Consider the following 57,671-nt stretch of genomic DNA (forward strand, 5'->3'; position numbering starts at 1 on the left):
AGCGAATGGCACTACTGTTGTTGAAAACTTACTTGATAGCGACGATATACGCCATATGTTAGGCGCATTACAATTATTAGGTGTTAACGTTAGTTTAAACCCAGAGCGAACAGTTGCTACTGTACAAGGTGTTGGTGGGGTATTTAAAACCCCAAGAGAGCCTTTGTTTTTAGGTAATGCAGGTACGGCTTACCGCCCTTTAACGGCTGTACTTGCCGCAGTTGCTGGTGAATATGAACTGATTGGTGAGCCACGCATGGAAGAGCGCCCAATAGGGCATTTGGTCGATGCGCTGCAAGCACTTGGCGGTGATATTACTTACTGCAAAAATAAAGATTACCCACCGCTTAAAATTATAGGTGGGCAAATTAACGGTGGTGAAGTTGCCATTGACGGCAGTATATCAAGCCAGTTTTTAACAGCATTACTAATGGCTGCACCACTGTTTAACGGCGATACCAAAATAACGATTAAAGGCACTTTAGTATCTAAACCCTACATTGATATAACCCTTGATGTAATGGCACGCTTTGGAGTAGAAGTTGAACATAGTAATTATGCAACTTTTACCGTTAAAGGTGGTCAACAGTACCAGTCACTTGATCGCATTATGGTTGAAGGCGATGCGTCTTCTGCATCTTACTTTGTAGCCGCAGCTGCAATTGCCGGTGGCGAAATTGAAATTAAAGGTGTTGGTGCTAAATCGGTGCAAGGCGATATTGGCTTTGCTAAAGTAATGGAACAAGTGGGTGCTAAAATAGATTGGTATGATGAGCGTTTAGTTGTTCGTAAAGGCGAGCTTAATGGCGTAGATATTGACGCCAATGCCATACCGGATGCAGCAATGACATTAGCCACTGTGGCACTTTTCGCTAAAGGCCCAACGGCTATTCGTAATATTTATAATTGGCGCGTAAAAGAAACCGATAGACTACACGCTATGGCAACTGAGCTCAGAAAAGTGGGCGCAGAGGTTGTAGAAGGGCACGATTTTATAGAAATCACCCCGCCTAAACACTTTAACGATGTGGCAATTGATACTTACGATGACCATCGCATTGCCATGTGTTTTGCTATGGTTGCCGTTGGTGGAAAGCCAATCACGATTAATGATCCTAAGTGTACTTATAAAACATTTCCGACATTTTTCAATGTATTAGCATCAGTTAGTGAGTAGGCTTTTGATGTTAATTGATAAAAAGTTACACACTAATAGCGATCTATTTAAATAACTGACGTATAATATTGCGGTTTACTTAGGTGTGCATTGTAGGAGGTTTAAATGCAGGCGTTATTAATGCCCGTGATCACCGTAGATGGCCCAAGTGGTTCAGGTAAAGGAACTGTTTGTCGCTTGTTAGCCGAAAAGTTGGGATGGGATGTACTTGATAGTGGCGCAATTTACCGCGTTTTATCACTAGCAGCACTTCACCATCAAATCGCATTAGATAACGAAGATGCATTAGTTCCCTTAGCTGCTAACTTAGATGTGCAGTTTTTGGTAGATAGTCAAACTAGTGCAGGAAAGATTGTTTTAGAAGGTGAGGATGTAAGCACCACAATCCGTAACGAAGAAGTAGGCGCTGCAGCATCAAAAGTAGCAGCACTACCTCGCGTACGTGAAGCGTTATTACGTCGCCAACGCGCATTTAGAACTGAACGAGGTCTAATTGCTGATGGTCGCGATATGGGCACTGTGGTTTTTAAAGATGCACCGCTAAAAATATTTTTAACCGCCAGTGCACAAGAACGCGCCAAACGACGTTTTGTTGAGTTGAATGCTCGCGGTCTTAATGTTACACTGAGTGGTCTATTAAAAGACATTCAAGAGCGTGATGATCGCGATATGAATCGTGCCGTTGCGCCACTTGTGCCTGCAGAGGATGCTATTGAGCTTGATACTAGCGAGCTTAATGCACAGCAAGTATATGATAAGGTATTAACTTTATTGGATGCGGCTATCTCTGAAGGTCGGCTTCCTAAACGAAGCTAAACACATTTTATGCACCAGCAGGATGCCAGTGCTATTTTAACAACCCCATGCAGCATGGTTGCTTATTGGTATAATATATAGAGACGTATATTCGTATGTCAGAAAATTTTGCGCAGTTATTTGAAGAAAGCTTAAAGGGTTTTGAAGCAGAGCAAGGCTCTATCGTTAAAGGTACAGTAATCTCAATCGAGAACAACATTGTACTTGTAGATGCTGGTCTTAAATCAGAAAGTGCTATCCCTGCTGAGCAGTTCAAAAATGCTGCTGGTGAACTTGAAGTTGCTGTTGGCGACGAAGTAGATGTTGCACTAGATGCAATTGAAGACGGTTTCGGTGAAACTATCCTTTCTCGTGAGAAAGCGAAGCGTCACGAAGCGTGGATCCGTCTTGAGAAAGCATGTGAAGAGCAAGAAACTGTTACTGGTGTTATCAACGGTAAAGTTAAAGGCGGTTTCACAGTTGAAGTTGATTCAATCCGTGCTTTCCTACCTGGTTCACTTGTTGATGTTCGTCCAGTACGTGACACAACTCACCTTGAAGGCAAAGAGCTTGAATTTAAAGTAATCAAGCTTGATCAAAAACGTAACAACGTTGTTGTTTCACGTCGTGCAGTTATCGAATCTGAAAACTCACAAGAACGTGAAGAGCTTCTTGCTAACCTTGTTGAAGGCCAAGAAGTTAAAGGTATCGTTAAGAACCTTACTGACTACGGTGCATTCGTTGACCTTGGTGGTGTTGATGGTCTACTACACATTACTGATATGGCGTGGAAGCGTGTTAAGCACCCTTCAGAAATCGTTAATGTTGGCGACGAAATCGCAGTTAAAGTTCTTAAATTCGACAAAGATAAAACTCGTGTATCTCTAGGCCTTAAACAGCTTGGCGAAGATCCATGGGCAGCTATCGCTGGTCGTTACCCAGAAGGTTCTAAACTTTCTGGTCGTGTTACTAACCTTACAGATTACGGCTGTTTCGTGGAAATCGAAGAAGGCGTTGAAGGTTTAGTTCACGTTTCTGAAATGGATTGGACTAACAAGAACATCCATCCTTCAAAAGTTGTTAGCCTTGGCGACAGCGTTGAAGTTATGGTTCTTGAAATCGACGAAGAACGTCGTCGTATTTCTCTTGGTCTTAAGCAATGTATTGCTAATCCTTGGCAGGAATTTGCTCGTCTACAAAACAAAGGCGATCAAGTTACTGGTAAGATCAAATCAATCACTGACTTCGGTATCTTTATCGGTCTTGACGGTGGTATTGATGGTCTTGTACACCTTTCAGACATTTCTTGGAATACACCTGGCGAAGACGCTGTACGTGAATTCAAGAAAGGCGACGAAATCACTGCTATCGTATTGCAAGTTGACCCAGAGCGCGAACGTATCTCTCTAGGTGTTAAGCAAATCGAAGCTGACCCATTCAATAACTACCTTGATGCAAACAAAAAAGGTGCTATTGTTAAAGGTAAAGTGACTGAAGTTGATGCTAAAGGCGCAACTATTGAACTTATCGAAGGCGTTGAAGGTTACATCCGTGTAGCTGATATCGCTCAAGAGCGCGTTGAAGATGCAACTACTGTTGTTTCTGTAGGCGACGAAATTGAAGTTAAATATGTTGGTGTTGATCGCAAGAACCGCACTTTAAGCTTATCTGTTAAAGCTCTTTTCGAAGCTGAAGAGAAAGAAGTAATAGAAAAGCTTAAGAAAGACGAGCCAGTGTTTGAAAACGCAATGGCTGCTGCTTTCGCAAATGCACAAAAAGACTAATTAATCAGTCTTCAATTGGAAGGGCAGTTTATGCCCTTCCATTATTTCTTTTAAGGAAATGCTATGACTAAGTCAGAACTGATAGAAACACTTGCACAGCAACACGCACACGTTCCAGTGAAAGATGTTGAGAATGCAGTAAAAGAAATTCTTGAACAAATGGCCGGCTCATTATCTTCTTCAGATCGTATTGAGATCAGAGGTTTTGGTAGTTTTTCTTTGCATTACCGTGCTCCACGTACTGGTCGTAACCCTAAGACTGGTGAAACAGTAGAGCTAGATGGTAAACATGTACCACATTTTAAACCAGGTAAAGAATTACGTGATCGTGTAAACGAGAGCATTGCCTAGTTAACTTATTGGAGTAGGGTACTTGTTTAAGGTATTAAAAATTATTCTGGTTGCACTTTGCTTGATCAGTGCATTTGTATTGGGTTCTCAAAATCCACAATTAGTACAAATAAACTATATTATAGCCAGCAATACATTGCCTTTAGCCGTTATAATAAGTATTTGCTTTTTATTAGGTGTTGTAATTGGTTGTTTTGTAAGCTTTAAATTGTTTTCACAACTTAAGTGGCAAAATTATCGTTTAAAAAAACAGTTAGCACCTGAACAAAATAAAAAAAAGCCTGCTGCTGATAAAGACTCATAATTATGATTGAGCTGTTATTTTTACTACTTCCTGTGGCTGCCGGTTACGGCTGGATAATGGGAAAAAACAGTGCTAAAAATCAAGCTCATCAATTTAATCGGCAGATCACCTCTGAATATAGTAAAGGCTTAAAGTTTTTACTCGACAGGGAAGAAGATCAAGGCCTTGAACATTTAATTAATTTACTAGAAGTTGCAGCTGACTCGGTTGAACATTATTCAACGCTTGCAACTATGTTTCGCCGCAGAGGTGAGCTAGACCGCGCGATAAAAATTCACGAACTCCTTTTAAAACACCCAAGCTTAAATGAGCAACAAGCTGCTGCCAGTCGTTTAGAATTAGCAGAAGATTATGTTATGGCTGGGCTATTAGATAGTGCCGAAGAGCATTTAGTTTGGCTTGTTAAAATGGACCACAGTGAAGCATTAGATCCTATTATCACTCTATATTCGCAAACCCGAGAGTGGCAAAAAGGGATTAATATGTTTGAAGCGCATAGTGAATTATTTTCAAAAGAACAACACTTTAAAGCCATAGCTAACTTTTACTGTGAGCTGGCGTTAAGTGATAATAACCCCTCATTAATGCGCAAAGCCATTAGTTTGAATCATAAAGCGATACGTCCTTTATATGAACTTGGTTTGTCTGCATATACTAAAGAAGACTACGTAAAAGCAATTTACTATTGGCGCGAATTAATTTGCCAATTTACATTTTTTGCTCCCTTATTTGTCGACAAATTAGCACATTGCTATAAGCATCTAAATTTAACTCATCAATTTCATCAGCTGATCAGTGAGTTACTCGACAAAGGTGGCGTGCTAATAAAAATACAACATTGCCAAGCTTTATTAGAGCAAGGTAATACAGAGCAAGCTTTTGAATTTTTAACTGATAGCTTAAAGCGCCAACCAACCATACGCGGGTTTAGTTTTTTATTACAACTAATGGGCGCTCAAGATAAAAACACTAAAGATGTGCTCGACCAAATAGATAAACTGGTCACCTCTTATATTGCCACCAAACCAGACTTTCAATGTCAGCATTGTGGCTTTACTAGTTATACAATTTATTGGAATTGTCCTTCTTGCAAGCATTGGGAAACTACTGTACCAAGCAAGGGCCTAGACGGATTTTAATCTTTTAGTTTTCAAATAACACTTTCGCTATAAAGTAGGATAGTTATGCCTTTCGAAAAATCAAAAAAAATTCTTATTGCACTCGATTACGATGATCAGCAAGCCGCTTTAGACTTTGTAAAACAGCTATCACCCGATTCATGTCGCCTTAAAGTAGGTAAAGAAATGTTTACTTACTTTGGCCCTGCATTTGTAAAAGAGTTAATTGATTTAGGTTTTGATGTGTTTTTAGATTTAAAATTTCATGATATTCCTAATACAGTGGCAAAAGCAGTGACTGCGGCGGCAAAAATGGGTGTATGGATGGTTAATGTACATGCAAGTGGTGGCTTTGAGATGATGAGCAAAGCTAAACAAGCACTAGCTCCATTTGGCGATAAAGCCCCATTATTAATTGCTGTTACCGTGCTAACGAGTATGGATGAGACAGAGTTAAAGCGTTTAGGCGTAGAAAAAACACCACAAGAGCAAGTTATTTATTTAGCGAAGCTGGCAAAAGAAGCGGGGCTTGATGGTGTTGTTTGCTCTGCTCAAGAAGCACAACAATTAAAAGCAGAGTTAGGCGCAGGCTTTAAGCTAGTAACGCCTGGTATTCGCCCAGTAGGAAGTGATGCCGGCGATCAAAAACGCATTATGACTCCTAAACAAGCTATAGATGCAGGTAGCGATTACTTGGTGATCGGACGTCCAATTACTCAAGCAGACAATCCTGTTGCTGTTTTAGAAGATGTTAATAAATCCATAGAATGATTTAACAAAAATTCAGACTTTATTGCCAGAACCCTTGCGAGATGTTTGTTTTATGTTACATTAATAAAATCAAAATGCAGTAAGGGTTTTATTTTGAGACTAATGTTAGGTTCTATAGTGATTATTGTTGCTGGATTTTCAGTAAACAAATATGTTTTTTCTAGTAAAGTGTATGATGGAGTAACCACAGTTACGGATATTGTTGCTGTATATCCCGTAAATATATTCGATTTTAAACAAACAATGCAAAATTACGCATATCACCTTTGTTATAAAAATGAGGATAGATTAAGTCAGCAGCATGTATCTACAAATGAATGTGTAGATAGCCATGATAGCCTTAAACGAGAGTGTGAAGATAAAGTGTTTCGTTTAGCGCCATTAAATTTACAAAATAAAGAAGACGTACTCAATTACTCTAAGCAATATACACAATGTACTTTGCCGTATAAATATATTATTGGGTAGTGAAAGGTTAGTTATAAGCGCAAAGTGCAGCACTTAGGCTACACTCAACGCATAATAATAAATATTATTTTAAGCGAATGGATTTCGCTTCAATTTCTATCAATCCTAGTTTAAATAATCCACCAATTGCCTTTTTATAATTAGCTTTACTGGTCGAAAATATTTTCTTAATTGTTTCAGGATCTGACTTATCGCCTAAAGCAATAACGCCACCTTCCTCTTTTAGCTTCTCCATTATAACATCGCCAAGGTTACTAACTTTAGCCATACCTGGTTTCTCTAAAACAACGTCAATTTTGCCATCTTCACGTACTTTTTGAATAAAGCCTTTTAATTTTTGCCCTACAAATAAGCTTTTAAATACCATATTGTAAAAAATAACACCAAAGTGAGATTCTTCAATAAGGACTTTGTAACCAATGTCTGTTTTGCCGGCTATGATCAAATCGACTTCTTGTAAATGAGTATATTGCGGCTCATCTTTAGATAAAAAACGATTAAAGTTGTTTGATGCACAAATACGCTTACTGGCATTATCTAGGTACAAACGCACTAAATACGAATGGCCTTCTTGCATACGCGGTTTTTGCTCATTAAACGGCGCTAGTACATCTTTTTCTAAGCCCCAATCTAAAAAGGCACCAATACTATTAATTTCTTTAACACGCAGTAGGGCATATTCACCTACTTGTGCATGAGGCTTTTTAATTGTTGCTGTAGGTAAATTAGCATTATCTAAAAATATAAATACGCTAATGCTATCACCAGCTTCAAGCTCATGTTTTATTTCTTGTTTTGGTAAAAATACTTCGCCTAAATCGTGGCCGTCTAGGTAAGCACCTTCGTTACTAACTTCTTTTACAAATAAGGTTTGTGTGGTTCCAAGGTAACTCATAATTATTCCTGTTCAGGCTTTTTTCTGCGGCGCATAGGAGTATCGCCATCAATATTAATAGGGGCTTTAATGGGAGCTGATGGTTTTTTAGGCTTAGCTTTGCGTTTAAACACTGGCTTTTTAGCTGCTACTGTTTTTTCTGTGGCTAAAACTGTAACTGGTTTCTTTTCTTTAATCCCTTTAAATTTAGCTTTTAAGCCATCAACGCTATCAAACTTTAATTCATCATTTAAGAATGCTTTAATTGCTAAATAACTTGGCCAATCTTTAGGGCCTACTAACGACAGTGCGCTGCCTTTAAAACCAGCACGACCTGTTCGCCCAATACGGTGAACATATTCTTCAGCGTGTTTAGGTAAATCAAAATTTATAACATGGGTAACACTGAGTAAATCTAAGCCACGTGACGCAACATCTGTGGTTATTAATATTTTGAAGTTTTCACGGCTAAACGCATCCATAATATCGAGGCGCTTATTTTGTGCTAAATCACCCGCTAACGGCTGTGCTTTAAAACCTTTAGCGCAAAGCGCTTCGCTCAAACGGCTGGTATCTGCACGGGTAGCTGTAAATATAATACATTGGCCAACATCGTCTTGATTCAAAAAGTGCTCAAGCAAGGCTTCTTTATGATCAAGATGATCAGCAAGGTACAAGCTTTGTTTAATATCTGAATGTTGCTCGTTTGCAGCGCTGAGCATTATTTGCTTAGGCTTTTTTAATAAGTTGCGCGACAGTGCATCTACTTGTGCATGATCCAGCGTAGCCGAAAACAATAATGTTTGGCGCAGGCGATGGTCGGCCAAGTCATTTATCATTTTAAGCTGTTCGGTAAAGCCTAAATCTAGGATGCGGTCTGCTTCATCAAAAATAAGCAGCTCAAGGCCGCTCAATTGTAACGTACGCTTTGTAAGGTGATCGGCTAGACGACCTGGTGTTGCAACTACAAACTGCGGATCGTTTCTCAGCGCTTTAATTTGGTCATTAAAATTTTCGCCGCCGAGTATTTTTACGGCTTTAATGTTTGTACCTGCGATTAATAAACGCAATTGTGTAAATACTTGCGTAGCAAGCTCACGTGTTGGAGCAACAATAAGTACCCGAGGATCGCGTTTACTGAGTGCTTTTTGTTTCATTACTCGTTGAACAGCGGGTAATAAAAACGCCAAGGTTTTGCCTGACCCTGTTTTAGACTGGGCGAAAATGTCATGCCCTGCAAGTGCTGTAGGCACTGCATGTGCTTGAATGTCGGTAGGCTGGGTGATCCCTTGATGTGCTAGTTGTGTTTCAAGGCGATTATCAATCCCAAGATCAGTAAAGTGCAAGGTGTGTTTCTCCAAAATGAGCAAGTTATATCTTTAATTCTATCGGCGCATTATAGCCCACAGAGGCGTATGGCTAACAGTAAAATGCAAATTATAAGGCTAATTTTTGCATTTAATCACAAAATGCGTAAAATACGCGCCCAAGATGCGCCGGATTTACGATTCGGTATATATTAAAAAGCAAAATAGGAATAAATATGACGGCTGTTCATAAAGATAATTTAACCAGCGAGCACTTTATAGTGTGTGCACTGTATAAATTTGTAGCATTACCTGAGTTTGAAGCGCTTAGAAAACCATTACTAGATGTAATGGAGGCAAATGAAGTTCGCGGTACTTTACTAATCGCCTCTGAGGGTATTAATGGTACGGTTTCAGCTAAACGTGCTGGCATAGATAATCTTCTCAAATGGCTTGAACAACAGCCAAGCCTTGATAACATTGTTACTAAAGAATCTTACGATGACGAATGCCCATTTTACCGTACTAAAGTAAAACTAAAAAAAGAAATTGTGACTATGGGGGTTGAGGGCATCGATCCGCTAAAAGTAGTGGGTAGTTATGTTAAGCCAAATGAATGGAATGCATTAATTTCAGACCCAGATGTGATACTTATAGATACCCGCAACGATTACGAAATTGAAATAGGTACTTTTCAAAACGCGGTTGATCCTAACACCAAAACATTCCGTGAATTTCCGCAGTGGGCTAAAGAAAACCTTGATCCAAGCAAGCATAAAAAAGTAGCTATGTTTTGTACTGGCGGTATCCGCTGTGAAAAATCAACAGCGTATATGAAAGAGCAGGGCTTTGATGAAGTGTATCACCTTGAAGGCGGCATTTTAAAATACCTTGAAGAAGTACCAAAAGATGAAACCATGTGGGAAGGCGAATGTTTTGTATTTGATAATCGCGTAGCGGTTAATCATGACTTGCAAAAAGGCTCGTATGACCAATGTCATGCGTGTCGTATGCCGATCACCGAAGACGAAAAGTTAAAAGCTGAATATATGGAAGGCGTGTCGTGTCATCATTGTATTGATAATGTAAGTGATGAGCAGAGAGAACGTTTTGCTGAGCGTCAAAAGCAAATAGAGCTTGCACAAGCGCGTGGCGAAGGCCATATTGGTAATGAGGCTCAGGCTATTTTACAGCAACGTAAAGAGGCTAAAAACGCTAAAAAACAAGCCCAGCGTAGTAAATAATATTTTATTAAATTAATTTAAAAAGAGTCTTTATTGACTCTTTTTTTGTATCCACTGTATGTTTTAACCTAAGATTGATAATGTTAGCCTTTAGGTAATACCAATTACACTAACTTAGTATAAAACACATCATAATATCGCTATGTAGGAAGCAACTATGCAAGCCGAACAAATAGAAATAGCGCAGTTTTTAGCACAACATCCTCCTTTTAACGATTTACCCACTAAAGCACTGAATGAGCTGGCGCAACAAGTTGAAGTTGCATACTTTAGAGCGCAAACAGAAATTTTACAGTTAGGCCAAGATATTGCCGACTTGTACGTTATAAGAAGCGGCTCGGTAGAAATGTATCGTCGTAATGGCGAGCTTTATAATCGTTTAGCTGTGGGTGGAATATTTGGCCAAATGGGCCTATTGATGAACCGCAAAGTGCGCTTTCCGGCCACTGCACTTGAAGACACGTTGGTTTATTGTATTAATGTTGAATTGTTTAATCGTTATTGCGATGAGTTTGATGCATTTGCTGATTACTTTGAAACCGACGGCAATGTACGTTTGCACCAAGCTATTGTTGAGCAAGCCGATAGTAACGATTTAACGACAGCAAAAGTAAAGTCGCTTATTCATCGCGATGTAGTGACAGTATTAACCACTTCTACGGTGCAAGATGTTGCCAAATTAATGAGTGAAGAAGCGGTTTCATCAGTACTGGTTACAGATATAAATAAGCCCGTTAACGACGATCCGGAAGAAGATGATGGCCAAGTAGTTGGCATAATTACCGACCGAGATTTACGTAATAAAGTGGTTGCCCCAGGGCTGTCGTTTGACACTCAAGCACAGCATATTATGTCTACTAACTTAGTGATTTTAGATGCTAATGCCTACGTTTTCGAAGCTGTATTAGCTATGTTAAGAGACAGCCTACATCATTTGCCGGTAGTGCAAAAACGCAGGCCGATTGGGGTAATATCACTGTCTGATATTTTACGTTACGAGTCGCAAAGTAGCTTGTTATTAGTGCGTGGTATTTTGGCCCAGCAATCAGTGGAAGACTTAACCCATTATGCCCGCCAGTTACCTAATGTATTTGTGCGTATGGTTAACGAAGATGCAAACTCTCACATGGTTGGTACAGCCATGGCAGTGATTGGCCGTACTTTTAAGCAAAGGCTATTAATATTAGCTGAAGAAAAGTATGGACCAGCTCCCGTGCCTTATTGTTTTATTGCTTTAGGCTCCATGGCACGCGATGAGCAACTTATAGTAACGGATCAAGATAATGCGCTTATTTTAGATGACAGTTACAACGATGAGTTGCATAACGAATACTTTCAAAATATTGCAGACTTTGTTTGCGATGGTTTAGCACAATGCGGCTACACCTATTGTGATGGCGAAATTATGGCGTCATTCAAAAAGTGGCGTAAAACTCGCTCTCAGTGGTTTGAGCAATTTGCAGATTGGATAGCGAAACCAAAGCCACAAACGTTATTACACAGCTCTATATTTTTTGATTTGGACGGCGTTTGGGGTAAAACAAAATGGGCCGATGAGCTCAAAGTCTTTGTTGCTAAACAAAGCAAAGCAAATAGGGTGTTTTTGGCAAATATGGCTGCTAATGCGCGTAATCGAACGCCGCCTCTAGGGTTCTTTAAGGGATTTGTTTTAGAGCATAACGGCCAGCATAAGCACTCAATGAACTTAAAACGCCGTGGTACCGCACCACTTTCTGATGTAATACGGGTGCATGCATTAGCGATTGGTTCACGAAAACAAAACTCGTTTGACCGCCTTGAGGATATAATTGCTGCAAAAAGCTTACCCGAGGGTAAAGCACAAGATTTACGTGATGCACTGGAATATATAGCTATGATGCGAATTCGTCATCAAGCATTACAAATAGAACAAGGTGAAGAACCCGACAATAATTTAGATCCGCATCAACTTTCACCGTTTGAGCAGCGTAATTTAAAAGAGGCTTTTGCGATTCTTGAAAAAGCGCAAAATTATCTAAAATTTAGCTTTATTTCTAATACGAGTGTGAAGTGATTTTTCTATGAGCAAGCAAAAGCAAGCAATAGTTGACTGGCCGCTTAGGTATCAGCAATTAGCAAATGGCAGTGAAAATGCATTGTTACAGCAGTTTTATGCATCGGCTTTTAATCAGCCAGGTGCCGCAATAGCTGATGTGCCATTTGTAGCGATGGACTTTGAAACCACCGGCTTAGATAGCGAAGCAGATGACATAGTGAGTGTGGGTTTAGTGCCTTTTAACTTACAGCGAATATACTGCAAGCACAGCCGCCATTGGGTAGTACAACCGCGCAGAAACTTACATGAAGAATCTATAATCATTCATGGTATTACGCACTCAGAGGTTGATGATGCACCAGACTTTAATCGTATTATTGAGCCATTGCTTGCCGCGCTAAGCGGTAAAGTAGTGGTGGTACATTATGCAGCAATAGAGCGGCCATTTTTAAATAATGCGTTGTTACTTAGGCTGCACGAAGGCATAGAGTTTGCGTTAGTTGATACTATGGATATTGAAAAAAGAGCATTAACAGCACGCCAGGGCTTAATAGGGCGGCTATTTAACTCTAAAATAGGCTCGTTACGATTAAACGATTGTCGTAAGCGCTACTCACTCCCTGCGTATAATAATCATAATGCCTTAACAGATGCATTGGCCACAGCTGAGTTGTTACAAGCGCAGCTGAGTCATCATTATCGCTTAGATACGCCGATAGATGATTTGTGGATATAAACTTTATTTTATAGCTATAAAAAACGCCGCATAATTTGCGGCGTTTTTATTAGTACTTTTTATAGTTACCAGTAAGGGTAAAAAGTACGGTTACTTTTTAGTACGAGGTTCAGTACGTAAGCCCAACACTAAGCTTAAACACATAAACAACAATACAATAGTAAAAGGTAATCCGGCAGATATAGCGCCAGCTTGCAGCGCTTGTATAGCTTCAGTACCACCTATCCAAAGTAGTGCGGCAGCTACCGCACCTTGGGTCACAGCCCAAAAGATACGTTGTGGTACAGGTGCATCAATTTTGCCACCAGCGGTGATCGAATCAATTACCAATGAACCAGAATCCGATGACGTAATAAAAAACACCAATACTAAAATAATCGCTACAAACGATAAAATGTTAGACAAAGGTAATGCATCAAACATTTGGAACATAGCAAGTGGTACTTCAGTAAGGCCGTTAGTACCTAGCTCACCTACATTATTAACCACCTGATCAATAGCAATACCGCCGTATATAGACATCCACAAAATAGTAACAGCAGTAGGCACTAGTAATACCGCAATTAAAAATTCACGTATAGTACGACCACGAGAAACACGCGCAATAAACATACCTACAAACGGTGACCAGGAAATCCACCACGCCCAGTACGATACAGTCCAGCCGTGCATCCAGGTTTCATCTTCACGACCATGAGGATTACTTAAAGGAATAATATTTTCTACATAGCCCATTATGGTAGTAGGAACATTACCTATAGCAACAGCAAAGCCAACTAAAAATACAAACACAAGTAAAACCAAGGCAATTAACATATTGGCATTACTAAGTACTTTTACTCCGCCATCAATCCCTCTAACTACCGAAATAATAGCTAAAAGTGAAACCCCAATAATAACTAAAATTTGTGAACCAACACCGCCAGAGGTACCAAATACATGATCTATACCTGCAGAGGCTTGTTGTGCTCCTAACCCTAGTGAAGTTGCAAGACCAAAGAGTGTTGCAAGCACAGCTAAAATGTCGATAAGGTGGCCAGGCCATCCCCACGCTCTATCACCTAAAATAGGATAAAAAATAGAACGAATAGATAGTGGTAAGCCTTTGTTATAAGTAAAGAATGCAAGTGAAAGTGCGACAACTGCATAAATAGCCCACGGATGCAGACCCCAATGGAACATAGTTGCGCCCATTGCTAGTTTTGCAGCCTCTGGTGTATTAGGAGCTACATTTAAAGGTGTTTCAAACCAGCCAGTATAATAAGCAAGCGGTTCTGCTACACCCCAAAACATTAGGCCAATACCCATACCTGCAGCAAATAACATAGCTAACCATGATAGGCGAGAGTGAGTAGGTACTGCATCATCTCCCCCTAAACGTATTTTACCGTAAGGCGATACAATTAGTGCTAAACAAAAAATAACGAAAAAGTTAGCAGCCCACATAAATAAGGCGTCAAAGTTATTAATAATATCTGTTTTTATACTATCAAGTGCAGACTTAGCTGTTTGTGGATCGGTAACTAAAATAGCGATCAAAAAGATGACAATCAGACCAGCACTTATGCCGAAAACAGAGTTATGTATATCTAACCCCCATTTTTGTACGTTGTCTTGACCTACGGTATAGTCCGTACTATCAATACTATATTTGTCATGCTCTTCGCTCATGCAATACCTCATTTGTTGTTCTAACCCTGGATGTTACCCAGTGTCGTAATTAATTATATTAGTCTTGTAATTATATTAGTTTAAACACAAATAATTAGAAGACTAACTAATCTGATTTTTGATCATTAACTTTACTAGTGTATGAGTTAAATACTAAATGTAAATGATTTTGTATTTAGACTGCTGATATTATAGTCAAAATGGTGATATTTGTTGCTTTTAAGTATAAAAAACAAACACTCTCTAACTTGTTAAATTAGTTTACTATTTACTAGGGCCTGTTGATCTTTCAAGGTTAAATTTGCAGCAGTGTGTTTGGTATTAAGGCAAGGCAGAGCCTATGTGGTGTGGTTATTCCCCATAAATAGGCGATAACGCAGCATCAATGCCAAACATACGCTGCCCGAAGGGTTCTGCCTAGGAGCGATTGACTCTTTGTTGCCTACATGGATGTAGGTAAGGGGCGTGAGCAGGACGCGGAAGCTTTGCTCGGTTTTTACTTAGCCCACTAGGTTACAAATCTCGCGCCGCGATTAAATCGCCCCTAGTTTGAACAAATTTTAATCCGCAAAGGCCAACAGGCCCTAATACATATACGAGAACACTTATAAATCAGCGCATATTATCCGAGAATAGAATTATAAAAACACATAGGTAAATAATTACTGTCACGAAGTATGTAAATACTAATAAGCTGCTAATTAAAGGTGCCTAATATAACCGCACCTTTAATCTAGGAATACTTAGTATATGATTTAACATTAGGTTATATTTTAACAGTAAAGTAGTTAAAGGAGTAAATTGCGACTATGACTAATGATATTAAACATTTAGTTGGAAAAAATGAGCTTAGTGATCATTTTAAATCGGTACGTAAATATAGCCTATCACTCATTAGTGCGTTAAGTGCAGAAGACTGTCAATTACAAGTAATGGCCGATGTAAGCCCAAGTAAATGGCATCTTGGGCATACCAGTTGGTTTTTTGAAACATTTTTACTTGGCATTCATAGCCGTAATTACAAAGTATTTAACCCTGAGTTTAAAATATTATTTAATTCTTACTACAACGGAATTGGTGAGCAATTTAAGCGGGGTAACAGAGGAAGCCTATCGAGGCCGAGTCTTGATGACGTAATAGCATACAGACGATATGTTGATGAGGCCGTTATTAGCGTGTTAAATACTGCAATAACCCCAGAAATAGAGCAAATAATTACTCTTGGCCTAAATCATGAGCAACAACACCAAGAGCTAATGTTGATGGATATTAAGTATAACTTTTCTATTAACCCAATATTTCCTGCGTACCAATCACTAAAGCCAACTCAAATACCAAACCAGCAATCCAGTGCCGCTATAAAATTTATAAACTTTGACCAAGCAATTATAAATATAGGGAGCAATGCTGAAAACCAATTTGCCTACGATAACGAACAACCGAAACACCCGGTGCTGGTTCATCCATTTAGCTTTGCTAATAGATTAGTGACTAATGCAGAGTATTTAGCCTTTATTAATAGCTCTGGCTATAGCAACCCGCAACATTGGCTAAGTGATGGCTGGGCACATATACAGGCTAATAATTTAACACAGCCATTGTATTGGTATTATATAAACGGGGAGTGGTTTGAGTTTACCCATTACGGACTATTACCCCTTAACTTAGCCGCGCCGGTTTGTCATGTTAGTTACTATGAGGCCAGCGCTTATGCAAGTTTTGTTAATGCACGCCTGCCTACAGAGTTTGAATGGGAATATGCAGCCCAACAACACGCACCAAGCAATACAACACATTCGTCACTTTTATTGCCAAATATGGCCGATAGTAGCGCTGCTATTGGGCAGCTTACAGATAGCTGCTGGCAATGGACAAACAGTGCTTATTTACCTTACCCTGGTTTTAAGCCAATTGCAGGCGTGGCAGGAGAGTACAATGGTAAGTTTATGAGCAATCAAACGGTATTACGTGGCGGTTGTGTGCTTACTCCTGCAAATCATTTACGTACAACCTACAGAAACTTTTATTATCCCCATCAAGCCTGGATGTGTAGTGGTATAAGACTCGCTAAGGATAAAATATGAGCCAAATGACAACAGTAAAGCAGTGCAATATAAATACCACTATAAGCAACTGTGAATTTTTAACGGATGTAATAAGTGGCTTAACTCAGCAACAAAAATCACTCCCCTGTAAATATTTTTATGACGACAAAGGGGCAGCACTATTTGAGCAAATAACAAGGCTGCAAGAGTATTACGTAACCCGTACCGAGCTGGCTATTTTAGAAAGGCACTCAAAAGAGATTGCACAAATCCTACCTGAAAATCTATCAATAATAGAGCCCGGTTGTGGTTCAGGAAAAAAAATAGCCCACTTATTAGCTCATATGAGCAAAGTGAAAACGTTTGTGCCGTTCGAAATATCTACAGAAATGCTTAACTATTCATTAGCGCATTTATCGCCGTTATTGGGCGACTTTACCGATAGCGCAATAGTTAAGCAGCTTATTAAAGAAACCGCCCTCGATAGCCAAACTAATTTAGTGTACTTCCCAGGCTCCACCATAGGTAATTTTAACACGCTTAAAGCCATTGAAATAATGAGAAACTTTCAGCATTTATGTGGTGTAAATGGCTATGTTTTAATTGGGATTGACTTGGTAAAGCAGCGGCAAGTGCTGTTAGATGCATACGACGATAAACTCGGTGTAACCGCTGCATTTAATAAAAACTTATTACAAAGAATCAATAACGAACTAAATGGGTCATTTAATTTAGCTAATTTTAAGCATGAATCACGTTATAACGAGCAGCATAACCGTATAGAAATGCACTTAGTGAGCCTTTGCGATCAAGCAGTAATAATTAATAACCAACAAATTAATTTTAAACAAGGTGAGAGTATTCATACCGAAAACTCTCATAAGTACACGCTAGAATCGTTTAAACAGCTTGCTGCACAAGCAAACTTAAGTTTAGAGCAAACATGGCAAGACGATAATAACTACTTTGCATTATGCCTGTTAAGGCCGCTATAATTTATTAGTAAATAACAACTTGGTTGTTGTTAAATTTATAGTTTAACAACGCGCCATTAGGTGATTGCTGTATAAGCGTAACTTTATTTAAACCGTATAGTCTAAATAATAATGGCGCAATAACCGATACTGCTGAACCCGTTGCAGTATCTTCGTTTACACCAAACTGCGGGGCAAAGTATCTAAAATGTGCAGTGGCATTTTGTGCTTGGGTATTTTGTACTGTTAGCGCAATAACCGCATTTTTATGCAGCTGGCTTAGGGCTTTAAAATCAACATGTAAGCGTGTTAAATCGTCTTGTGCATTGAACAATAACAAGGTGTAACCGTTTTTATTGGCACTGCTGTACGCGGCTTTTATTGATAATGAAAACACTCGCTGTAATTTACGGTAGCAGGGGGATTCTATCGACTCAATACTTGCTAATACTAGCTGAGCTTGTTGCCTTTTAATTTTTATTTTAAAACGCTCATTACATCCTGTAATAAATACCTGTGGGCAATAAAAAAAATAATTAAGTAAAAAGTTAGCTGCGGCTAAAGTGCCATGCCCACAGCGTTTAATTTCGCTTGTTTGGTTAAACCAGCGAATTTTACAATAAGGTTTAGTTATCTCATTTTTATTTAAAAATACAGTCGCAGGGTGATTCGATTTTGACGCAATATATTGCATTAATTTAGAGGTTAAGCCCTTTTTATAAATAACAATTAAAGCACTTGAACCGGCTAAGTTAGCTGTGTGGTTATAAAAAACAGCTTGGGACGATGTGAGTGTTATAAAGCGCCACTTAAGCCATGCTGGCTTGTGTGGCGCTAAACAAATTCGCTTAGCTTTTGCTAGCATACGCATCGTTATGAATGAGCGCAGCACGCCCAGAAGGGTCAGCATTGTTTTGAAACGACGCATCCCATGCCAGCGCTTCAGGTGTTGAACACGCTACCGATTTGCCATAAGGTACACATTTAGCGGCGGCATCACCAGGAAAGTGAGACTCAAAAATAGCGCGGTAAAAATATGCTTCTTTAGAGTCGGGGGTATTTATAGGGTATTTAAACTTTGCATTGGCAAGCTCTTGATCGCTTACTTGCTCGTTTACAAACTCTTTTAAGGTATCAATCCAGTTATAACCTACACCGTCTGAAAACTGCTCTTTTTGACGCCACAACACTTCCTCTGGTAAATAACCTGCAAAGCCTTCACGTAAAATATGCTTTTCTATTTTGCCCTCTGTACACATTTTAGCTTGTGGGTTAATACGCATTGCCACATCCACAAACTCTTTATCTAAAAATGGTACGCGTGCTTCAACTCCCCATGCTGCCATCGACTTATTGGCACGTAGGCAATCAAACATATGCAGTTTAGATACTTTACGGTTAAGCTCTTCATGAAACTCTTGTGCATTCGGCGCTTTATGAAAATACAAATAGCCACCAAACAGTTCATCTGCTCCTTCGCCAGATAGCACCATTTTAATACCCATGGCTTTAATTTGTCGGGCCATTAAATACATAGGCGTAGAGGCGCGAATAGTGGTTACATCGTAGGTCTCTATGTGATAAATCACTTCGCGCAGAGCATCAATACCTTGCTCAATAGTAAATATAATAGGGTGATGAATAGTGCCTATCATATCGGCTACTTTTTTAGCCGCCGCTAAATCGGGTGAGCCTTCAAGACCAACTGAAAAAGAATGCAACTTAGGCCACCATGCATCGCTTTCGTCGTTATCTTCAATTCGTTTTGCCGCAAAACGCTGGGTTATAGCCGATATAAGCGACGAGTCTAAGCCACCAGAGAGCAATACGCCGTAAGGCACGTCGCACATAAGCTGGCGTTTAACGGCAGCCTCTAGTGCGCTTTTAACATCTTCGGCCTTTGCGCTGTTATTTTTAACGGCATCAAAGCTTTGCCAATCGCGTTTGTAATAAGCTTTAAGCTCGCCATCTTTACTGCTTAGGTAATGCCCAGGCGGAAATTCTTCAATGTGCTTACAAATTGGTGAAAGGGCTTTTAGCTCTGAGGCCACGTAAAAGTTACCGTGTTCATCGTGTCCGGTGTAAAGCGGAATAATACCAATATGATCGCGGCCAATAAGGTAACTGTCATTTTCTTCATCGTATAAACAAAAGGCAAAAATGCCATTTAAGTCATCTAAAAAGTCGGCACCTTTTTGTTTGTAAAGCGCTAAAATAACTTCGCAGTCAGATTCTGTTTGAAAGATAAAATCGGTGGTTAAATTAGCCGCTAATTCTTTATGATTATAAATTTCACCGTTTACCGCTAAAATATGTGTTTTTTCTGGATTATATAAAGGCTGTGCACCGCTAGAAACCCCTACAATAGCTAAGCGTTCATGTACTAAAACTGCTTTCTTCGATGCATAAACACCTGACCAATCAGGGCCACGGTGCCTTAATAACTTCGACATTTCGATGGCTTGCGTACGTAACTGCGCGGGATCAGATTTAATATCTAACACCCCAAAAATTGAACACATAGACTACCCCTCATTCTTGTTTTTATGTGTATTGCAAAGCAAAATAGCCCTGCGACTCACCTTTGTTTTAGCAGAATTAATAACGTAAGTCACACCGCATTTACAAAATAATAAGAATAATTTATGCACCAATATAGCCCGTATTGCACCAAAATGATTAATGTGTGGTGCCGGTTGCTATTTTTACATCGCGCTCATTACTCAAAGCTTCGGCTATCATTACTTTTAGCGCATTTATTACCACTTCTTCACTCATGCTTGGTGCGCCATTGTGGTGCACAGCTTGGCTTGGCAAATAAGGAATATGAATAAAGCCGCCTTTCATTTTTGTATAGTTTTCGTTTATATAATGCAGCAAACCATACATCACATGGTTACACACATAAGTACCGGCAGTATTAGAAATGGCCGCCGGAATATCGCTTTCATGTAAGGTGCTTAACATGCGTTTTATTGGTAAATTGCTAAAATAAGCATCGGGGCCATTTTTTGCAATTGGGGTATCAATAGGTTGCTTACCGGCATTATCTCTAATGCGCGCGTCGTCTATATTAATCGCAATGCGCTCTATAGATATTTCGCTGCGTCCACCGCCTTGGCCAACACATAAAACTATCGCCGGATTATGCGCTTCTATCGCGTGGTGTAGTTGTGCAATAGAGGTATTAAACTCACACGATAATTCAATAGCGCATACTCTATGCTTCATTATTATATGGTCGTCGAGTTTTTGCACTGCTTGCCAAGAGGGGTTTATGGTTTCGCCATCAAAAGGAGCAAAACCGGTAATTAACACGCACGCCATAGGGTAAGTTGATTTAGTCATTGAACACCACGCTATACATTAAATAATATTAACGGCGAGTAAGGTTACTGCCGTAGGAATTTGTACTTTTATTACACGGTATCTACCTTTAAATCGAGCATAACCTCTTTATTTTTTATTATTGCTATTATTTAGTGCCAAACTGAGCTGATATAAATGAGCATTTTGTTTATGTTGGGCTGTGCGTGCTTGCTCTAAGGTTACATACTCAAATTCTATATTATCGGCTGCTCTAAACTGTGCAAATTGATGTAAGTCAGCACTGATCACTGTACCTAGTAGCGGATAGCCACCGGTAGTTTGGGCATCATTAAGTAATACTATGGGCTCTCCGTTGGGGGGCAATTGTATGCTCCCTGGGTTTACAGCCACAGAAGGTAATGAATGTGTGTGCATCAGATTATCTGTATTATTTACTAACCTTACGCCCATTCTATTACTGTTAGGGCTGGCTTTAAATTTACCCGAAGTAAAGCTATGCAAAAGTGTTTTACCTAATAACTTTGCGTACGGGCTAGGGTGCAAGCGGATAATTTTACGTTGCGGTGGAGCAATAGCCCCCATTTTTATAAAAGGGCCATTAAAAGGCTTAATTGGAATGCAGTCACCACTGCTGAGTGCTTTGCCATCGAGCCCACCAAAGCATGCATTTAAATCAGTTGCTCGAGAGCCCATTATTAGTGGGCACTGCACGCCGTCTTTTACTGCAATATATGCTCTTAACCCCGCTCGTCCTGTGGCAAAGCTTAATACTTGTTTATTTTTAATAGCGTATGTCCAACCTGGGTAAATCGGCTGTTCATCAAGCTTTGCCTGTAAATCAGCGCCTTGGATGGCAATGACAGTATCGCAGTTAAATTCAAGCTCACATAAGCCCACAGTTACTTCAAGCACCGCATCGTTGTCGTTATTACCAAGGAGTCGATTAGCTATTAATTGTGCACAGGGGTCTAAGCTGCCAGCTTTACTTACTCCTAAATGACGATAGCCAATTCGGCCAAAATCTTGAATAGTGAGTTGTACGCCTGGTTTTAGTACTTTTATCATGCGCCTGCTCCTTGGTTTTTTAGCGCTACAAACTCAAGGGTATCGCCTGGTTGCATTAAGCAAGGTTGCGAATGAGAGCTATTAAATAATGTGGTATTGGTATGGCCAATAATATGCCAGCCACCGGGAGTGTCGCTAGGGTAAATACCGGTTTGGGCAGCGCCAATAGCCACCGCACCTTTAGGTACTTTAATGCGAGGCTCAGCGCGCCTTGGGGTATGTAGGCGTGTATCTAAACCATGTAAATAGGCAAATCCGGGCTGAAAGCCTAAAAACAAAACGTGATACTGAGCTTTGCTATGTATACTAATTACCTCATCAATACTTAAATTATGAAAGCTGGCTACATAAGCAAGATCTTCACCCTCGTATAGGGTCTCTATTAAATGGTGTTTACCAGTAAAAGTACTGCTTTTAAGCTCATCCCATAACAATGGTAATGCCTCTAGCCATTTAGTTAAGCCCGCCGATGACTTTAAATACAAGGTGAGGGAATTCATTCCTGCAACTAAGTCGGTAAACTCTGCGGTGTTTTTACAGTGCGCAGCTAAAGCCCAAATTTTTTTTTGTATAGTTAATACATTGTTTGCGTCTAAATGTGCTGCATCTATCAATAAGCTATTGTTACTAAGTGCATAAATTATAGGAGCCGAACTCATAAAACAAACCTGTTAATACAACATGTTTCAAAGCTAACATAGTTCTATTGATTTATTTACATCATTGCGACCAGCAAAATGGATTAAGAGATAAAATATAAACCTTATAAGCCGCTCACTCGTATTTAATTACTTACCAAGTTGAAATAATAATTCAACAGGTAAGGTCTTTATTAAAGCCTGTTACTATTTTTTGTTAAAAATACATTCGCAACAGTAACCGGCCTTAGCATTTATTTAAGAGGTAGTTTATGTCGTATCAGGGTTTAATTTATTTATCTAGCGTTGCTATTTTATTTAGTGCAAGCAGTGTTGCTTTATCAATGGAAAAAGTAGTGCAAAGTAATGTTCAAGCGACTATGCACGTAGAAACACTAGTACTTGGCTCAGGTTGCTTTTGGGGCGCTGAAAAACGCTACGAAGCACTTAATGGTGTTATTGATGCTGAGTCAGGTTATGCCGATGGAAACGGCTTTAAAGCCACTTACAGCAATATAACCAGTCAATCACGTCGCTTTGACGAGGACAATTACGCCGAAGTTGTGCAAGTTACCTATAACAGCAATATTATTAGCGCAAAGGAGCTACTCGAAAACTACTTTGAAAGCCACGACCCAACACAAAAAAATCGCCAAGGTAACGATGTAGGCACTCAGTATCGCTCAATTATTTTAACTACCACCACTGAACAAGCGCAAGTAGCAAAGCAAGTTAAATCGCAATATCAACAACTGCTTACGCAAGCAGAGTACGGCACTATAGCCACTATTATTAAGCCACTTGACACTTTTTATGCAGCTGAAGAATATCATCAAAATTATTTAGAAAAAAATCAAAATGGCTATTGTCCCGATCACTCAACTGGCGTGGTGTTTAACAAAAAACCGCCCGAACAAGTAGATAACTCCGCTTTACTAATGGGTAAACAAATAGTGGTATTAGACTCACGCGAATACTGTCCATACTGTGAAAAATTTAAAAGCGCTGTAGCGAACGACTACAAAGGCAGTATTGCTATGAGCTTTCGCCACGCCGATCAACTCCAAGGTTTAACCATTAAGTCGGCAACCTGGGCAACCCCCACTATTTTATTTTTAGAAAATGGCACTGAAGTATACGGACGTCAAGGCTATGCAAGCCCAGAGGCGTTTTACAAAGCCCTTGGCGCATTTAAACTAGGCGATAGTGAAGCCTATAAAGTTGCATTTAATTCAAAAACCGATCGCGCTTATTGCAAAGAATACAAAATTTTTAAAAATACACCCGATGGCACCTTTGTCGATAAGCTCAGTGGCGAGCCGCTATTTGATACCCGCGATAGGTTTAACTCTGGAACTGGGTGGTTATCGTTTACGCATCCAATAAAAAGTAGCGTTACTGAGCATGACGACAGTAGCTGGGGAATGACTCGCATTGAGCTGCGCTCTAAAAGTACTGGCATACACTTAGGGCATTTATTCCCCGGGGAAGGCCCACGCGGTACAGACCGTTATTGTATAAATGCTACGGTTCTTGAATTTATACCAAGGGATTAAAAATACGTGAGATATACAAAAGCCCAGTAAACTTAACTTTTACTGGGCTTTTTAATTAAGGCTTTAGCTAAAAAGCAGTATTAAAGCCTAATTTATTTTTAGTAAATATTATGTGGATTGCCTAAAAATAAAAACAGTTCAAGCCAAGTCACCACCTAACTTGAACCGTTTTTTACACTGACAACATCTTACACACACAATATAAGATTCTTTTACCAGCTTAATTATCAAACCTTAAATTAAGCTGAAATACTTTCGATAGGTGAACTTTAGATTTATTGAGCATTAATCACAAACGATAAAAATACACCCAATGAGTGAAATAAATTAATCTATAGGTTTGGTTTGTGTATTTTTAAAAGTAGCTATAACCCACTTAGCAAATAAATCAAGCGGATGATTTACATTACTTGGCTCGTGTTGCACTAAATAGTACTTGTCTTTAGTGGTTAGCGGGCGCTCGAATAGCTTATATAACCAGAGTTCGTCTAGCCAGCTTTGGCTTATAGGCAGAGGAATAAGCGCAATACCCATACCTTGCTGCGCTGCTCGTGCTACACCAAACATGCTGTCAATTTGTATAATTTGGGTTGGTGAAAAGTCAACTATTCCAGCTTTCTCGGCCCACTGATGCCATGCCCAAGGGCGTGCTTTGTGTAATATAAGCGGCACTTGATTAAGGGCTTTACAATGATCATCCTTCCATTGTGCTAACAAATTTTTATTGCAAGCAGGTATATACTCTAAGTTAAACAGCTCTGTTACAACACCTTCGGTTGGCTTATTCGAGGACAGCACTATTGATAAGTCACTATGTCGGGTTAGCTCTTTACGGGTTTTAAGCGTATCCATTTGTAAATTAATATTAGGGTGCGCCGACGTCCATTCGCGCAATCTAGGCATTAGCAACTCGCTTGCAAAAAACTCAGGCAAGGTAATCGTTAAATTTGTATTTTGCTGCATTTGGCTAAATTCATTAATTGTGCTCTCAAGCGTACTAACTATTGGCGATATAGCTTCAAAAAAGTCCTTTCCAGCTGTAGTTAAACTAATCGAGCGGGTTTTACGCACAAAAAGCTCAATGCCAAGTTGTTCTTCTAGTTGTTTAATTTGATGGCTTACAGCCGAAGGCGTTAAATACAGCTCATTTGCTGCATGCTTAAAGCTTAAACTTCGTGCCGCGAAGCAAAATGAGCGAAGACCACGTATAGGAGTTTGCATGTTTTCCAATATAAAGTTGTTTGAGTCGCCTACATAAGGCAATAACTGAACCAATTATTAAAATCAATAATATCAGAAGGTTGAAACTTTTACTGCATTAAGTTCACAATAATGGTGCAACAAGGTAACAAGGTGGTGCAGGGCAGTTACAAGTTAGCGTAAAATTTCAGCTTCTTAAAATAATAATAAAACTTAGAAAAATAGGCAAAAAAAATCCCTCGTTAGAGGGATTTTGGGTAACTCAGCGCCATTGGCACTGGGAATGAGGTCGGTACAAGGTAAAGTTTAAACCTAGGGCTTAAAACACCATTTCTGGTACTTCACCGTCAACAAGTAATTTACCTGCTGTTTTACTAATAATTTCATCTACAGATACGCCCGGAGCGCGCTCTAACAGATGAAATGCGCCGTCTTTAACTTCTAGTACGGCTAAATCTGTAACTATTTTTTTAACGCAATTAACGCCGGTAAGCGGTAATGTGCAGGCCTCTAATAGCTTTGAGTCGCCATGCTTACTGGCGTGGGTCATGGTAACAATAATATTTTGCGCGCCTGCAACCAAGTCCATTGCGCCGCCCATGCCTTTAATTAACTTTTTAGGGATCATCCACGACGCTATGCTACCGTTTTGATCTACCTCAAAAGCGCCCAGAACTGTTAAGTCTACATGACCACCGCGTATCATGGCAAAACTATCTGCACTATTAAATATGGCTGCACCTTTCGCAGCTGTCACGGTTTCTTTACCCGCGTTAATCATATCGGCGTCTAGCTCTGCTTTAGTTGGGTATGGTCCCATGCCTAACAAGCCATTTTCGGACTGTAACATAACTTCAATATCGTCTGGAACATAGTTTGCGACGAGTGTCGGAATTCCTATGCCTAAATTAACGTAATAGCCATCTTTTAGCTCTTGTGCAACGCGCATTGCAACTTGTTCACGTGATAATGCCATAATATTAATGCTCCTGCTTAATCTCGTGTAGTAACACGCTCAATGCGTTTTTCAAAGTTGCCTTTAATAACGCGGTTTACATAAATGCCAGGGGTATGAATTTGGCTTGGCTCAAGTTCACCCGGCTCTACAATTTCTTCTACTTCGGCTACCGTAATTTTACCAGCAGTTGCGGCAAGTGGGTTAAAGTTCATTGCAGTGTGGCGAAACACTAAATTTCCGTAACGGTCGGCTTTCCATGCTTTAACAATAGCAAATTCACCGGTTATCGACTCTTCTAAAATATAAGGGCGACCATTAAATTCTTTTACATCTTTACCTTCGGCAACGGGCGTACCGTAACCTGTTGCGGTGTAAAACGCCGGAATACCTGCACCACCAGCACGCATTTTTTCTGCCAAAGTGCCTTGTGGTGTAAGCTCTACGTCAATTTCGCCACTGAGTAACTGTTGCTCAAATAGGGCATTTTCGCCAACGTATGAGGCAATTACTTTTTTAATTTGTTTGTCTTGTAATAAAATGCCCAAACCAAAGTCATCAACACCGCAGTTATTAGACACCACAGTTAGCTCTTTGGTTTTCATTTGCTTAATTTGTTTAATTAAGCCCTCAGGAATACCACATAAACCAAAACCACCGGCAATTACGGTATCGCCGTCTTTTAATCCTGCCATTGCAGCTTCGTAACTAGAAACTACCTTATCAAATCCGGCCATGAGTCACTCCTCATTGTGTGCTTAAATTGTTTAACTAACTATATGATAGTTAGTTAGTTTATAAATACTTTGTATAAAAATTATTGGGGATGTTATTTAGCATGCAATGCAATCGACACTTTACTTACGGGTTGTTTGCCAAGCGCTTTTGTTATTTGCCATCCTGCATCACTAAGCCTTTGTAAATCAATTGCGTGCTCAATGCCAAGCCCTTGCAGTAAGTAAACTACATCTTCGGTGGCAACATTTCCTGACGCCCCTTTAGCGTAAGGGCAACCACCAAGGCCTGCTACTGCCGCGTCAACCGTTGCTATACCTAAGTTTAGTGCCGCGTAAATATTTGTGAGCGCTTGGCCGTAAGTGTCGTGAAAATGCACTGCAAGCTGCGACTTATCAATGTGCTGTAATAGCAAAGTAAGTAACTCAGTTACCTTTTTAGCCGTGCCTACACCTATGGTATCGCCAAGGCTTATTTCATAACAGCCCAGTGCGAGTAGCTTTTGGCTAACATAAAGTACAGCTTGAGGGTCTATTTCGCCTTCATACGGGCAACCTAAAACACAACTTACATAGCCGCGTACTTTAATGTTATGCGCTTTGGCAAACTCCATAACGTCGCTAAAACGCTCAATACTTTGCTCAATACTGCAGTTAATGTTTTTTTGACAAAACGATTCGCTAGCCGCTGTAAATATGGCAAATTCTTTAATTCCAGCGGCATGCGCAGCTTGTGCGCCTTTTAAGTTAGGGGTTAACGCACTTAAGTTTACATCGGGCAAATTAAGAGCCGATATCACATCAGCTGAGTCTGCCATTTGCGGCACCCATTTAGGGGATACAAACGCACCGGCTTCAATGTCTTTTAAACCCGCAGCAGCAAGCGCGTTAATAAGCGCTACTTTGTCGGCAGTGGTTACTGCTTTTTCGTTTTGTAGGCCATCGCGCGCGCCTACTTCAACAATACGCACTTTTTGCGGAAAAACGCTCATTATGCGCCTCCCTCAGCAGGGTCACTTGCAACTGTCGTATCTTCAACTATAGCCAGTAACGCGCCATGGCTTACCAGTTCACCTTCGGCAAAACAATAGCTTTGTAAAATACCATCGTGCGGGGCGTTGAGCGTATATTCCATTTTCATCGCTTCAATAATAACCACAGGGTCACCTTTGGTAATACTACTGCCCAGCTCAACTAAGTGTTTTACTACCGTACCATTAAGTGGCGCAGCTAAAGGCAGGGCATCACTTTGGTGATCGCTAATATAGTGCTTATTTACTAGCTCTAGGCGAGTTTGTAGTGCTTTGTGCATTACGGTGATCACGCTATTAACGCGACTTACGTGGGCTGTGTGTTTTTCGCCGTTTATAAATACACTACAAAGGCCATTATTTAAACTGCCTTGAACATTAAATACGTGCTCATTATGGGTAATACTGTAGCCATTATTCGTTTTAACCGCATTAAGGGTTAAATCAACAAACGCAATTTTAACGCTTTGCGGTGCATTTAGAGCAAAGCCACTGAGTTGTTGCCAAGGGCTTGTATTTGGCGCTTTTTGAGTGCTAACTAGCTGCTCTAAATAAGTAAAGGCTGCAATAAGCTGGCTTGCTTGGCGCAGAGATTGATCAACCGCCACTAACGAATCGCCTTGCTCGGCAATAAAGTGAGTGCTAGGCGCGCCTTGTTTAAAGCTAGGGTGCACAGCTAAGTTATGTAAAAAGCCAATGTTAGTACTAAAGCCCGCTAAGTGAAATTGCTCAAGCGCGTGTTGTAAACGGCTCAGCGCTTGTTCGCGATTATCATCATGCACAATTAACTTGGCTATCATGGGGTCGTAATATGGGCTAATTTCGTCGCCGGCTGCAATGCCAGTATCAATACGCACAAACTCACTGTTTAGCGGAGTATAAAGTGCTTCAATTGTGCCTGAGCACGGAATAAACTCATTAGCAGGGTCTTCAGCGTAAATACGCGCTTCAAAGCTGTGGCCTTGCAATTTAATATCAGCTTGTTTGAATGGCAGTGTTTGCCCGCCGGCAATATTAATTTGCCACGTAACTAAGTCAACACCAGTAACCATTTCGGTAACCGGGTGCTCTACTTGCAGACGCGTGTTCATTTCCATAAAGAAGAACTCATCGCCACACAGTAAAAACTCAACTGTACCTGCACCGCGATAGTTTATTGCAAGAGCGCAACGCACCGCGGCTTCACCCATTTCTTTGCGCAACTCGTCTGATAAACCCGGGGCAGGGGCTTCTTCAATTACTTTTTGATGACGACGTTGCAACGAGCAGTCACGATCGCCTAAATAAACACAGTTACCGTGGTTATCGGCAAACACTTGTACTTCTACGTGGCGTGGTTGGTTAACGTAACGCTCTAGCAATACAAGGTCATTACCAAAACCAGCAACGGCTTCACGCTGTGCGCCTTCAAGTGCGCTAATAAATTCATTAGCATTATTTACCACGCGCATGCCTTTACCACCGCCACCAAATGCTGCTTTGATCAGTACCGGGTAGCCAATTTTTTCGGCCTCTGCTTGTAAAAAAGCAGGATCTTGCTTGTCGCCATAATAACCAGGTACTAATGGCACATTAGCCGCGGCCATAATTTCTTTAGCGCGCGTTTTAGAGCCCATAGCTTCAATGCTGCTTGCTGGTGGTCCAACAAATACAATATTATTTGCTTCACATGCGTTGGCAAACGTGCTGTTTTCAGACAAAAACCCATAACCAGGGTGAATACAATCTGCGCCGCTGTCTTTTGCTACTTGCAGTATTTTATCGGCAACTAAATACGAGTCTTTACTTGGCGCAGGGCCAATATGGTAGGCTTCGTCAGCCATTTTTACGTGCTGGGCGTGTTTATCAGCGTCTGAATACACAGCAACTGTGGTTAAGCCCATTAATTTAGCACTGCGCATTATTCTGCACGCTATTTCACCACGGTTAGCAATGAGTATTTTTTGTAATTTATTTACGTTCATAATTGATCCTACAGTTGCCATTGTGGTGGACGTTTGTCAAAAAAAGCGCTTAAGCCTTCTTGGCCTTCATCCGATACACGAATTTTGGCAATACGATGAGCGGTAAGCTCAATTAGCTCATCGGTTATTTCTTTATTTGCTACATCGTTAATAAGTGCTTTTGCCGCTTTTACTGCAACCGGGCCATTATCAATCAATGTTTGCAGCATAGCGTCGAGCGCACATTCTAAATTACCGGTTACTTGATGAATTAACCCAAGTTGCTTAGCGGTATGCGCATCAAACACCTCAGCAGTTAAAAAGTATCTACGCGCTGCACGCTCACCAATGGCTTTAATAACATAAGGGCTAATAACCGCAGGAATAAGCCCCAGCTTTACTTCGCTTAGGCAAAATTGCGCATTGTCTTGGCATATTGCAATGTCGCAACAGGCAATTAAACCCAAAGCGCCGCCAAACGCAGCGCCTTGCACGGCACAAATAGTAGGGTGCGGGCTTGTTGCTAACACTTGCATTAATTTAGCTAACTGCATTGAATCGGCTAAATTATCGTTAACATTGTTATCTGCCATCGATTTCATCCAGGCTAAATCGGCACCCGCTGAAAAATGTTTGCCCTCAGTTTTTAACACCAAGGCGCGAATATCGAGCGTATTAGCATGTTCAATACATTTTATAAGCTCTTGAATGACTTCGCTGTTAAATGCATTGCGTTTTTCTGGGCGGCTTAAAACGAGTACCGCCACATTTGATTTTGTTATTTGTAGAGTAACTGACATTTTACGCTCCGATTACATTCTAAATACGCCAAATTTTGACTCTTGCACTGGTGCATTACTAGCGGCACTTAAGGCAAGTCCTAAAACGCTACGTGTGTCGGCAGGATCAATAATGCCGTCATCCCATAAGCGGGCGCTGGCATAATACGGATGTCCTTGCTCTTCGTACTGATCAATAATTGGCTGTTTAAAGTCACTTACTTCTTGCTCGTTCATGCTTTGGCCTTTACGGGCTAAACCGTCTTGCTTAACTTGCGTCATTACACCGGCTGCTTGCTCGCCGCCCATTACAGAAATACGCGCATTGGGCCACATCCACATCATGGTAGGTTCAAATGCACGGCCACACATGCCGTAATTACCTGCGCCATATGAGCCACCAATCAGTACGGTAAATTTAGGCACATCGGCGCACGATACCGCCATAACCATTTTAGCGCCGTGTTTAGCTATACCTTCGGCTTCGTATTTTTTACCTACCATAAAGCCGGTTACGTTTTGTAAAAACACTAAAGGAATGTTGCGCTGCGTACATAGCTGAATAAAGTGCGCGCCTTTTTGCGCCGACTCACTAAACAAAATACCGTTGTTAGCGACTATGCCCACTGGGTGGCCATAAATACTCGCAAACCCCGTTACTAGGGTTTCGCCAAAGTAGCGTTTAAATTCGTCAAACGATGAGTCATCAACTGTGCGCGCTATTACTTCGCGTACATCAAATGGCTTTTTAAGATCGGTGCCAACAATGCCGTAAAGCTCGTTAATATCATAACGAGGTGCTTTAACTTCCTCTAGCAACGGCGCAGTAGGGCGGGTGTAATTAATACGCGCTATACATTGGCGCGCAATCGACAACGCATGTTCGTCATTTTGCGCGTAATGATCGGCAACCCCCGATGTTTTACAGTGCACGTCGGCACCACCAAGCTCTTCGGCGGTTACTACTTCACCGGTTGCAGCTTTAACAAGAGGCGGACCCGCTAAAAATATAGTGCCTTGATCTTTTACAATTATGCTTTCATCGGCCATGGCCGGTACATAGGCACCGCCTGCGGTACATAAACCCATAACCACAGCAATTTGTGGAATACCTTTACCCGACATACGGGCTTGGTTGTAAAATATACGGCCAAAATGCAGCTTATCTGGAAATACATCATCTTGCTCTGGCAAGTTTGCACCGCCCGAATCAACTAAATAAATGCAAGGTAAATGGCAACGTTCAGCAATATCTTGCGCGCGTAAATGCTTTTTAACCGTTAGCGGAAAGTAAGTACCGCCTTTAACCGTGGCATCGTTTGCAATAATCATGCATTCAACACCTTTAACACGGCCAATACCTGCTACTACACCGGCACACGCAATTTCTTGCTCGTAAACACCAAAGGCGGCAAATTGCGAAATTTCTAAAAATGGCGAACCTTCGTCAATTAAAGTGCTAATACGGTCGCGTACAAATAATTTACCGCGGCCTTCGTGGCGCTCTTTTAATGCAGCGCCGCCACCTTGGCTAATGGTTGCCACTTTATTACGTAAATCATCTACCAACGCCGACATATTTTTATGGTTTTGTACAAACGTTGGATCGTGAGGATTAACGCTCGATGTTAAAATCGTCATTATTTAATCCTTAACGGCTTTCAGTGAAAAGTTCGCGGCCAATTAGCATACGGCGTATTTCTGAGGTACCTGCACCAATTTCATATAATTTGGCGTCACGTAGTAGGCGGCCCGTTGCGTATTCATTTATATAACCATTGCCACCTAAAATTTGAATGGCATCTAGCGCCATTTTAGTTGCCAGCTCTGCTGCATATAAAATAGCACCGGCAGCATCTTTACGGGTGGTTTCACCGCGATCACACGAGCGAGCCACTGTATATACATACGAGCGTGCGGCGTTCATTTGCGTATACATGTCGGCTACTTTACCTTGAATTAACTGAAACTGACCAATAGGCGTATCAAACTGTTTGCGCTCATGAATATAAGGTACAACAATATCCATACACGCTTGCATAATACCCAGTGGGCCTGCTGCAAGTACTACGCGCTCGTAGTCTAGGCCGCTCATTAATACCTTAACGCCTTCGTTTAAGTTACCTAAAATGTTTTCTTCGGGTACTTCGCAGTTTTCAAATACCAGTTCACAGGTATTTGAGCCACGCATACCAAGTTTGTCGAGCTTTTGCGCGGTTGAAAAACCAGGAAAGTCGCTCTCTACAATAAATGCAGTAATACCTTTTGCGCCGGCAGTTAAATCGGTTTTAGCGTAAATAACTAAAGTATGCGCATCTGGACCATTGGTGATCCACATTTTATTACCGTTTAAAATGTACTTATCACCTTTTTTCTCGGCTTTAAGTTTCATTGAAACTACGTCTGAACCCGCATTTGGCTCGCTCATAGCAAGGGCACCAATGTGCTCACCGCTAATAAGCTTAGGCAAGTATTTTTCTTTTTGGGCTTGCGTGCCGTTACGATTAATTTGGTTTACACACAGGTTTGAATGCGCACCATAGCTTAGGCCAATAGAAGCACTTGCACGGCTAATTTCTTCCATGGCAATAACATGCTCTAAATAACCTAAACCAGCACCGCCAAATTCTTCAGCTACTGTCATTCCCAATAAACCCATTTCGCCCATTTGTGGCCAAAGTTGATTTGGGAAAGCGTTATCAAGGTCAGTTTTTTCGGCTAGTGGGGCAATTTCTTGGCTGGCAAAGCTGTTTACATGTCCGCGGATCATATCGGCGGTTTCGCCAAGGCCAAAGTTCATTTCTTTATATAGTGAAATAGTGCTCATGATTCATTCCTGTGTGATTGATTAAGTTAATACCGCGTATTACTCATCTATTTTATTAAGTGTGTCGCGGCAACGGCGCTCGGCTGTTACCAATTCCATAAGAACAACTTTAATGTCGTCCATTTGTTGTGATAGGTCGGCTTTTTTCTCGCTAATAAGGTCCAGCATAGTTACCAGCTGCTTAGCACTTGATTTGTCGGCGTCGTAAAGTTCAAACAAACGTCCTGTTTCTGCCAGCGTAAAACCTAAGCGTTTACCACGTAAAATTAATTTTAAGCGTACTTTATCGCGTTTAGAGTAAATACGGGTTTGGCCATTTCTACTTGGCGTAACAAGCCCTTGGTCTTCATAAAAGCGGATAGAGCGGGTGGTAATGTCAAACTCCTTTGCGAGTTCGCTAATACTAAAAGTTTGTTCGTTATTGGCAGGCACAGTGGCCGACGTTGCAAAGCTTGATTGATTATCTGGTTTCATAATAGTGTTTTACCTCATTCGAATAACCCCAATATAAGTGAAGTTTACGTAAAGGTAAAGCAAGATGTTTGTGTAATACTTTAGACTAATGAAAATGGCGAGTAAACTTTCATTAAAGTTAGGCTTTAAAGCCTGCGTAGGCGTTTTTACTGAAGTGTAATGAAACATAATACAAATAAGTTTACAGTTTTTACAGTCAACTAAAAGTTGATTTTAGATTTACGTTGGCGTAAACGTAAATATTATGTATGCTCGTAAACAGATTATAAATAAATTGTTTGGTTCAGCGCATTAAATTGCACGGGGCCAATTACTAAATGGAGCCTTTTTATGACTACTGAAGCCGTTGTTATTGTAGCAGCAAAACGCACCCCTATGGGTGGATTTATGGGCGCACTTAATGATGCGCAATCAACTGAGCTGGGGGCAACCGCTATTGCTAGTGCATTGGCAGAAACAGGCCTAAGCACAGATGCTATTGATGAAGTAATTATGGGCTGTGTATTACCTGCTGGTGTAGGCCAAGCGCCTGCTCGTCAAGCAATGTTAAAAGCAGGCCTAGCACTTAGCACGGGCGCTACCACTATAAATAAAGTGTGTGGCTCTGGCTTAAAAGCGGCAATGTTGGCACATGATCTAATTAAAGCGTGCTCTATAAACTCAGCAGTGGCTGGTGGCATGGAAAGTATGAGTAATGCACCGTACTTTATTCCCAAAGCTCGCGGCGGCATGCGCATGGGGCATGGCGAAATTAAAGATCACATGATGAGCGATGGCCTTGAAGATGCTTACGACAACAAAGCTATGGGTTGTTTTGCACAAGACACCGCCGATGAATACGGTATAAGCCGTGAACAAATGGATAACTTTGCACTAAGCTCGCTTACCAAAGCAAAAGCCGCAATTGAAAACGGCAGCTTTAATAACGAAGTTGCACCGCACACTATGCAAACACGCAAAGGTGACGTTACCGTTGCGATTGACGAGCAGCCAGGTAATGCCCGCCCAGAAAAAATTCCGAGCCTGCGTGCTGCATTTAAAAAAGACGGCACTATTACAGCCGCTAACTCATCGTCAATTTCAGACGGTGGCGCAGCACTTATTTTAATGAGCGAGTCAAAAGCCAAAGAGCAGGGCTTAACCCCGCTTTGTAAAATTGTAGCGCACAGCACGCATTCTCAAAAACCAAGCGAATTTACAGTAGCGCCAGTGGGCGCAATGAACAAGGTACTAGAAAAAGCCGGTTGGACTACAGCCGATGTTGACCTGTGGGAAATTAACGAAGCGTTTGCCATGGTTACTATGCTTGCTATTAACGAGCTTAAACTAGATGAAAACAAAGTAAACGTAAACGGCGGTGCATGTGCATTGGGCCATCCAATTGGTGCAAGCGGCGCACGTATTTTAGTAACGCTTATTCATGCACTTAAAAATCGTGGCCTTAAAAAAGGCGTAGCGTCTTTATGTATTGGTGGCGGTGAAGCCGTGGCCATGGCAGTAGAAACACTTTAATTTTTCATCACAAAATAATAATCAATGCAGCGCTAATTATAATAATAAAGCTGCACTAACACTCTTATAAAACAGGATTTAATTATGCACCAAGTACCACTACTGATTAATGGCGAATTTATTCAATCAAGCTCAAAAGAACTTATTGACGTAATAAACCCAGCCAACCAAGAAGTGCTAGCCCAAGTACCTTGCACCACAGACGCAGAAATGGATGCAGCTATTGCCTCGGCTTCAGAAACGTTTAAAACGTGGAAAGATGTGCCAATTACTGAGCGCGCGCGCATTATGATGAAATACGCTGCGCTATTAAAAGAGCACCACGACGAGCTTGCCACTATTATTTGTCATGAGCTGGGTAAAACATTTGAAGACGCTAAAGGCGATGTATGGCGTGGTATTGAAGTAGTTGAGCAAGCGGCTAACGCACCGTCATTAATGATGGGCGAAACCATGGAAAACGTAGCGCGTAAAATCGATACTTATTCTTACATGCAACCCTTAGGTGTGTGTGCGGGTATTACGCCGTTTAACTTTCCGGCAATGATCCCATTATGGATGTTTCCGCTGGCAATTGTGTGTGGTAACACCTTTATTTTAAAACCGTCTGAGCAAGATCCACTTACGCCAATGCGCTTAGCTGAGTTATTTATGGAAGCTGGCGCGCCAAAAGGCGTGTTACAAGTAGTACATGGTACAAAACCACAAGTAGATCGCATACTAGAGGACAAAGCAGTACGCGCTATTTCGTTTGTTGGCTCGTGTGGCGTTGGCGCTTATATTTATTCAAAAGGCACAGCAAATCTTAAACGCGTACAAGCGTGTGTGGGTGCTAAAAACCACATGGTTATTATGCCTGATGCCAGCAAATCGCATGTGGTAAATAACTTAGTTGGCGCGTCGGTTGGTGCCGCTGGTCAGCGTTGTATGGGTATTTCGGTTGCGGTATTTGTTGGCCAAGCAAAAGACTGGGTTGATGAAATTAAAGCGGGTTTTGAAGGTGTACGCCCAGGCGTATGGGATGATGCAGGCGCAGCGTATGGTCCGCAAACATCACCGGCTGCAAAAGCACGTATTTTATCGCTTATTGCCGGTGGTAAAGAGCAAGGCGCTAAGTGTTTAATTGACGGCTCAAACTTTACGGTTGAAGGCTACGAGCAAGGTAACTGGGTAGGCCCAACGTTGTTTACCGATGTAACTAAAGACATGGACTTATATAAAGAAGAAATTTTTGGTCCCGTACTGGCGTGTATGTTTGTAGATACATTAGATGAAGCCATTGCCCTAATAAACGACAGCCCATACGGTAACGGCACATCGCTGTTTACCTCAAGCGGCGCAGTTGCACGTAAGTTCCAACACGAAATTGAAGTAGGCCAAGTAGGTATTAACGTGCCAATTCCGGTGCCACTGCCGTTCTTTTCGTTTACTGGTTGGAAAGGCTCGTTTTATGGCGACACTCACACTTACGGTAAGCAAGGTATTCGTTTTTATACCGAAACTAAAACCATTACTTCACGTTGGTTTGAAGACGACATAGCGTCGGGTCCAAATATGAGCATTAACTTAAAGTAATTACTCATAATAAATAGTTTATAAAAAGCATAATTAATAATAAAGAAGGGCACGAAGGTAACTCCTATTACCTTCGTTGCTCTTCACTAATCACCTAGACAGCACATAACTAATTGAAGAGGTCTATATGGACTTTAATTTATCAGATGATCAGCAAGCATTTGCTCAAACAGCACGTCAGTTTGCTGACTCAGAACTCGCACCGTACGCCGCTAAGTGGGATCGCGAACATATTTTCCCTAAAGACACGATTAAAGCGGCAGGCGAACTAGGTTTTTGTGGCCTTTACACGCCAGAAGAAGCCGGTGGCCTTGGCTTATCGCGCTTAGATTCAAGCATTATTTTTGAGCAACTTGCTATGGGCTGTACAGCAACTACCGCCATGTTAACCATACATAATATGGCCACTTGGATGGTAGCAAGCTTTGGTTCTGACGCCGCTAAAGACAAATACTGCGAACAACTGGTTACTGGCGATTTACTGGCATCGTATTGTTTAACCGAGCCAGGCTCAGGTTCAGACGCCGCATCGCTAAAAACTAAAGCAGTACGCGATGGCGACGAATACGTAATTAACGGCTCAAAAATGTTTATTTCGGGCGCGGGCGAAACCGAAGTATTAGTCGTTATGGCGCGCACCGGATGCGATGGCCCTAAAGGTATTTCGGCCTTTATAGTACCTGCCGACGCTAAAGGTGTTGAATACGGTAAAGCCGAAGAAAAAATGGGCTGGAACGCACAACCTACACGCTTAATTAGTTTTGAAGATGTGCGTATTCCGGCGCATAACTTATTAGGTGCAGAAGGCGAAGGTTTTAAATTTGCTATGCAAGGCCTTGATGGCGGGCGCATTAATATTGCAACCTGTTCAATTGGCACAGCGCAAGCGGCGCTTAATACGGCCCGCGAATATTTAAAAGAACGCACTCAGTTTGGTAAACCACTGGCCGCGTTTCAAGCGCTGCAGTTTAAAATTGCCGATATGAACACCGAGCTTGTAGCCGCGCGCCAAATGGTAAGGCTGGCTGCGTTTAAGCTTGATAATAACGACAGCGAAAAAACCACGTATTGTGCTATGGCAAAACGTTTTGCAACCGATGTGGGCTTTACCGTATGTAACGACGCCCTGCAAATTCATGGTGGCTATGGTTATATTAAAGAATACCCATTAGAGCGCCATGTACGTGATGTACGTGTACACCAAATTTTAGAAGGCACTAACGAAATTATGCGCGTTATTATAGCGCGTCGTATTTTAGCAGAGTCAGCTAGCGAAGTTTTATAAGGAGTTATTTATGTCAGAGTCAAATACTAAGTCTAATCCTAGCATTGAATTAACGACCGAAGGTCATGTAGCCATATTAACTATGTCAAACCCGCCAGCAAATACCTGGACCAAAGACACATTAATTGCCTTAAAAAACACCGTTAATAAGCTAAACAAAAATAAAAATATTTATGCACTAGTGCTTACCGGCGAAGGCGAAAAGTTTTTTAGTGCCGGTGCCGACTTAAACTTGTTTGCCGGTGGCGATAAAGGCGTAGCCGCCGAAATGTCGCGCGTATTTGGCGAAGCATTTGAAGCACTTAGTAACTTTAGGGGCGTGTCGGTTGCGGCTATTAATGGCTATGCTATGGGCGGTGGTTTAGAAGTAGCACTCGCGTGTGATATTCGTATTGCTGAAGAGCAAGCACAAATGGCGCTTCCTGAAGCTAAAGTAGGTTTACTACCGTGCGCTGGTGGTACACAAAACCTAGCATGGTTAGTAGGCGAAGGCTGGGCAAAACGCATGATTTTATGTGGCGAGCGCTTAAAAGCCGACAAAGCACTGCAAATTGGCTTAATTGAAGAAGTTGTTCCACAAGGCGAAAGCTTTGCTGCAGCACTTAAACTAGCTAACCAAGTGGCCGATCAAAGTCCGTCTTCGGTTGCAGCATGTAAAACATTGATTCAAAAAGGGCGTCATCAGCCTATGGCGAGCATTTTACCGCTAGAACGTGAGTTATTTGTGGCCTTATTTGACACCGAAGATCAGCAAGAAGGTGTAAGTGCCTTTTTAGAAAAGCGTCGTGCAAATTGGGTGAACGGCTAATGAGCGGCTTAACATTATTAAATCATGCAGATGACGCAGTCGTATTCGAAACGGCAACCGCGTCAAACGGTACTTTAATAGCGTTTGCTACGCTAAATGCACCAAAGTCGTTAAACGCCCTTAATTTTGAAATGATCAAACTATTAGAGCCGCAACTAAAAGCTTGGGCGCAAGACAGCAGTATTGCCATGGTGGTATTAAAAGGCGCAGGCGACAAAGCTTTTTGTGCTGGCGGCGATGTTGTAAGTTTGCACCACGCAATGGCTCAAGGCAGCGCAAGCGACTTAGTAGAGGATTTTTTTACGCAAGAGTATCGCCTTGACTATTTAATTCACTGTTACGAAAAGCCATTATTAGTGTGGGGTAACGGTATTGTAATGGGCGGCGGTTTAGGCTTAATGGCCGGTGCAAGCCACCGCGTAGTAACCGAAACATCGCGTATAGCAATGCCTGAGCAAACTATTGGCTTATACCCAGATGTTGGCGGCAGTTATTTTTTACATAAAATGCCTCACAGTGTTGGATTATTTTTAGGGCTTACGTCAGCGTCTATAAATTGCGACGATGCCCGTTTTGTTGCCCTTGCCGATCACTATGTAAAAGCAGACAAATACGATGCACTTTTAGCGGGTTTACTCAGCATTAAGTGGGGTAAAACGGCCAGCTTAAATCACGAAAAACTTACTACGCTGTTAACTGATTTAGATCAGCAATCAGGGCGTTTACCTAAAGGTAATATCAAAGCAAATTTGGCAACCATTCAAGAACTCGCTGAGTTTACTACGCTACAACAACAGGTTGACTATATTTTAAACTTAAACACAGACGACAAATGGCTACTAAAGGCGCAAAAATCGCTTAAGCATGGTTGTCCGCTAAGTTGTGCGTTAGTAAGCCGCCAATTAAAAACCAGTAAAGGCAAAAGCCTTGCTGAGTGTTTTAGAATGGAGCTAGGTATGTCGGTACGTGCCGGCGAAGTGGGTGAGTTTCAAGAAGGTGTACGTGCATTGTTAATCGACAAAGACGGTGCGCCAAACTGGCAATACAAAACACTCAGCGACGTGCCAAGCTCAGTGGTAGATAGCTTTTTTGAAGATCGCTATGGCAATAACCACCCACTTAAACAATTACAACAAGGCTAAAGCTATGAGCAAACTCAATATAGGATTTATTGGTTTAGGCAACATGGGTGGGCCCATGGCGGCAAACCTTATTAAAGCAGGGCACACAGTAAGTGTGTTCGACTTAAACCAAAATACAGTTAACGAGCTAAAAAGCAAAGGTGCAAACGCAGCCGCAGATGCAACGCAATGTGCCAACAACGTAGACATACTTATTAGCATGTTGCCTGCTGGCAAGCATGTTAAAGCGCTTTATTTGGGTGAAAACGGGCTAATTAACAGCTTAAGCAAAACCACCTTAGTTATTGATTGCTCAACCATAGATGCCGAATCGGCGCGCGTGGTTGGTAAAGAGTTAGCACAGCAAGGTATTAGCTTTGTAGATGCACCGGTATCGGGTGGCGTTGCAGGCGCAACCGCCGGCACACTTACCTTTATTGTAGGCGGCGATAAAGCCGCGTTCGACAAAGCCAATGCTGTGCTGGTTGATATGGGCAAAAATATTTTTCATGCAGGCGACATTGGCGCAGGGCAAGTTGCAAAAATATGTAATAACATGCTGTTGAGCATTTTAATGGCAGGCACCAGCGAAGCACTACAAATGGGTATAAATAATGGCCTAGATCCTAAAGTGCTTAGCGACATAATGACCGCAAGCTCAGGGCGTAACTGGACGTTAGAATTATATAACCCGTGTCCGGGTGTAATGGAGTCGGCTCCTGCAAGTAACGAATACAAACCAGGCTTTATGGTCGATCTAATGGCGAAAGACCTAGGCTTGGCAATGGAAGCAGCAAAGCAAAGTAAATCAGCCACGCCAATGGGTTCAATGGCCAACGACTTATACGCTACATTGCAGCACCAAGGTGCGGGTACTGAAGATTTTAGTGCCATATTTAAATTATTTTCGAAGTAGGGGTAACGCGTGGAAATTAAAAATAACACGGTAGTAATAACCGGTGGCGCACAAGGCTTGGGTTTTGCTATGGCGCAAAAGTTTGCAAAAATGGGCGCAAACATTGCCCTAATCGATATGGCGCAAGATGCACTTAACACAGCAACCGAGCAATTAAGTCAACTTGACGGCGTAACTACGCGTATACAAGGCTACGCTGCCAACGTTACCAACGAGAGCGAAATGGAAGCGGTATTTAACACCATTAATAGCGACTTTGGCCATATTGGTGTATTGATCAACAACGCCGGTATTTTACGCGATGGCATGTTTATTAAAGCAAAAGACGGCAAAGTAGTTAAAAAAATGTCGCTTGAGCAATTTCAATCAGTAATAGACGTAAACCTTACTGGCGTGTTTTTGGCAGGCCGCGAAGCCGCCAGCCATATGATTGAGTCGGGCAAAGGTGGCGTTATTGTTAATATGTCGAGCGTAGCGCGCGCCGGAAACATAGGGCAAACAAACTACGCAGCCTCTAAAGCAGGCGTTGTAGCGCTTACTACTACATGGGCTAAAGAGCTTGGCCGTTTTGGTATTCGCGTAGGCGCAATTGCACCAGGTGTTATAAGCACCGCAATGACCGACGTAATGAAACCAGAAGCTAAAGAGCGCATGCTTAGCGTAACTCCAGTAGGGCGTTTAGGTGAAACTGCAGAAATAGCCCATACCGCACAATATATTATCGAAAACGACTTTTTTACCGGTCGCGTAGTAGAAATAGACGGCGGCATTCGTTTGTAAAATGAGTTGGTTTAAGATTAATTAAAAAAGCATAACTCGTGTGGGTTGTGCTTTTTTGTTTTAAATAGAGACGTTTATAATCTTGAAAAAGGGCTAATAACACCATTAGCGCCTTGCTGTAAAACATGGGTATATATTTGTGTAGTACGAACGTCACTGTGCCCGAGTTGTGTTTGTACTGTGCGTATATCAGCGCCGCTTTGCAGTAAGTGCGTAGCGAATGAGTGGCGCAAAGTATGTGGCGTAACGTGTTTATTAATGTGTGCATTAAAAGCCGCTTTTTTTACAGCGCGCTGTAATTGCTTTTCATCAATATGATGGCGCCTTAGCTGTTTACTCTCAGGATCAATACTGAGTTTATAAGATGGAAATAAATATTGCCAACCCAGCTGTTTGTTATGATTTGGATATTTTTTACGTAATAAATGCGGCATATACACGCCACAAAACAGCGGGTTATTTAGGTCTAATTGTAAATAATTATCGACTAATTGAATTTGTGTTCGTATTTGTGGTATCAGTTCTCCTGCAAGCGTTACAACACGATTTTTGCCCCCTTTACCATCCCAAATTCGAACACAGTTATAATCAAAGTCAATATCTTGTATCCGCAAACGTAGTACCTCCATTAACCGCATACCGCTACCATAAAGTAGTGCACACGCTAAATAATGCTTTGTAATACAGTGTTTAAATAACGCTGAAACTTCTGTTTGTGTAAGCACAACGGGTAATTTCCTAGGGCGTTCACTTTTTACAAAATCTAATGATAATGAGAGAGGACTTTTAATTATTTCTTTATATAGAAAACTTAGCGCATTCAATGCCTGGGCTTGTGTGCCTTGCGCTACATTTTGCGAGTTTACTAAATGATTTAAATATAATTCCACTTGAGTATCCCCCATAGAGCTTGGGTGTTGCATATTATTAAAGCGGATATAGGCAGCTATCCAAAACAAATAAGCTTCAATAGTGCTCTTTGCATAACGCTTGCTATACATATGATCTTTAATCATGGTTAGAAAGAGAGATTTCATAAATGATATTCAATTATTTAAGTCTGATACTGTATATATAGACAGTTGATTGTATTTTGTCCAATAACATTATTAAAAGTCGTTTTGGGGTATTTTAACAACGGTGATTTTATAACATACGTAATTACTTGTTTACATTGTAGTTATTTAGTGGAACTATTGAGCCATGTAATATACGCCGTTTTGGGGTGTTATAAACCCCCAAAGTGGTGTTCAATAAGCTGTTAGGCGTACAAAGGAGTATTATGCCAGATTCAGGTGTTAGTTATATAGCTTGGTGGGGAGCGATTTTATCAACTATATTAGCTTGTCTAAAAATATGGGAAATTTGGACTAATCGATTTCGTGTGGATATTGGTTATGGCTTTGCATCTCAGCCTAGCCAAGGGCATGTTATATTTATTAGAAATCTATCTTCCAAACCGATAATTTTACAATATTGGGAATTACATCTGTGTTCCAATTGGTGGCCATTTAGAAAATTTGAGTATTTTGAGTCTCCAACCCTTGATATAGGTGATGATAAGATTGAACCATACTCCAGCAAAAAAATGTCTTTTAAAGATCAAAATTACTTCAGTGTGGGCGATGATGCTATAAAAGGTAGAAAAATATATATCAAGATATATATTGTAGGGCGTAAACCTTTTTATAAAAAAGTATATGGTTAAGTACGCCTAACAACACGCCCTGAGGTGGACGACTAGTAAAATTTAGCTATTAATTGCAAATTTTAAAAGTGGTGAGCCTCTGCGTTTTAATGCTGCTAAATACGTCGATTCATCGTAGGGTGTATTTGTTTTCCAACACCTAAATACAATCCTTATCCATTTAAATGCCAGTGATCTAATAATGCTGTTGTGCGGCTTACCCTTGGCTTTTTGTTGCTCATAATACGCTTTAGCCCAAAATGAATAACGAATAGAAAAGCCTGCCCATTCTACAAATGTTTGCCTTAAAAAAGTGGGGCAACTATAACGCCAATGCGTCCACATCTTTTGACCACTGCGCTCAATAACAGGCGCTATACCAGCGTATTTTTGAAGCTCTGCAGCATCATTATAACGCGCACGATTACTCCCAAAAGCAACAAGTAAACGTGGCGCGAGTTGTGGACCTGCGCCGGGTAAGCTATCAAATATCTTTTTATCCTGCTGGGCTTTATAGGCCGATTTTATTGCTTTATCGAGCTTTTCAATACCTTTTAATAACACTTTAAATTGGGTGATAAGCACTTCAACGAGCATTTGATTGGGCACAATGACTCCTTCGTCTAGAGTTAATGGCATCGCATTTTTAATACTGTCTAGCCGTGCATTATTGACCGTGCAATAGTGTGAGTTATGACTCTCAAAAAAGTCGAGTAAAGTCTGTTTTCTTGCTTTTTTAACCGCAGTGAGCGACGGCCATTTCTGAATGAAGTCGCAGAATATATACGTGTCCTTTTCTTTAAACCATTCAAGTGCCTGCGGGTAATAATTCTTTAATGTCGCCGTTATCTTATTGGATAAATCGACACTGTCTTGCACTAAACTTCGGCGATATTCAACAAGCTGAGACAGCGTTCGCATAGCTGCAGGCTCAGGCTCAATGACAGACAGCTTATTCATGTGTAACGTGAGAATTTCAACTTGTACAAAGGCATCTGATGGGTCATCTTTTGCGCCACTGGGCGTAAAAGCCTGGCGGTATTTAGCAACGGCACAAGGATTAACGGTAAATAAAGTAAGGTGGTCGTATTTAGCTAACGCATAAATAAGCGGGCCTTTTTTAAGCTCACAAACAATCGCTATTTTCTGCTCTGGATAACGCTGTTTAATATCCATAGCCCATTCATGCAACGCTTCAGGTGTGTGTTTAATAACGGTGTAATGGTATTTATTAGTGCCTGTTGGGTGTTCACAAATATCATGTTTTTTATCGGCCCAATCTATGCCAATGAGTACAGCAAAATTATCAACGTTATATGCTTTCATTTTATAGCGCCTACGGTTAAAGTTAAGGACGGAATGTGCTTAAATCTCGTTTCTCGCAGGTCTTATAGATAGTCTTGGTCGGCAATCCCTGAGTATGCGTTTTGAAATCGAGGTGCTCTGTTGGCTCGAACGTCTTGTTAAAAACATTGGATGTTTGTCATTCAATATTCGTAACCAACAGAAGCATATTCCACTTAATATAATAGTCAGTTACTTTTAAATTAAGTGGCTTGGTCGAACTATAAGCCAATCAAGCGGGACTAAAAACAGTTTGCTCGGTTTCGCTTCGCTACACATTTTAGCAAACAATTTTTAGCCCCTTATTGGGGCGTTGAGGCTGTAGAATTACTCTTTTTAGGAACGTATCTTACTATTTTGAATTGATTGCTTTTTAACCTTGAACCCATCCGTTCGCTGTGATCTAATAGATATTATTCACCCACGGTAAATCGTTATGGCCAACTACAAGCCTGACTTATCCTGTCAAAATAAATTCATTTCTATCAATTTTGCTGAGCAAATTTTGCCAGGCACATTTGAATATGCTCTTTGTTATATTGTCGAAAATAAGCTCGATTTATCGGGATTTGACGCGTGGTATAACAACGACAAAACGGGTGCTGCGGCGTATCCACCATCGGTGATGCTAAAAATTATTTTACTGGGTTATGCACATGGATTAATTAGTAGCCGTCGGATTGCAAAGGCTTGCGAGCATAATATTTTATTTATGAGTGTGTCGGGTGATATCCAGCCGCATTACACATCTATAGCGGGTTTTGTGGCTAAAATGCATGAACAGATTGAGCCACTTTTTACGCAAGTGCTGATGATATGTGATGAAGAAGGCTTGATAGGCCGCAACATGTTTGCCATTGATGGGTGTAAATTAAAGTCCAATGCGAGTAAAGAGTGGAGCGGCACATTCGATGAGTTAGGCCGTAAAAAAGCAAAACTAGAACGCGCAAGCAAACGTATAATTGAACGCCACCAATCGCAAGATGGACTAGGCGAAGAGTTGATAACTCAGGATTTAAAACAAAAAGAAAAGCTGGATAAAAGTGCAGATAAAATCACTGAGTTTTTAGCCACTCACAAAGAAAAAACAGGCAGTAAAGGCAAGCCTGTTAAAAGTAATATCACCGACCCCGATAGTGCAAAAATGACGACCTCAAAAGGGACAATTCAAGGCTACAACGGTATCGCGATAAATGATGATAAACACCAAATTATCCTGCAAGCTCAAGCGTGGGGATCAGTGGGGGAACAACAAACTTTACAGCCAGCCATTGCACAATTAAAACAGCAGCTTGTTAAACTCAATACAGAAAAACGAGCAGGTGAACACACCATTAAATTCACTGCAGACAGTGGGTTTAACAGCGAAGTGAATCTTGAATTTATGGCGCAAAGCGGGTTCGATACCTATATTGCGGATAACCAATTTAGAAAAAGAAACCCGCTGTTTAAAGCCAGCGAAACATACGAAACGGAGCAAGAAAAGCGCAGACTAAAACGCAGTAAAGGCAAACCACGACTATTTACCTCAGATGATTTTCATTATGATGAAACAACCCAAATATGCCGCTGCCCTGCAGGCAATGCCATGTGGCGAAGCGGTATAAATGTAAACAGCCATAACCAAAAATACACCCGGTTCTGCGGTTACTTAAAAGACTGTAAAACGTGTCCGCTACAGCAACAATGCATGCGAAAGCCGCCCATTAAAACAGGGCGACAAGTGCAGTTTATCAATAATGAATCACGCAAAAAACTGAGCTATGTAGACAAAATGAAAGTAAAAATAGATAGCCCAATCGGTCGACGACAATACAGTAAGCGACTTGGTTGTATTGAGCCGGTGTTCGGCAACATTACAGTAAATAAAGGCATGAATAAGTTGACCTTACGGGGTCAAGCGAAAGTGAATGCGCAATGGCAACTGTATTGCCTTGTTCATAATATAGAAAAGCTGCAAAACACGATGCATTAAGAGGGGTAAGCCCTTTTAACCTCAATAAAGCCACTTAAACACCAGTAATACCTTCTAAAATGCCAATTAAAACAACATCAAACTCCCACTTTATATTCTGCATAAAATACAGTAATCGATTGAACCAAAATAGGAACTCAGCTATGGTTTATTAATCAATAAAAACAAATAAAAAACGAGTTAATCTACAGGCTCGTTATAACCCTTTCGGATTTGGGCAATTAAATAATATGGAGATTCAATTAAGCATGAATGAGTTAACAACATTCTTATCAAACCCAGTTGTTGGTTTTATTGGTTATATCTTGTCGTTAATCGCTGCAATTATTGCGATTTATCAAGCATTAGCTAAAGGAAAAGCCTTGAAAGCTATAAAACAACTTAACTTACAGATTACAACTATAAGACAAGAGAACAATGATTTAAGGTTATCTATAAATAAAACAGAGAATAATAATGAAATTATTCAGGGTGAAAAATCACAATATTTTCAAGATAATTCTGGCTCTGTAAATATAGATAATCGAGGCTGATATGACTAAAGGTGTCACCTTTAAGGATAACTTAGGCCCTGTAAATATTAGTAATGAAAATAGAGTTGCTCGTTCTAGTATATTAGGTAAGTTGGTTGAAATAATTGCTACTTCAAATACAGAATCATGTAATTTAAATCGAGATCCTGCAGAAATTGAAATAAAAATAAATTTTAATGATTTAGTAACGCATCGCTGGTTAGTCGATGAGTACGTTGATAACTCTGTTTTAATTGATAGTTCTATAACCCAACTAAACCAACTCATTAACAACGGAAGCACAAAATTAAAAAGACAAATGAAACTGTTTTATAGAAATGCTCTTTCGGATTTTGGGATAAGTTCTAAGCCGTTTGATTTAAACAAGCTAAAAGCACAATCTGACAATATTGTGGAAAAGGTTATGTCTTTGTCTAGTGAATTTGTAAAAGCCTCTTCTGATTTACAGGTAGGCTACTATGATGAAGATATAAGCTTTGGAATAGCCCTGATTACGAGCTACTCAATAATAGAATGTATTGTTTTGGAAAACCCTAATGATCACAATTGATTCTGACCCTATGTTAAATCCAATTTATATTGGAGCCTCTATTTTAAATGAATTGTCTTCAACAGATTTTACTGAAATAGGAATTGAAGAACTGTACGCTGCAATAAAAGATAAGCTCGATATGTCTTATGAGGTATTCACTTTTTCTTTAGATTGGCTTTACATTATCGGTGCCTTAGACCTTAACGAAAATGGATTTTTAATATATGCAACTTCATAAATTAAATGTATTTAAGAACAAAGAATTACTTAGAACTATTCAATTCAAAGAAGGCCTGAATTTAATACTTAATTCAGACTCAAAGAGTGCAAAAAGTGGTAATAGTGTAGGTAAATCAACACCATCAAGATTAATCGATTATTTGTTTCTTTCTTCCGGTGAAGATATTTATACAGAGCCTGAGTTTAAAAAGACTATTCCTGAAGTAACTAATTACTTAGATAATAATGACATTTTAGTAGAACTAGAGTTTTTCGGTTTTGATAATAAACCTTATGTTATTTCTAGGGATTTAAAAACGAATACAAAAGATGCTTTTTATTATATAAACCGTGAAAGTACAGATAGTAAAAAATATAAAGAACTAGTATCAACACAAATATTTGGCCAACAAAGCGATAAACCTTCGGTGCGGAATTTAAGCCATAAATTCATACGTAATACCAACGATAAAATGCAAAACACAACAAGGTTTTTACATGTAAATTCTAAGCCTGATTTATACGATCAAGTTTATCTTTTTCTTTTCGGGTTTACAGGGTTAGATTTATTAAAAGAAAAAGCATCAATTAACAATCAAGTATCAACTAAAAAAAAGCATTTAGCCGCATATAGAAAACCTCATAAAGAAACTTCTCTAGTCAAAATGATTAAACCTCTTGAAGCAGAGGCTGAACTGTTAAAGCAAAGAATATCAGAGTTTGATTTTAAAGATAATCAGGAGACTAATGTTAAAGAACTTGTCAGAGTGCAAAGTGAAATATCTGATCTGACATTATCTTATTCAAAATTAGAGAATAAAGTAAATTATCTCACTAAATCAATTGAAAACCTTAAAAGTAGTGCAACGAATGTTAATGGTAGAGAGCTATCTGATATCTATGCAGAAGCTGGGATTTCTATAAGTGGTGAGTTAAAAAGAACGTATGGGGAATTGGTTGTTTTTCATAATAAAGTTTTATCAAATAAAGTTAAGTTGATAGAAACTGAGTTGCATAGTGTTGAATCTACGTCAGCTAGTGTTCGACTTGATATAAATCATATGCAGGAAACAGAAGCAAGTGTGTTTAAAAATATAAATGAACCAGACACTCTAAAGTCAATCGGACGAATGTATAACGACCTATCATCGATCAGAGAGAATATTGCTAGTACAAGCGCTCTATTAAAGAAAATAGAGGATACTAAAGAAGCAATCGAGCTTCTAGAAGATACTAAATCTAAAGTAGTTGATAAAATCAATAGTAATACTGTTGAACTTGATAATAACACTGAGCTATTTAATCAATATTTCGGTGATTTAAGTAAGTCTTTTTATAATGAAAGATATATTTTCGATTTAAACTTCAATCTTGAAAAGGAAAAATGTGAGTTTGACATAGCTTGTATATCACCAAACTCTACAGGAGGAAAAAAGAAAGGCGAACTGAGTGCATTTGATTTGGCATATATCAATTTCGTAAATGAGAAAAAGTTAAAACGGCCAACATTTGTAATTCATGACAGCATTGAAGATGTTGATGTGAACCAAGTTTTTGATATTTTCCAAAATGCAAACCGAAGTACAGGACAGTATATTGTCGCAGTTTTAAGTGATAAGTTAACAGGTAATGAATTTGATGTTTTCAAGAAAGATTCCATCGTATTAGAGTTATCGGAAACAAATAAATTTTTCAAAATTTAGCCTATACATCAGCGGGTTATAACAACACGCCCTGAGGTGGACGACTAGTAAAATTTAGCTATTAATTGCAAATTTTAAAAGTGGTGAACCTCTGCGTTTTAAGGCCGCTAAATACGTCGATTCATCGTAGGGTGTATTCGTTTTCCAACATCTAAATACAATCCTTATCCATTTAAATGCCAGTGATCTAATAATGCTGTTATGCGGCTTACCCTTGGCTTTTTGTTGCTCATAATACGCTTTAGCCCAAAACGAATAACGAATAGAAAAGCCTGCCCATTCCACAAATGTTTGCCTTAAAAAAGTAGGGCAACTATAACGCCAATGAGTCCACATTTTTTGACCACTGCGCTCAATAACAGGCGCTATACCAGCGTACTTTTGAAGCTCTGCAGCATCATTATAACGCGCACGATTACTCCCAAAAGCAACAAGTAAACGTGGGGCGAGTTGTGGGCCTGCACCGGGTAAGCTATCAAATATCTTTTTATCCTGGTGGGTTTTATAAGCCGATTTTATTGCTTTATCGAGCTTTTCAATGCCCTTTAATAACACTTTAAATTGCGTGATAAGCACTCCAACGAGCATTTGATTAGGCACAATTACTCCTTCGTCCAGAGTTAATGGCATCGCATTTTTAATACTGTCTAGTCGTGCATTATTGACCGCGCAATAGTGTGAGTTATGACTCTCAAAAAAGTCGAGTAAAGTCTGTTTTCTTGCTTTTTTAACCGCAGTGAGTGACGGCCATTTCTGAATGAAGTCGCAGAATATATACGTGTCCTTTTCTTTAAACCATTCAAGTGCCTGCGGGTAATAATTTTTTAATGTCGCTGTTATTTTATTGGATAAATCGACACTGTCTTGCACTAAACTTCGGCGATATTCAACAAGCTGAGACAGCGAACGCATAGCAGCTGACTCGGGCTCAATGACAGACAGCTTGTCCATATGTAACGTGAGAATTTCAACTTGTAGAAAGGCATCTGATGGGTCATCTTTTGCGCCACTGGGCTTAAAAGCCTGGCGGTATTTAGCAACAGCACAAGGATTAACGGTGAATAAAGTAAGGTGGTCGTATTTAGCTAATGCATAAATAAGCGGCCCTTTTTTAAGCTCGCAAACAATCGCTATTTTCTGCTTTGGATAACGTTGTTTAAAGAAATAAAGGGACAGGCATAAAATTAACAGTGCCGTAAAATAAATCCTGGTATTTTATAAACTATTTTCCGAGGTGGAATGAGTGTAATTGAAACAAACACAAAGAATAAAATTATAATGACACCCACGCTAATCACTTTGAAAAACTAGGGTGGGTGTCAATGTTATTCAGTTGATTTTATTATACGTATCATTATGTGTATAGAGGGCTTAAAATCTAATTTTTAAAGATTGAAATCTAAAGTGAGACCAATCACTTAACGCTGTGATAGTTTGTTTTGTAGGGGGAGCGACATATATTAAACCTGCAATGGCAATAATTGACGACAATGTAATTAATTTATTATCGAAGTCAGCTATTTTTAGAGCGGTCCCGAAAGAGCGTTTAATTGTGACATTACTTAAATCTACACTGTAAATTTCATCCAGCAATAAATGAATTAATCCTCCGAGTAAAATAAACCCACCCGTTAACCAGGCAAAGGTGGCTGCTTGTGGGGTTGATTGATCATTCAGTTCCCATGTTACTTGTGTTGTTAATAGCGCGCATAGCAGTATAAATAGTAAAGAGTGGCAACTGCCTCTATGTACTGTGATCCATTCAAAAAGTGGTCTAATAATATATTTCATAAATCCGTAAACCAATAACGGCACTACAATTAACTCGATAAAACTAATTTTAATAATTAGCTCAGTGGTTATGTAATGCAGTACCAGTAATACAGCGCTCAGTGCAAATAAGTTAAAAACAGTGTCGAGTGATGTGGAGTTATCTGAATCTATATCTGGTAATAAACCGCCGATTGAGCCTAAAAACCATAACCAGAGCGCGCCCTTTAAATCAATATGTTCTGCAGATAATAAGGTGGCTGAGGCTAAGCCTGTGATGATTAGCGCAGTATTAAGATGAGTATTGAAATTTGCCATTGTGTCTCTTGATGGGGAAATAGGAGGGCATTCTAACAATTATGTTCTTTAAGACAAATAAAGGGACAGGCATAAAATAATTTACAGTGCCTAAAATTTTTGAATACTTCACGATCTTACTAAAAATAAGCTGTGGAATTTAAAACAAATAAAGGGACAGGCATAAAATAATTTACAGTGCCTAAATTTTTGAATACTTCACGATCTTACTAAAAATAAGCTGTGGAATTTAATGTCAGCTAGCTTAATCTCTAGAAGATTTATAGTTTGGGCTGGTGGTTATTTGAAAGTCTATGTTTGCTCTTAGATGGATAAGTCTATTTATAAGCTCCTTGTTCGTAAAGTTATTTCAGGACGGGTCAGTGAGCAACAAAAAAGCCTAGCATGTTAACGCTAGGCTTTTTGTTATTTATTTATAAGAATTATACTTTAAATCTATGCACTGGTTTTATTACGAATCAATTTGTAGTTTAAGAATTCAGTAATACCAAGGGTACCAAGTTCACGTCCGAAGCCTGAGCGCTTAACACCGCCAAAAGGGGTGTTGGCTTCAGTACCAGAAGGTGCGTTTATGGTCACCATGCCGACTTCTAACTGATCAGCAATCTCAGCTGCCAATTCTGAGTCTTTAGTCTGGATTGACGCACCAAGACCAAATGGAACATCGTTGGCAATTTTGATCGCATCAGCGATATCACGAGCTTTATAAATAACAGCAACAGGACCAAATAGTTCTTCGCTATAAACAGCCATTGAGTTATCGACATTGGTAAGTACTGCTGGAGCAAACCAAGCGCCTGGCTTGTCTTTGACAATGCCGCCTTCAATTAGAACGGTGGCACCAGCTTTTATTGCTTCATCTAACTGCTTTTGTAAATTGACTGCAGCGCTTTTTGAGGACATCGGTCCGATAAAGGTTGTTTGATCTAATGGATCAGACAACGTCATCTCACGAACCGCATCGGCAAAGCCTTGTACAAACTTATCATAAACGGCTTCAACGACAATTAGGCGCTTAGCGGCGTTACAAGCTTGTCCAGTATTGCCAAAGCGGCCGGTGATGGCATCTGCTACTGCTTGCTCAATATCAGCATCTGCTGCAACGATAAAGGCATCTGAACCGCCAAGCTCTAAAACGACCTTTTTAAGGGCGCCGCCTGCTATTTTAGCAACTGCTTGTCCTGCACGCTCAGAACCTGTTAATGAGATGCCTTGTATTCTGCTGTCTTCGATGATAGTTGCGGCTTGATCATTGGTAGCAAATACATTGTTATATACGCCATCTGGTAAACCGGCATCTTTAAGAATTTCGACAATTACTTCTGCCGTTTTAGGGCACTGCGGGGCATGCTTTAAAATAATTGTATTGCCTGCCATAAAGTTAGGTGCTGCAAAGCGTGCTACTTGATAATGCGGATAGTTCCACGGCATAATTCCTAACAATGCGCCTACTGGCAGTTTCTCTACAAAAGCTGAGCCTTCGGCTACATTGATTTGGTTATGTGCTAATAGCTGTTCTGCGTTGTCTGCATAATAGCGATATATTTCAGCGACTAGAGCGAGCTCTCCTTTACCTTGGGCTACAGGCTTGCCCATTTCTACAGCGATCATGTTTGCCAGCTCATCTTGACGCTCAATATAGATATCTGCAATTTTGTGCAGAAGTGCGCTGCGCTCGCTAAGAGAGATGTTACGCCATTCTTTATAGGCATCATCAGCTTTTGTGATGGCTTGCTGAATATCTTGTTCATTTGCAGTAGGGTAGCTGGCTTCAACTTTGCCAGTTGCTGGATTGGTTACTTTATATTCGCTCATAAATATTCCTTGGATTAAAAGTTCATTTATAGTGACTCACTGAGTACAACTATTATTTATACAACTGCAACATGTAAGCGTACATCAATACTAAATGTTGCATTAGAGTAAGGACAGGTTAGATGAGATTTTGTGATTGCACATTGTTAATACGTGATACTTCAACAGACAGATCTATATATATTAAGTTATAGCTATTATCGGCTTTCATACCAAGACCGACTTGAGCAGATGTATTGAAGCTGTAATTGGTAATTTTAACTGTTGTGCTGCCATGTTCAGGGCGCGCTATCGAAACGCGCTGCATAACCCATCACAAACAGCTGTTCTGGATTAAAACCCTTTTTATCTGGTTCTTGAAAGAACACCAAATCAAAAACTTAGTGAACCATCGACAAGACTTGTATGCCCAAACTGATCACAGGCTGCTATTGCCTAAGCTGTGTAATACTTTCATTTTGTGATGCGATCATTATAAGGGACAGCTTAATAATGCGTTATAATAGTCCTACAAATGTGTTGCCTAATCCTATAAAAATTTGTACTGTCAATCAGGTTCTAAAAATAAGTAAAATATGATGCAGAAAACAAACATTGAGCAACTACTTAGATTAATCCCTAAGAACCAAACCATCGAATCAGATATTCCAGACTTAGTATTTCATTGTGCCGACAGGCCAGAAAAAATAATCGGTTACGTCCTAGAGCCTAGTATATGTATTGTTTTACAAGGCGAGCGCGAGGTTTACTTAGGAACAGATTGTGTAAAGTTTGACAATACTAACCTGATGTTTTGTCCAGTAGACGCTCCATTGAACATACATATTAAACAGGCTTCGTTAGACAATCCTGTTGTTGTATTATCTATGAAATTAAATTTGCTAATGATTCGCGACGTTCTGGCTAAAATACCACCTAAAAAACATATAGAAGAGGGTTATTTTGGAATCAAATGGCAATTAGATGACTCTATCATGCCATCGTTTGATCGATTGATAGAGTTACTTAATTATCCAAATGATATTGAATTTCTATCTCCTTTAATACAGCAAGAAATTTATTATCGATTACTATCAGGAAAACAAGGCGATAAGCTGCGCCAACTGGTAACGAATGGCAGCCATATTCATCGTATTGCTCAAGCAGTCGATTGGCTGAAAGCACATCTAGATGAACCTTTGGTTATTGCAGACTTGGCAAGCCGCTGCGGTATGAGTGTTTCAGGGTTTCACCAACACTTTAAGAAAATTACTCAGTTGAGTCCGCTACAGTATCAAAAAAACTTACGATTAATGGAGGCGCGACGGCTGATTAAAATCAATGACGCGCAAATATCATACATTGCCCTGCAAGTAGGATATGAAAGCCCTAGCCAGTTTAGCCGAGAATATAAACGACTGTTTGGCATCAGTCCAAATAATGACTTGGATTAAAGCATCGCAACAGCAGTCTTCCAGATGGTCACAAAGCAGAAATAAAGGTAACAGAAATAAAGGGACAGGCATAAAATAATTAACAGTGCCGTAAATTAAACCCTGATATTTTCTAAGCCATTTTCCTAGGTGGGTTAGGAATATGAATGATTCTATACCCCAGGCTATTTGCTAATAAACTCATTTTAACTAGGAAAATAAAGGGACAGGCATAAAGCAATTAACAGGTTTATGCCTGTCCTTTAATAATTATGTCCTTTACTAATCAAAACTTTATTTTTACTAAATTAAAACGGCTTATTTTTAGCCGCTATTTCTTTTAAAATCTTTTATAACTAAAGCGCTTCAAAAATAGCAGCTATACCTTGTCCGCCACCAATACACATAGTGACCAAGCCGTATTTACCGTTAATGCGTTTCAGTTCGTACAGGCATTTGGTTGATAAAATAGCACCGGTTGCGCCAACAGGGTGGCCAAGTGCTATAGCTCCGCCATTGGGGTTTACTTTATGCTCAGGAAAGTTTAACTCATTGCCTACGCATAATGCCTGTGCGGCAAAGGCTTCGTTTGATTCTATTACGTCCATGTCATCAATAGTTAATCCAGTTTTTTCAAACACCTGTTGCACAGCAGGAATAGGCCCTGTGCCCATTAATGAAGGCTCAACACCTGCTCTGGCATAACCGACTAGGCGACCGAGTGGTTTTAAGCCTTGTTCATTGGCCTTTTGCTCCGACATAAGCACTAACATGGCTGCGCCATCATTAATACCTGATGAGGTAGCTGCGGTGACTGTACCATTTTGTTTAAAGTAGGGTTTTAAGGTGGTGAGTTTTTCGACCGTTGTGTCAGCACGAACATGCTCGTCAGTATCAAAAATTTGATTACCGTTACGAGATTTAATTTCGATGGGCATTATTTGCTGTTTAAAATAGCCTGCGGTAATGGCTTTAGCCGCTTTATGATGGCTTTGTGCTGCGTAAGCGTCTTGTTGCTTGCGGCTAATGCTATATTTTTCTGCAATGTTTTCAGCGGTAACGCCCATAGGGGTGTTGTCCCATGGGTCTTGTAATGTGGTAGTTAGCTCATCAACTACTGTACTATCACCCATTTTTTGGCCCCAACGATTACTTGCTAGAGTGTAGCCTGAGCTACTCATGCTTTCTGCTCCGCCTGCTAATGCTGCGTTTACATCACCTAATTGAATTTGTTGTGCTGCTTGTATAATGGCTTCTAAACCCGAACCACACAAGCGGTTGAGTGTTACCGCGTGACTGCTAATTGGTAACCCTGCATTTAGCCCAATAACTCGCGACAAATACGCGTCTTTAGGGCCGTTATGTATCACTTTACCTACCACACATGAACCAACTTGCTTTGGTGAAATATTGGCTCTACCTAATGCTTCTTTGGCGCACATAGTGCCTAACTGAGCGGGAGTGAAGTTTTTAAGGCTGCCACCAAAGCCACCGATAGCAGTGCGTACTGCGCTTAATATTACTACGCTATTGTTATTAAATTTTGTCATTGTGTTCTCTTTATTATTTTTTTTGCTTGTATCCACTTTATTCTAAATGATATTAAAAGAGCAAAAGGATAAAGGTTGACTTTAATTCATCAAAACATAATTTTAAAATAAACTAAAGCTGCAGGCGTTGAGTTGATATATAACTTTGTTAATCATTTTATGTTTTTGCTTTAAAGAGATTTAAAAAGAGGATTTAAAAGATTTAAAAGGACAGGCACAAAGTATTTGCAAAACTCACATTAGCTACTACTGTTATTATATCCAGTGGTTGTTGGTTTTGTATTTTATGACACGCGCAAGAAAAAATCTCATTGATTTGGCCTCAACATCTTATTATCACTTAATAGCTAGATGCGTTAGGCGAGCTTTTTTGTGTGGTGATGATAAATACACAGGTAAAAACTTTGATCACCGCAGAGAGTGGCTAGTAGAACGTATAAAGTTGTTAAGTAGTGTGTTTGCCATAGAGATTGCAGCTTACGCAATTATGAGTAATCACTATCACTTAGTTGTAAATGTTAATAGAAAGCAGGCACTAGATTGGGCAGATAGTGAAGTAATTGAACGCTGGTATAGGCTTTATAATGGCCACGCTTTGGTGGATAGTTACTTAAAAGGCGAGCAGTTAGA

The 57,671-nt window shown here is 40.3% G+C and carries 52 protein-coding genes and 1 pseudogene (2 of these 53 only partly in view); 29 read left to right on the top strand and 24 right to left on the bottom strand.

Features of this window, described 5'->3' with window-relative positions; genetic code table 11:
* From aroA to I6E78_RS04355, 8 genes are all read left to right on the top strand, one after another.
* Positions 1-1,177: the 3' portion of a 3-phosphoshikimate 1-carboxyvinyltransferase gene (aroA, locus tag I6E78_RS04320; RefSeq protein ID WP_197182033.1), read on the top strand. The gene continues 101 nt to the left of window position 1, outside the view; the window shows 1,177 of its 1,278 coding nt (coding positions 102-1,278); the start codon falls outside the window, past its left edge; its stop codon occupies positions 1,175-1,177.
* Positions 1,178-1,282: 105 nt separating this feature from the next.
* Positions 1,283-1,993 carry a (d)CMP kinase gene (gene cmk, locus I6E78_RS04325; RefSeq protein WP_058373333.1) on the top strand — a complete coding sequence of 237 codons (711 nt, stop codon included), beginning with the start codon at positions 1,283-1,285 and terminating at the stop codon, positions 1,991-1,993.
* Between the two features lie 95 nt (positions 1,994-2,088).
* Entirely contained in the window at positions 2,089-3,756 is a 1,668-nt protein-coding gene (rpsA, locus tag I6E78_RS04330) for a 30S ribosomal protein S1 (RefSeq protein WP_011328105.1), read from the top strand.
* A gap of 63 nt (positions 3,757-3,819) precedes the next feature.
* On the top strand, positions 3,820-4,107 hold the full coding sequence (ihfB, locus tag I6E78_RS04335) for an integration host factor subunit beta (RefSeq protein ID WP_011328106.1): 288 nt from the start codon (positions 3,820-3,822) through the stop codon (positions 4,105-4,107).
* A gap of 22 nt (positions 4,108-4,129) precedes the next feature.
* Complete coding sequence (locus tag I6E78_RS04340) at positions 4,130-4,411, top strand: lipopolysaccharide assembly protein LapA domain-containing protein (RefSeq protein WP_011328107.1); 282 nt, start codon at positions 4,130-4,132, stop codon at positions 4,409-4,411.
* 2 nt (positions 4,412-4,413) lie between these two features.
* Positions 4,414-5,550 (top strand): lipopolysaccharide assembly protein LapB, encoded by a 1,137-nt coding sequence (gene lapB / locus I6E78_RS04345; RefSeq protein ID WP_197182034.1) that lies wholly within the window; start codon positions 4,414-4,416, stop codon positions 5,548-5,550.
* Between the two features lie 45 nt (positions 5,551-5,595).
* Positions 5,596-6,300: an orotidine-5'-phosphate decarboxylase gene (gene pyrF, locus I6E78_RS04350; protein WP_197182035.1), complete on the top strand. Its 705-nt coding sequence runs from the start codon at positions 5,596-5,598 to the stop codon at positions 6,298-6,300.
* A gap of 93 nt (positions 6,301-6,393) precedes the next feature.
* Entirely contained in the window at positions 6,394-6,768 is a 375-nt protein-coding gene (locus I6E78_RS04355; RefSeq protein ID WP_197182036.1) for a hypothetical protein, read from the top strand.
* 64 nt (positions 6,769-6,832) lie between these two features.
* On the opposite strand, the gene I6E78_RS04360 is transcribed toward I6E78_RS04355, so the two are convergent.
* Positions 6,833-7,663 (bottom strand): CvfB family protein, encoded by an 831-nt coding sequence (locus I6E78_RS04360; RefSeq protein WP_058373336.1) that lies wholly within the window; start codon positions 7,661-7,663, stop codon positions 6,833-6,835.
* Positions 7,664-7,665: 2 nt separating this feature from the next.
* Positions 7,666-8,988, bottom strand: a complete 1,323-nt coding sequence (locus tag I6E78_RS04365; protein ID WP_197182086.1) for a DEAD/DEAH box helicase — start codon at positions 8,986-8,988, stop codon at positions 7,666-7,668.
* Positions 8,989-9,185: 197 nt separating this feature from the next.
* On the opposite strand from I6E78_RS04365, the gene trhO reads away from it, so the two are divergent.
* The 3 genes from trhO to I6E78_RS04380 all read left to right on the top strand — a co-directional run bounded on the left by trhO (position 9,186) and on the right by I6E78_RS04380 (position 12,964).
* On the top strand, positions 9,186-10,193 hold the full coding sequence (gene trhO / locus I6E78_RS04370; RefSeq protein WP_058373338.1) for an oxygen-dependent tRNA uridine(34) hydroxylase TrhO: 1,008 nt from the start codon (positions 9,186-9,188) through the stop codon (positions 10,191-10,193).
* A gap of 157 nt (positions 10,194-10,350) precedes the next feature.
* Positions 10,351-12,246, top strand: coding sequence for a putative nucleotidyltransferase substrate binding domain-containing protein (locus tag I6E78_RS04375; protein ID WP_058373339.1), 1,896 nt, complete (start codon positions 10,351-10,353; stop codon positions 12,244-12,246).
* A gap of 7 nt (positions 12,247-12,253) precedes the next feature.
* Complete coding sequence (locus I6E78_RS04380; RefSeq protein ID WP_197182037.1) at positions 12,254-12,964, top strand: 3'-5' exonuclease; 711 nt, start codon at positions 12,254-12,256, stop codon at positions 12,962-12,964.
* A 90-nt stretch (positions 12,965-13,054) separates the two neighbouring features.
* On the opposite strand, the gene I6E78_RS04385 is transcribed toward I6E78_RS04380, so the two are convergent.
* Positions 13,055-14,635, bottom strand: a complete 1,581-nt coding sequence (locus I6E78_RS04385) for a BCCT family transporter (protein WP_058373341.1) — start codon at positions 14,633-14,635, stop codon at positions 13,055-13,057.
* Positions 14,636-15,444: 809 nt separating this feature from the next.
* On the opposite strand from I6E78_RS04385, the gene egtB reads away from it, so the two are divergent.
* Positions 15,445-16,719, top strand: a complete 1,275-nt coding sequence (gene egtB, locus I6E78_RS04390; RefSeq protein WP_058373342.1) for an ergothioneine biosynthesis protein EgtB — start codon at positions 15,445-15,447, stop codon at positions 16,717-16,719.
* A complete protein-coding gene (gene egtD / locus I6E78_RS04395) occupies positions 16,716-17,675 on the top strand; it encodes an L-histidine N(alpha)-methyltransferase (protein WP_197182038.1) in 960 nt (319 codons plus the stop codon). Before egtB ends, egtD begins: the two co-directional genes overlap by 4 nt.
* 4 nt (positions 17,676-17,679) lie before the next feature.
* Here the strand turns inward: egtD and I6E78_RS04400 are convergent, their stop codons facing one another.
* The 5 genes from I6E78_RS04400 to pxpB form a co-directional block, all read right to left on the bottom strand.
* Positions 17,680-18,519, bottom strand: a complete 840-nt coding sequence (locus tag I6E78_RS04400; protein WP_058374563.1) for a PhzF family phenazine biosynthesis isomerase — start codon at positions 18,517-18,519, stop codon at positions 17,680-17,682.
* Positions 18,503-20,176, bottom strand: coding sequence for an asparagine synthase B (gene asnB / locus I6E78_RS04405; RefSeq protein WP_058373344.1), 1,674 nt, complete (start codon positions 20,174-20,176; stop codon positions 18,503-18,505). Before asnB ends, I6E78_RS04400 begins: the two co-directional genes overlap by 17 nt.
* Before the next feature lie 157 nt (positions 20,177-20,333).
* Entirely contained in the window at positions 20,334-21,002 is a 669-nt protein-coding gene (pcp, locus tag I6E78_RS04410) for a pyroglutamyl-peptidase I (protein ID WP_083497510.1), read from the bottom strand.
* A 108-nt stretch (positions 21,003-21,110) separates the two neighbouring features.
* Complete coding sequence (locus I6E78_RS04415; protein ID WP_197182039.1) at positions 21,111-22,049, bottom strand: biotin-dependent carboxyltransferase family protein; 939 nt, start codon at positions 22,047-22,049, stop codon at positions 21,111-21,113.
* Positions 22,046-22,708: a 5-oxoprolinase subunit PxpB gene (gene pxpB, locus I6E78_RS04420; RefSeq protein ID WP_086996106.1), complete on the bottom strand. Its 663-nt coding sequence runs from the start codon at positions 22,706-22,708 to the stop codon at positions 22,046-22,048. Before pxpB ends, I6E78_RS04415 begins: the two co-directional genes overlap by 4 nt.
* Positions 22,709-22,959: 251 nt before the next feature.
* Here pxpB and msrA point away from each other — a divergent pair, with 251 nt between their 5' ends.
* The gene (gene msrA / locus I6E78_RS04425) at positions 22,960-24,243 is read left to right on the top strand and encodes a peptide-methionine (S)-S-oxide reductase MsrA (protein ID WP_011328124.1); all 1,284 of its coding nucleotides are present in this window, start codon (positions 22,960-22,962) and stop codon (positions 24,241-24,243) included.
* A 327-nt stretch (positions 24,244-24,570) separates the two neighbouring features.
* On the opposite strand, the gene I6E78_RS04430 is transcribed toward msrA, so the two are convergent.
* From I6E78_RS04430 to I6E78_RS04470, 9 genes are all read right to left on the bottom strand, one after another.
* Positions 24,571-25,464, bottom strand: a complete 894-nt coding sequence (locus tag I6E78_RS04430) for a LysR substrate-binding domain-containing protein (RefSeq protein ID WP_011328125.1) — start codon at positions 25,462-25,464, stop codon at positions 24,571-24,573.
* 298 nt (positions 25,465-25,762) lie between these two features.
* Positions 25,763-26,419 carry a 3-oxoacid CoA-transferase subunit B gene (locus I6E78_RS04435; RefSeq protein ID WP_011328126.1) on the bottom strand — a complete coding sequence of 219 codons (657 nt, stop codon included), beginning with the start codon at positions 26,417-26,419 and terminating at the stop codon, positions 25,763-25,765.
* Positions 26,420-26,436: 17 nt separating this feature from the next.
* Positions 26,437-27,135 (bottom strand): CoA transferase subunit A, encoded by a 699-nt coding sequence (locus I6E78_RS04440; protein WP_011328127.1) that lies wholly within the window; start codon positions 27,133-27,135, stop codon positions 26,437-26,439.
* Positions 27,136-27,227: 92 nt separating this feature from the next.
* Positions 27,228-28,124 carry a hydroxymethylglutaryl-CoA lyase gene (locus I6E78_RS04445; RefSeq protein WP_086996119.1) on the bottom strand — a complete coding sequence of 299 codons (897 nt, stop codon included), beginning with the start codon at positions 28,122-28,124 and terminating at the stop codon, positions 27,228-27,230.
* Positions 28,124-30,127 carry an acetyl/propionyl/methylcrotonyl-CoA carboxylase subunit alpha gene (locus I6E78_RS04450; RefSeq protein WP_197182040.1) on the bottom strand — a complete coding sequence of 668 codons (2,004 nt, stop codon included), beginning with the start codon at positions 30,125-30,127 and terminating at the stop codon, positions 28,124-28,126. The genes I6E78_RS04445 and I6E78_RS04450 overlap by 1 nt, the downstream gene beginning before the upstream one ends.
* A gap of 8 nt (positions 30,128-30,135) precedes the next feature.
* Positions 30,136-30,906: an enoyl-CoA hydratase/isomerase family protein gene (locus I6E78_RS04455; protein WP_011328130.1), complete on the bottom strand. Its 771-nt coding sequence runs from the start codon at positions 30,904-30,906 to the stop codon at positions 30,136-30,138.
* A gap of 12 nt (positions 30,907-30,918) precedes the next feature.
* The gene (locus I6E78_RS04460) at positions 30,919-32,526 is read right to left on the bottom strand and encodes a carboxyl transferase domain-containing protein (protein WP_182677685.1); all 1,608 of its coding nucleotides are present in this window, start codon (positions 32,524-32,526) and stop codon (positions 30,919-30,921) included.
* 10 nt (positions 32,527-32,536) lie between these two features.
* Entirely contained in the window at positions 32,537-33,712 is a 1,176-nt protein-coding gene (locus I6E78_RS04465) for an isovaleryl-CoA dehydrogenase (protein ID WP_011328132.1), read from the bottom strand.
* A 39-nt stretch (positions 33,713-33,751) separates the two neighbouring features.
* Positions 33,752-34,186, bottom strand: coding sequence for a MerR family transcriptional regulator (locus tag I6E78_RS04470; protein WP_182677687.1), 435 nt, complete (start codon positions 34,184-34,186; stop codon positions 33,752-33,754).
* A 330-nt stretch (positions 34,187-34,516) separates the two neighbouring features.
* On the opposite strand from I6E78_RS04470, the gene I6E78_RS04475 reads away from it, so the two are divergent.
* The 7 genes from I6E78_RS04475 (at position 34,517) to I6E78_RS04505 (ending at position 42,183) form a co-directional block, all read left to right on the top strand.
* Positions 34,517-35,698 (top strand): thiolase family protein, encoded by a 1,182-nt coding sequence (locus tag I6E78_RS04475; RefSeq protein ID WP_197182041.1) that lies wholly within the window; start codon positions 34,517-34,519, stop codon positions 35,696-35,698.
* Between the two features lie 84 nt (positions 35,699-35,782).
* Positions 35,783-37,273 (top strand): CoA-acylating methylmalonate-semialdehyde dehydrogenase, encoded by a 1,491-nt coding sequence (locus I6E78_RS04480; protein WP_011328135.1) that lies wholly within the window; start codon positions 35,783-35,785, stop codon positions 37,271-37,273.
* A gap of 127 nt (positions 37,274-37,400) precedes the next feature.
* Positions 37,401-38,558, top strand: a complete 1,158-nt coding sequence (locus I6E78_RS04485; protein ID WP_197182042.1) for an acyl-CoA dehydrogenase family protein — start codon at positions 37,401-37,403, stop codon at positions 38,556-38,558.
* 10 nt (positions 38,559-38,568) lie between these two features.
* Positions 38,569-39,366, top strand: coding sequence for an enoyl-CoA hydratase (locus tag I6E78_RS04490; RefSeq protein ID WP_011328137.1), 798 nt, complete (start codon positions 38,569-38,571; stop codon positions 39,364-39,366).
* Entirely contained in the window at positions 39,366-40,508 is a 1,143-nt protein-coding gene (locus I6E78_RS04495; protein WP_197182043.1) for an enoyl-CoA hydratase/isomerase family protein, read from the top strand. The genes I6E78_RS04490 and I6E78_RS04495 overlap by 1 nt, the downstream gene beginning before the upstream one ends.
* Before the next feature lie 4 nt (positions 40,509-40,512).
* Complete coding sequence (gene mmsB, locus I6E78_RS04500; protein WP_041454415.1) at positions 40,513-41,403, top strand: 3-hydroxyisobutyrate dehydrogenase; 891 nt, start codon at positions 40,513-40,515, stop codon at positions 41,401-41,403.
* A 9-nt stretch (positions 41,404-41,412) separates the two neighbouring features.
* Positions 41,413-42,183 (top strand): SDR family oxidoreductase, encoded by a 771-nt coding sequence (locus tag I6E78_RS04505; RefSeq protein WP_086996146.1) that lies wholly within the window; start codon positions 41,413-41,415, stop codon positions 42,181-42,183.
* 74 nt (positions 42,184-42,257) lie between these two features.
* On the opposite strand, the gene I6E78_RS04510 is transcribed toward I6E78_RS04505, so the two are convergent.
* Positions 42,258-43,220, bottom strand: coding sequence for an integron integrase (locus I6E78_RS04510; RefSeq protein WP_197182044.1), 963 nt, complete (start codon positions 43,218-43,220; stop codon positions 42,258-42,260).
* Positions 43,221-43,465: 245 nt separating this feature from the next.
* Here I6E78_RS04510 and I6E78_RS04515 point away from each other — a divergent pair, with 245 nt between their 5' ends.
* Positions 43,466-43,891 (top strand): hypothetical protein, encoded by a 426-nt coding sequence (locus I6E78_RS04515; RefSeq protein WP_197182045.1) that lies wholly within the window; start codon positions 43,466-43,468, stop codon positions 43,889-43,891.
* A 42-nt stretch (positions 43,892-43,933) separates the two neighbouring features.
* Here I6E78_RS04515 and I6E78_RS04520 read toward each other — a convergent pair whose 3' ends face one another.
* Entirely contained in the window at positions 43,934-45,196 is a 1,263-nt protein-coding gene (locus I6E78_RS04520; RefSeq protein WP_197182046.1) for an IS110 family transposase, read from the bottom strand.
* Positions 45,197-45,650: 454 nt separating this feature from the next.
* On the opposite strand from I6E78_RS04520, the gene I6E78_RS04525 reads away from it, so the two are divergent.
* The 5 genes from I6E78_RS04525 (at position 45,651) to I6E78_RS04545 (ending at position 50,176) form a co-directional block, all read left to right on the top strand.
* Positions 45,651-47,189, top strand: a complete 1,539-nt coding sequence (locus I6E78_RS04525) for a transposase (protein WP_197182047.1) — start codon at positions 45,651-45,653, stop codon at positions 47,187-47,189.
* 248 nt (positions 47,190-47,437) lie between these two features.
* Positions 47,438-47,722, top strand: a complete 285-nt coding sequence (locus tag I6E78_RS04530) for a hypothetical protein (RefSeq protein ID WP_197182048.1) — start codon at positions 47,438-47,440, stop codon at positions 47,720-47,722.
* A 1-nt stretch (position 47,723) separates the two neighbouring features.
* Positions 47,724-48,272 carry a hypothetical protein gene (locus I6E78_RS04535; RefSeq protein WP_197182049.1) on the top strand — a complete coding sequence of 183 codons (549 nt, stop codon included), beginning with the start codon at positions 47,724-47,726 and terminating at the stop codon, positions 48,270-48,272.
* Positions 48,259-48,492 (top strand): ABC-three component system middle component 6, encoded by a 234-nt coding sequence (locus tag I6E78_RS04540; protein WP_197182050.1) that lies wholly within the window; start codon positions 48,259-48,261, stop codon positions 48,490-48,492. The genes I6E78_RS04535 and I6E78_RS04540 overlap by 14 nt, the downstream gene beginning before the upstream one ends.
* Positions 48,479-50,176, top strand: a complete 1,698-nt coding sequence (locus tag I6E78_RS04545) for a DUF2326 domain-containing protein (RefSeq protein ID WP_197182051.1) — start codon at positions 48,479-48,481, stop codon at positions 50,174-50,176. The genes I6E78_RS04540 and I6E78_RS04545 overlap by 14 nt, the downstream gene beginning before the upstream one ends.
* Positions 50,177-50,230: 54 nt before the next feature.
* Here the strand turns inward: I6E78_RS04545 and I6E78_RS04550 are convergent.
* The 4 genes and pseudogenes from I6E78_RS04550 to I6E78_RS04565 form a co-directional block, all read right to left on the bottom strand.
* Positions 50,231-51,334, bottom strand: a pseudogene (locus tag I6E78_RS04550) (IS110 family transposase); the annotation flags it as partial.
* Between the two features lie 213 nt (positions 51,335-51,547).
* On the bottom strand, positions 51,548-52,264 hold the full coding sequence (locus I6E78_RS04555; protein ID WP_197182052.1) for a metal-dependent hydrolase: 717 nt from the start codon (positions 52,262-52,264) through the stop codon (positions 51,548-51,550).
* Positions 52,265-52,699: 435 nt separating this feature from the next.
* On the bottom strand, positions 52,700-54,079 hold the full coding sequence (locus I6E78_RS04560; RefSeq protein ID WP_011328268.1) for an NAD-dependent succinate-semialdehyde dehydrogenase: 1,380 nt from the start codon (positions 54,077-54,079) through the stop codon (positions 52,700-52,702).
* Positions 54,080-54,197: 118 nt separating this feature from the next.
* Positions 54,198-54,386 carry a hypothetical protein gene (locus I6E78_RS04565; RefSeq protein ID WP_011328267.1) on the bottom strand — a complete coding sequence of 63 codons (189 nt, stop codon included), beginning with the start codon at positions 54,384-54,386 and terminating at the stop codon, positions 54,198-54,200.
* 268 nt (positions 54,387-54,654) lie between these two features.
* Between I6E78_RS04565 and I6E78_RS04570 the strand changes: the two genes are divergently transcribed.
* Complete coding sequence (locus tag I6E78_RS04570; RefSeq protein WP_231617941.1) at positions 54,655-55,512, top strand: AraC family transcriptional regulator; 858 nt, start codon at positions 54,655-54,657, stop codon at positions 55,510-55,512.
* Between the two features lie 335 nt (positions 55,513-55,847).
* Here I6E78_RS04570 and I6E78_RS04575 read toward each other — a convergent pair whose 3' ends face one another.
* Entirely contained in the window at positions 55,848-57,041 is a 1,194-nt protein-coding gene (locus I6E78_RS04575) for an acetyl-CoA C-acyltransferase family protein (protein ID WP_197182053.1), read from the bottom strand.
* A gap of 370 nt (positions 57,042-57,411) precedes the next feature.
* Between I6E78_RS04575 and I6E78_RS04580 the strand changes: the two genes are divergently transcribed.
* A protein-coding gene (locus tag I6E78_RS04580; RefSeq protein ID WP_179807039.1) for a transposase crosses the window boundary here: on the top strand, positions 57,412-57,671 show its start. It continues 661 nt past the right edge of the window; only the first 260 of its 921 coding nucleotides appear in the window; its start codon is at positions 57,412-57,414; its stop codon lies beyond the right edge, outside the window.

The sequence above is a fragment of the Pseudoalteromonas sp. NZS127 genome, assembly GCF_015864805.1.
In the GTDB taxonomy this organism is placed as follows: Bacteria; Pseudomonadota; Gammaproteobacteria; order Enterobacterales; family Alteromonadaceae; genus Pseudoalteromonas; species Pseudoalteromonas nigrifaciens.

Excerpts from the sequence above, each read along its gene's own strand:
- egtD (WP_197182038.1), top strand. The coding sequence starts at position 16,716 with ATGAGCCAAATGACAACAGTAAAGCAGTGCAATATAAATACCACTATA.
- I6E78_RS04565 (WP_011328267.1), bottom strand. The coding sequence starts at position 54,386 with ATGCAGCGCGTTTCGATAGCGCGCCCTGAACATGGCAGCACAACAGTT.
- I6E78_RS04485 (WP_197182042.1), top strand. The coding sequence starts at position 37,401 with ATGGACTTTAATTTATCAGATGATCAGCAAGCATTTGCTCAAACAGCA.
- I6E78_RS04445 (WP_086996119.1), bottom strand. The coding sequence starts at position 28,124 with ATGAGCGTTTTTCCGCAAAAAGTGCGTATTGTTGAAGTAGGCGCGCGC.
- I6E78_RS04360 (WP_058373336.1), bottom strand. The coding sequence starts at position 7,663 with ATGAGTTACCTTGGAACCACACAAACCTTATTTGTAAAAGAAGTTAGT.
- rpsA (WP_011328105.1), top strand. The coding sequence starts at position 2,089 with ATGTCAGAAAATTTTGCGCAGTTATTTGAAGAAAGCTTAAAGGGTTTT.
- I6E78_RS04570 (WP_231617941.1), top strand. The coding sequence starts at position 54,655 with ATGATGCAGAAAACAAACATTGAGCAACTACTTAGATTAATCCCTAAG.
- asnB (WP_058373344.1), bottom strand. The coding sequence starts at position 20,176 with ATGTGTTCAATTTTTGGGGTGTTAGATATTAAATCTGATCCCGCGCAG.
- cmk (WP_058373333.1), top strand. The coding sequence starts at position 1,283 with ATGCAGGCGTTATTAATGCCCGTGATCACCGTAGATGGCCCAAGTGGT.
- I6E78_RS04545 (WP_197182051.1), top strand. The coding sequence starts at position 48,479 with ATGCAACTTCATAAATTAAATGTATTTAAGAACAAAGAATTACTTAGA.
- pyrF (WP_197182035.1), top strand. The coding sequence starts at position 5,596 with ATGCCTTTCGAAAAATCAAAAAAAATTCTTATTGCACTCGATTACGAT.
- I6E78_RS04560 (WP_011328268.1), bottom strand. The coding sequence starts at position 54,079 with ATGAGCGAATATAAAGTAACCAATCCAGCAACTGGCAAAGTTGAAGCC.
- pxpB (WP_086996106.1), bottom strand. The coding sequence starts at position 22,708 with ATGAGTTCGGCTCCTATAATTTATGCACTTAGTAACAATAGCTTATTG.
- I6E78_RS04540 (WP_197182050.1), top strand. The coding sequence starts at position 48,259 with ATGATCACAATTGATTCTGACCCTATGTTAAATCCAATTTATATTGGA.
- I6E78_RS04480 (WP_011328135.1), top strand. The coding sequence starts at position 35,783 with ATGCACCAAGTACCACTACTGATTAATGGCGAATTTATTCAATCAAGC.
- ihfB (WP_011328106.1), top strand. The coding sequence starts at position 3,820 with ATGACTAAGTCAGAACTGATAGAAACACTTGCACAGCAACACGCACAC.
- mmsB (WP_041454415.1), top strand. The coding sequence starts at position 40,513 with ATGAGCAAACTCAATATAGGATTTATTGGTTTAGGCAACATGGGTGGG.
- I6E78_RS04520 (WP_197182046.1), bottom strand. The coding sequence starts at position 45,196 with ATGAAAGCATATAACGTTGATAATTTTGCTGTACTCATTGGCATAGAT.
- I6E78_RS04455 (WP_011328130.1), bottom strand. The coding sequence starts at position 30,906 with ATGTCAGTTACTCTACAAATAACAAAATCAAATGTGGCGGTACTCGTT.
- I6E78_RS04555 (WP_197182052.1), bottom strand. The coding sequence starts at position 52,264 with ATGGCAAATTTCAATACTCATCTTAATACTGCGCTAATCATCACAGGC.
- I6E78_RS04530 (WP_197182048.1), top strand. The coding sequence starts at position 47,438 with ATGAATGAGTTAACAACATTCTTATCAAACCCAGTTGTTGGTTTTATT.
- I6E78_RS04460 (WP_182677685.1), bottom strand. The coding sequence starts at position 32,526 with ATGACGATTTTAACATCGAGCGTTAATCCTCACGATCCAACGTTTGTA.
- msrA (WP_011328124.1), top strand. The coding sequence starts at position 22,960 with ATGTCGTATCAGGGTTTAATTTATTTATCTAGCGTTGCTATTTTATTT.
- I6E78_RS04400 (WP_058374563.1), bottom strand. The coding sequence starts at position 18,519 with ATGCTAGCAAAAGCTAAGCGAATTTGTTTAGCGCCACACAAGCCAGCA.
- I6E78_RS04510 (WP_197182044.1), bottom strand. The coding sequence starts at position 43,220 with ATGAAATCTCTCTTTCTAACCATGATTAAAGATCATATGTATAGCAAG.
- trhO (WP_058373338.1), top strand. The coding sequence starts at position 9,186 with ATGACGGCTGTTCATAAAGATAATTTAACCAGCGAGCACTTTATAGTG.
- I6E78_RS04415 (WP_197182039.1), bottom strand. The coding sequence starts at position 22,049 with ATGATAAAAGTACTAAAACCAGGCGTACAACTCACTATTCAAGATTTT.
- I6E78_RS04525 (WP_197182047.1), top strand. The coding sequence starts at position 45,651 with ATGGCCAACTACAAGCCTGACTTATCCTGTCAAAATAAATTCATTTCT.
- egtB (WP_058373342.1), top strand. The coding sequence starts at position 15,445 with ATGACTAATGATATTAAACATTTAGTTGGAAAAAATGAGCTTAGTGAT.
- I6E78_RS04375 (WP_058373339.1), top strand. The coding sequence starts at position 10,351 with ATGCAAGCCGAACAAATAGAAATAGCGCAGTTTTTAGCACAACATCCT.
- I6E78_RS04450 (WP_197182040.1), bottom strand. The coding sequence starts at position 30,127 with ATGAACGTAAATAAATTACAAAAAATACTCATTGCTAACCGTGGTGAA.
- I6E78_RS04440 (WP_011328127.1), bottom strand. The coding sequence starts at position 27,135 with ATGGCCGGATTTGATAAGGTAGTTTCTAGTTACGAAGCTGCAATGGCA.
- I6E78_RS04475 (WP_197182041.1), top strand. The coding sequence starts at position 34,517 with ATGACTACTGAAGCCGTTGTTATTGTAGCAGCAAAACGCACCCCTATG.
- I6E78_RS04515 (WP_197182045.1), top strand. The coding sequence starts at position 43,466 with ATGCCAGATTCAGGTGTTAGTTATATAGCTTGGTGGGGAGCGATTTTA.
- I6E78_RS04470 (WP_182677687.1), bottom strand. The coding sequence starts at position 34,186 with ATGAAACCAGATAATCAATCAAGCTTTGCAACGTCGGCCACTGTGCCT.
- I6E78_RS04430 (WP_011328125.1), bottom strand. The coding sequence starts at position 25,464 with ATGCAAACTCCTATACGTGGTCTTCGCTCATTTTGCTTCGCGGCACGA.
- I6E78_RS04535 (WP_197182049.1), top strand. The coding sequence starts at position 47,724 with ATGACTAAAGGTGTCACCTTTAAGGATAACTTAGGCCCTGTAAATATT.
- I6E78_RS04575 (WP_197182053.1), bottom strand. The coding sequence starts at position 57,041 with ATGACAAAATTTAATAACAATAGCGTAGTAATATTAAGCGCAGTACGC.
- I6E78_RS04465 (WP_011328132.1), bottom strand. The coding sequence starts at position 33,712 with ATGAGCACTATTTCACTATATAAAGAAATGAACTTTGGCCTTGGCGAA.
- I6E78_RS04435 (WP_011328126.1), bottom strand. The coding sequence starts at position 26,419 with ATGGCATTATCACGTGAACAAGTTGCAATGCGCGTTGCACAAGAGCTA.
- I6E78_RS04385 (WP_058373341.1), bottom strand. The coding sequence starts at position 14,635 with ATGAGCGAAGAGCATGACAAATATAGTATTGATAGTACGGACTATACC.
- lapB (WP_197182034.1), top strand. The coding sequence starts at position 4,414 with ATGATTGAGCTGTTATTTTTACTACTTCCTGTGGCTGCCGGTTACGGC.
- I6E78_RS04490 (WP_011328137.1), top strand. The coding sequence starts at position 38,569 with ATGTCAGAGTCAAATACTAAGTCTAATCCTAGCATTGAATTAACGACC.
- pcp (WP_083497510.1), bottom strand. The coding sequence starts at position 21,002 with ATGACTAAATCAACTTACCCTATGGCGTGCGTGTTAATTACCGGTTTT.
- I6E78_RS04495 (WP_197182043.1), top strand. The coding sequence starts at position 39,366 with ATGAGCGGCTTAACATTATTAAATCATGCAGATGACGCAGTCGTATTC.
- I6E78_RS04380 (WP_197182037.1), top strand. The coding sequence starts at position 12,254 with ATGAGCAAGCAAAAGCAAGCAATAGTTGACTGGCCGCTTAGGTATCAG.